The organism is Streptomyces sp. NPDC001732, from assembly GCF_053596315.1.
In genome coordinates, this window is record NZ_JBSFFY010000004.1 from 112296 (window position 1) to 168015 (window position 55720).

Sequence of the window (55720 nt, forward strand, 5' to 3'; positions counted from 1 at the left end):
CGCGCGCGCAGCCGCAGCTCGCTCTGCTCGTCCTCCGCCGCCGCGATGATCATCGAGCGCACGGACGACCAGGCCGAGGCGATGACCTCCTGGACCTCGCCGCGCCCCAGGATCTCCGACTTCAGCCGCTCCACCCGGGCCCGGGTGTCCGAGTCCGTCTGGAGGTCGGACGCGAAGTCCGTCAGGAAGGTGTCGATCGCGGCGCGCGCCGGGTGCCCCGGCATGTCCCGCATCTCCGTGACGAACCGCAGCAGCTCCTTGTAGACCCGCTCGCCGATCCGCTTGTCCACGAACCGCGGCGTCCAGCCGGGCGCCCCGCCCTGCACCGCGTCCATCACCGAATCGCCGTGCAGCACCAGCCAGTCGTGGGCGCGCGTGCAGATCAGGTCCACCATCTTGCGGTGGCCGCCGTCGGCGACGACCTTCTCCAGCATCTTCCCGAGGCCGGGGCCGATCTCCGCCGCGTTCGCCCGCCGGGTGATCGCCTCGCCCACCACGGCCTGCACATCGGCGTCGCGCAGCACGGTCAGCGCGCCGCGCAGCGCGGTCGACAGCTCGGCGGTGACCCGGTCCGCGTGCTCCGGCTCGGCCAGCCAGACACCGAGCCGCTTCCCGACACCCAGGGCGTGGATACGGCCCCGCACGACGTCTCCGGAGAGAAAATTCTCGCCGACGAAGGAACCCAGGGAGGCTCCCAGCTGGTCCTTCTTGGTGGGGATGATGGCGGTGTGCGGGATCGGCAGGCCGAGCGGACGCTTGAAGAGCGCCGTGACGGCGAACCAGTCGGCCAGCGCGCCCACCATGCCCGCCTCGGCGGCCGCGGCGACGAAGCCCGGCCAGCCGCCCACACCGGCGTTCTTCGCCCAGGTGGCGAGTACGTACACGAGCGCGACCAGCAGAAGGAGGCCCGTGGCCGTGGTCTTCATCCGGCGCACGCCGCGCCGCTTCTCCTCGTCGGCCGCCGTGTACGCGAACGAGGCGAGGGGGGCCGGGCGGTCACCGGGCACGGGACGGGCCGCGCCCGCCACCAGCTCCGGCCGCCGCGCGCCCCGCGCTTCCTCCGGACCGGTCCGCCCTGCCCTCGCCCCGGTCCGCTCTTCCTCCGGACCGGTCCGCTCTTCTTCCGGCCCGGTCCGTTCCATCCGCTCCATCCGCTCCACCCGTCCGCGTACGCCCCGCTCCCGGTGCCCCGTACGCATTGTGCCTACCTGACCTACTCCCGGGCCGCACGCCGAGTTCCCGACGGCCTGGCCCATCATGGGACCAGCGCAATCGATCATGAGGAGATCCACCGACCATGCCCAGGCGCCAGGGGTACGCCCTGCTCATCGCCCTCCTGGCGGGCACCGCCGTGCTCGCCGCAGCCGTGGCGTTCACGGGCACCCTGCTGTTCTCCGGCTCCGACGGCCGGCCGGCGCCGATCGCCGTCCCCGGCCCCCGGACCGTGGCCCGGACCCCCGCCGCGCCCGCGCACTCCGCCGGCCTCTGGGCCGCGACCTGGGCGGCGGCCCCCATCGCCGGGGTCTCCGACACCGCCCACGGCAGCGCCCTGAACCGGCGCACCATCCGTAACGTCGTGCACACCAGCATCCGTGGTGACGCGGCCCGCGTCACCCTCTCCAACGTCTTCGGCACCCGCCCGCTGTACCTGGACCGCGTCACCGTGAACGCCCGCCCCGTGACCTTCGGCGGCTCCGCCCGTGCGACCGTCGCGGCGGGCGGGCAGCTCGTCAGCGACCCCGTCGCCGTCCCGGTCGCCGCCGACGCCGATCTCGTGGTCGCGCTGCGCACCTCCGCAGCCGAGGGGCCCGTCACCATGCACCCGGGCAGCCACCAGACCTCGTACGTGGACACCGCGTGGGGCACCTGGCGCACCGATGCCTGGCGCTACCTCACCGCCGTCGACGTGCGCGCCGGGACCGCCGCCGGAGCGGTCGTGGTGATCGGCGACTCGCTCACCGCGGGCACCGGCTCCACCCCCGACACGAACAGCCGCTGGCCCGACGTGCTCGCCGACCGGCTGGGCGGCCGGTACGGGGTGGCCAACGCCGGTATCGCGGGCAACCGCATCCTGCGCGACGGCCGCGGCGTACGGGCGAGCGCCCGCTTCGACCGCGACGCGCTGGACGTCACCGGAGCACGGACCGTCGTCGTCGCACTCGGCATCAACGACGTGCAGAAGTCCCCGCAGGAGACCGACCCGCAACGCATCGCGGACGCCCTGCGGTCCCTGGCACAACGCGCCCACGCACGCGGCCTCCAGGTCGTCGGGGCGACGCTGATGCCGTACGAGGGGTTCCGCACCTGGACCCCCGCGCGCGAGGGCGTACGGCAGCGGGTCAACGAACTGATCCGGGCGGGCGGGGTCTTCGACTCCGTCGTCGACTTCGACGCGGCGGCCCGCGACCCGCACCGCCCGACGCGGCTCCTGCCTGGCTACGACAGCGGCGACCATCTCCATCTGAACGACGCGGGCTACCGGCTGCTGGGCTCGACGGTGGACCTGACGGCCCTGACCCACGAGCGCCCCGTGTCCGACGAGTTCTGAGGGACCGGGGCGGGGAGCAGTGGGGCTACGGGGGTTACAGGGGCTCGGGGAACCAGGGGGCTGTGGGGAGCCGCGGGAAGCTGGGGGCCGTGGGGAGCCGCGGGAGGCGGGCCCCGCAGCCCCGCCCCCGGCCCCCGTCAGTCGTCAGCCATCAGCCGTCAGTCGTCGGACCGGTCCGACGAGCCGGGGCCCTTCTCCAGGCGGCCTCGTCCGCGGTCGCGCTCGCGGTCCGGTTCCCGCAGCCGCTCCAGCTCCGCGTCCCTCAGCCGCTGCTTCTCCGCTCTGCTCCGCTTGCGCTCCACACCGACTCCGCCCATCAGCGCGAAGCCGGTGATCCGCACCCGCGGGGAGTCCGGCGACGGGATTCCCTCGTCCTTCGAGCTCTCCCCGAAACCACCCATGATGCCGATGCCCCGGACCTCGACATTCAGCTCCGGCGGAACCGTCACATGCATCCCGCCCATGATCGTGAAGCAGCGGATGACCACCTCGCGGTCCTCGAAGTTCGCATCGCGCAGGTCGATCTCGCCACCGCCCCACATCGTGAACGCGGTGAACTTGCGGGCCACCGTCCAGTTCCCCCGGCGGCCGAACCCGCCCCACATCGCGAACGCACCACCCGACGTGGCGGGCCTGCCGACCCGGTCCGCCCAGCGCACCGCCGAACCCGTCCGCGCCGGACCCCGGGCACCCACCGGGGCCACCGCGGTGCCCGCCGCCGGAAGGTCCCGGACCAGCGGCTCCAACTCCCCGTGCGTGCGCGCCTTGTAGGCCGCTTCGAGCCTCTGCTCGAACTCCTCCATCTCCAGCCGGCCCTCGGCCACCGCCTCGCGCAGGGTCTCGGCGACACGCTCGCGCTCGGCGTCGGAGGCGCGCATTTCCGGAAGGTCACTTGTCATACCGCGCAGCCTATTGAACGTGCGCGCTCCCGTCACAGCCCCGGCGCTGCGTGCCGGTGGCCGAGCCCGGCAACCCGGCAGTCGGCAGCCGGGCGGCCGACTGCCGGCCCTACATGCCGGGGGCCGACTCGTACATCTTCGCGATCACGGCCTCGATGTCCGGCTCCCGGACCGACAGGTCGACCAACGGGTAGTCCGCCGCGATCCTGGCGACCAGCGGGGCTGCCGAATCCGAGGCGGGGAAGGCCAGCCACTGCCGCGGCCCCTCCACCTTCACATTGCGGACCGAGGGCGCCGACTCCAGGGTGATCGGCGGGAGTTCACGTTCCAGGTCGACCACCAGCGTCCGCTCGCTCCGCCCCACCTCGTGCAGGCCCGCGAGCGCTCCGTCGTACATCAACCGCCCGTGGTCGATCACCATCACACGCTTGCAGAGCTGCTCGATGTCCGTCAGATCGTGGGTCGTGAGCAGCACCGTCGTACCGCGTTCGGCGTTCAGGTCCCGCAGGAACTGGCGGACCCTGGCCTTGGACACCACGTCCAGGCCGATCGTCGGCTCGTCCAGGTACAACACCTCGGGGTCGTGCAGCAGCGCCGCGGCGATGTCGCCGCGCATCCGCTGTCCCAGCGAGAGCTGCCGCACCGGAACGTCCAACAGCTCGCCCAGATCGAGGAGTTCGACGCAACGCTCCAGGTTCTCCCGGTAGCGGGCGTCGGGAATCCGGTACATCCGGTGCACCAGCCGGTACGAGTCGCGCAGCGGCAGGTCCCACCAGAGCGTGGTGCGCTGGCCGAACACCACCCCGATCCGGTGCGCCAGCCTCGTGCGCTCCCGGGACGGGTCGATGCCCGCCACCCGCAGCCGCCCCGCGCTCGGGGTGAGAATGCCGGTCAGCATCTTGATCGTGGTCGACTTCCCGGCGCCGTTCGGGCCGATGTAACCGACCATCTCGCCGCGCGCGACCCGGAAGCTGATGGAGTCGACCGCCCGCACCTGGCGGCGCTCGCCGCGCATGAAACCGGTCCTGCGACGCACGTCGAAGACCTTCTCCACCCCGTCCAGCTCGATGAAACCGTCCCCGGGGCCGCCCCCGGGACCGCCCTCCTCCTCACCGGTTTCCGTCCCGGTCCTCACCCCGGCCGCTCCCGTACCGGTTTCCGCGTTCATGTCCCTCGCCCCTTCTCGCTCGATGTTCCGGTCGGCTTCCGGCACTCCGGCCGGTCAACTCCCGGTACTGCGGTACGCGCGCAGCCCCGCGCGCCAGGCCGCGGCCGCCGGCAGCAGGCACAGGCCCGCCACCACCGGGGGCAGGAACGCCACCCAGTCCGGCAGGTCCACGGGGTACTCCCGGCCCAGCACGTACAGCGCGGGCAGCCAGTTCACGAAGGCCAGCGGCACCACGAAGGTCACCCCGCGCACCAGGTCCTTCGCGAAGATCGTCGGCGGGTACTGGAGCAGTGTGTTCCCGCCGTACGTGAAGGAGCTCTGCACCTCGGCCGCGTCCTGCGCGAAGAACTGGAACGCCGCCCCGGTCACGAACACCGCGGCGAAGATCGCCGTCCCGCTCAGCAGCATCATCGGGATCATCGCCACCTTCAGCGGCGTCCACTCGACGTCCAGCGCAACCAACGCGTACCCCAGCACCAGCAGCCCCTGGACGATCCGCCCCAGCCTGCGCAGCGCGAACCGGTCCGCCGCCACCTGCGCGAGCACCGGCACCGGCCGCACCAGCAGGGTGTCCAGCGTGCCGTCGCGCACCCGCCGCCCCAGCCGGTCCATCGAACCCAGCAGCAGGTCGGCGAGGCCGAAGGCGGTGCCCGACGCCCCGTACAGCAGGGCGATCTCGGGCAGTGTGTAACCGCCCAACGCGTCCACGTGCGAGAACATCAGCAGGATCGTGACGAAGTCGAAGGCGGTCGCCGCGAAGTTCCCGAACGCCGTCATGGCGAACGAGGCACGGTACGCCATCGTCGAACGCAGCCACATCATCACGATCAGCCCGTACGCGCGCAGCCCCTCGACGAGCCCCGGCCGTTCGGCGAACACCGCCTCGGGCCCGCCCGCCACCCCGCCCCCGCCGGCCGCTCCTGCCGTTTCGACCGCGTCGGCCGTCCGCGTCGCACCGGTCCCGGTCGTGTCAGCCACCCTGGACCACCACCCTCCTCGTCGCCACCGACTGAACCGCCCGGCCCACCAGCAGCAGCGCCACCGCCCAGCCGGCCTGGAATCCGTACGCCTCCACCAGCCCCCACCCGGTGTACTTGCCGAGGAACACATCGACCGGCACCTGGAGCAGCGAGGACCAGGGCAGCGCCCGCGCGATCTCCCCCAGCACCCCGGGGAACAGCGTCAGCGGAAGCAGCAGCCCGGAGAAGAACATCCCGGCCAGCCACGCCATCTGCGCCACTCCCGCCCCGTCCAGCAGCCAGAACGCACAGAGCGCCACCAGGTAGCGGATCGCGAAACTGACCACGACCCCGAGCGTCACCGAGACGAGGAAGGCCATCCAGGACAGCGGCGAGGAGGGCAACGCCAGCTCGAAGGCGAGCGCCCCCACCAGCAGCGGCACGATGCCGCGGCCCAGCAGATGGAACGCCGCCCGCCCCAAGTCGCTTGCAAGCCACCACAGTTGGAGGTCCACCGGCCGGTAGAGGTCCACCGCGACGTCCCCGGTGCGGATGCGCTCGATCAGCTCGTCCTCGAAACCGCCGCCCATCATGGAACAGGTCATCAGCAGCGCCTGCCCCAACCACACGTAGGTGAGCGCCTGGGGCATGTCGTAACCACCGAGGTGCGGACGCTCGTCCCACAACGCCGTGTAGGTGTAGGCCAGGATGAAACCGAAGACGGTGTTGGTGAAGACGCCCGCCGCCGTGGCGGTCCGGTAGGTGGCGTGACGCCGGAACCCTCCCGCCGCCACCACCGCGTAAAGCCGCACCGCATCCACCACCCATCAGCCGGGTGCCCAACGGGTTCGGACACCAAAGCGCAAGACCCTAGTGCAGCCGGGACGGCCGCCGCGACCGCTTTTCGAAGGTCGATCCGGTGGTTATTCCGAAGAAAAGGGCACTATGGGGGAAGTGACCGCGTCCGAGGAGTCTGCACGGAAATGAGCGACGAGCCACAGCAGTCGAACGGGAAACGCGAACCCCGGGGCTGGGCCCCCAGGGACCCGGCTTCCCACCGCGCCGGGAACGACGGGACCGGCGGAAGCGGCCCCGGAAGCGACGGGAACGACCCTGGGACCGCCGGGAACGGCCCCGGAAGCGACGGGAACGGCGAGGCGAAGAAGCCCAAACGCCCCAAGCGCACCGGCTGGCGCCGCGCCGTCCCCACCTGGCGGATGACCCTCGGCGCCGTCCTCCTCCTCGCCCTGCTCCTGATCGGCGGCTTCGTCGCCGGGTACGAACTCGTCGCCATCCCACCCGCCAACGCCAGCGCCACCGCGCAGTCCAACGTCTACCTCTACCGGGACGGCAGCACCCTCGCCCGCTCCGGCGAGGTCAACCGGGAGAACGTCGGGCTCGCCCAGGTCCCGCTCACCGTCCAGCGCGCCGTCCTCGCCGCGGAGGACCGCGACTTCTACTCCGAACGGGCCATCGACCTCAAGGCCATGGCCCGCGCCGCCTGGAACACCCTCACCGGCAAGGGCAGACAAGGCGGCTCCACCATCACCCAGCAGTACGTCAAGAACTACTACCTGGGCCAGGAACAGACCCTCGTCCGCAAGGCCAAGGAGTTCTTCATCGCGGTCAAACTCAACCGCGAGGAGTCCAAGGACCAGATCCTCGAGGGCTACCTCAACACCAGCTACTTCGGCCGCAACGCCTACGGCATCCAGGCCGCCGCCCAGGCCTACTACGGCAAGGACATCGGCGAGATCACCACCGCCGAGGGCGCCTACCTCGCCTCCCTCCTCAACGCCCCCAGCGCGTACGACGTCGTCGTCCACCCCCAGAACAGGGCCGCGGCCCTCGGACGCTGGAACTACGTGCTCAACGGCATGGTCAAGGAGAAATGGCTCGGCGCGGCCGAACGCGCCGCCATGAAATTCCCCGTACCCGGCAAGGTCAAGCCGTCCACCGGGCTCGCCGGACAACGCGGCTACATCGTCCAGGCCGTCGAGGACTACCTCACCAGCAACAAGATCATCGATGAGAACACCCTGGCCACCGGCGGCTACCGGATCACCACCACCCTGGAGCGGAAGAAGCAGGACGCCCTCGTCGCCGCCGTCGACGACAACGTCATCTCCCAGACCAGCCCCGACCGCGAGGCCGACCGCAACGTCCGCGTCGGCGGCGCCTCCATCGACCCCGCCACCGGCCGGGTCGTCGCCATGTACGGCGGCATCGACTACACCAAGCAGTACGTCAACAACGCCACCCGCCGCGACTACCAGGTCGGCTCCACCTTCAAGCCCTTCGTCTTCGCCTCCGCCGTCGCCAACCGCTCCACCACCCAGGACGGCCGCCCCATCACCCCCGACACCGTCTACGACGGCGCCAACAAACGCATGGTCCAGGGCCCCGACGGACCCACCGGCTACGCCCCCGCCAACGAGGACGACATCGACTACGGGCCCATCACCGTCGCCACCGCCACCGACAGGTCCGTCAACGCCGTCTACGCCCAGATGGCCGAGGACGTCGGCCCCGCCGAGGTCAAACAGACCGCCATCGACCTCGGTCTCCCCGAGAACACCCCCGACCTCACCGCGTACCCGTCCAACGCGCTCGGCGTCGCCACCGCCAGCGTCCTCGACATGGCCGAGGCGTACGCCACCCTCGCCAACCACGGACGGCACGGCGCGTACACCCTCGTCGAGAAGATCACCAAGAACGGCGAGGAGATCGAGCTCCCCGACCGCGACCCCACCGAGCAGGCCGTCGGCCGCGACGCCGCCGACACCACGACCGCGATCCTCCAGAGCGTCGTCGAGGGCGGCACCGGCACCGCCGCCCAGGGCGCGGGCCGCCCCGCCGCCGGCAAGACCGGCACCGCCGAGGAGGACAAGGCCGCCTGGTTCGCCGGCTACACCCCCGACCTCACCACCGTCGTCGCCGTCATGGGCCAGGACCCCGAGACAGGGGTGCAGAAGCCGCTGTACGGAGCGCTCGGACTGGCCCGCGTCAGCGGCGGCAGCGCACCCGCCCGGGTCTGGGCCCAGTACACCGAGGCCGCCCTGCGCGGCACCGAGGCCCGGGACTTCGACCTCGACCTGGAGAGCGGCGTCGAGGAACCCTTCCCGCCCACCGACGGGGAAACCGGCCCCTACGACACCGGAACACCCACCGATTCCACCCCCGAGGCCCCGGCCGACACCCCCGGGAACACCCCGCCGAACACCCCCACCACCCCCGGCAACAGCGAACCGGCCACCGGAGGCATCGACACCGGCCCCCCGACCGGCGGCACGACGGACAACGGCGGCGGGCAGAACGGCGGCGGCCGGAACGGCGGCGGGGACAACGGCGGCCCCCGGGGAGGCGACAACACCGGCGGAAACGACAGCGGCGGAGGCAACGGCAACGGCGGGAACACCGCAGGCGACCACGGCTTCGCCCCCGGCCCCCGGGGCACCCCGGCCCCCGCCTCGGTCCCGGGCCCCGCCCCCGCCCCCGCCCCCCGTCAGTGACCCGAGGTCGCCTTCAGCCCCACGACGGCGACCAGCAGCAGACAGACGAAGAAGATCCGGGCGGCGGTCGCCGGCTCGTTCAGCACCACCATGCCGAACACCGCCGCCCCGGCCGCACCGATGCCGACCCACACGCCGTACGCCGTACCGATCGGCAGCGTCCTGGCCGCATGGGACAGCAACACCATGCTCGCCACGATCCCGACCCCCGTGAACACGCTCGGCCACAGCCGGGTGAACCCCTCGGTGTACTTCATCCCTATCGACCAGGCCACTTCCAGCAGACCGGCGACAACGAGCAGGACCCACGCCATGACGGCACCTCCGACGAGACAGAACACGCGAACAACACAGGTGCGTCGTCTTTGCGAAACCCGGTACGGCGCGTCTCGTCGGGATCGCTCCACCGTAGCAAAGAACAAGCAAAGGGCCCGGTGACATCGGTCACCGGGCCACACGGCCAACGATCACACCCCCGGAACCACAGATCCTGGGACCACAGCCCCGAGGCCACACATCCCGGGGCACAGAACCCCGGGACACAGACCTCAAGGCGCAGCCCCCGAGACAACGGCCCCAGGGTCACAGCCACCGGGACCCGCAATCCCGGGACCTACAGATACAGCCCGGTCGAATCCACCGAACCCTCGAACCGGTCCGCCGCCACCGCGTGCAGATCCCGCTCGCGCATCAGCACGTACGCCACACCCCGCACCTCGACCTCCGCACGGTCCTCGGGGTCGTACAGCACCCGGTCGCCCGGCTCCACCGTCCGTACGTTCTGGCCCACCGCGACCACCACGGCCCAGGCCAGCCGACGGCCGACCGCAGCGGTCGCCGGAATCAGAATGCCGCCCCCCGAACGCCGCTCGCCCTCGGGCGTATCGGACCGGACCAGCACACGGTCGTGCAGCATGCGGATGGGCAGCTTGTCGTCGGTGTTCTCGCTCACGTCCCGCAACCTACCTGCCCGCACCGGCTCCGCACGCCTCCGGGGGGCGCAGACCGCCGCGTCAACGCTTCCGGCGCCGCTTCGACACCACGACCAGACCCACGACACCCACGCCGAGCAGCGCCGCCGGGATCACCCGCTCCAGCCGCGGAGCACCGTCCTCCGACACGAACTGCGCCTTCACGTCCGACACCGCCCGGTTCACCGCGACGAACGCCCGCCCGGCCGTCCGGTCCACGGCCTCGGCAGCCCTGGCCTTCGCATCCTCCATGATCGTCTTCGGGTGCACCCGCACCCCGATCTCATCGAGCACCACCGCAAGCTGCTCACGCCTGCTGATGATGTCCGCCTCGATCTGCGCAGGGGTCCTGGCATCCGACACTGCGCCGCCTCCGTGGTCGTCGTCCAATAAACCTTCATCGACAGTCTGTCAGCTCGACCGCCCGCACACCCGGCGGCACCCCTATTACGCTCGGTCCCGTCATCCCACGTGCCATCCGAGGAGAACCATGAGCGAGCGCCTCCAGCCCGGCGACACCGCCCCCGCCTTCACCCTTCCCGACGCCGACGGCAACGAGGTGTCGCTCGCCGACCACAAGGGCCGCAAGGTCATCGTCTACTTCTACCCGGCCGCCCTCACTCCCGGCTGCACCAAGCAGGCATGCGACTTCACCGACAACCTGGAGCTGCTCACCGGCGCCGGGTACGACGTCATCGGCGTCTCCCCCGACAAGCCCGAGAAGCTCGCCAAGTTCCGCGAGAAGGAGAGCCTGAAGATCACGCTGGTCGGCGACCCCTCCAAGGAGACCCTGGAGGCGTACGGCGCCTTCGGCGAGAAGAAGCTCTACGGAAAAACGGTGACCGGCGTCATCCGCTCCACGATCGTCGTCGACGAGGAGGGCAAGGTCGAACGGGCCCTCTACAACGTCAGGGCCACCGGCCACGTCGCCAAGATCATCAAGGATCTCGGCATCTGACCCTGCCCCCGCCCGCCCCGTCGGACCCCGCCCGGACGACCGGAACCACATCCGCCCCCGCGACCGGATCCACGGCCGGGTCCACGAGGGGGTCCAGGGCCGGAACCGTGTGACGGATCTTCCGATCGGCCGCCGCCCCGGTTTGCGACCGCCATGACCGCGCAGAAGCCTGGCCTGGAACAGTCGTCCAGGAAAGGACCGGCCATGGCGGCTACCGACCCCCACCGGGCGGCCGACCCGGAAGCGGTCAAACGCCACCCCACCCTCTTCCGCGCCATCCGGCAACGGAGGAACCCGAGACTGCGCAGGTCGGACATCACCGTCACCGACGACCAGGCGGTCAAGCGGGCGGTGAAGGCGGCATCGCTCGGGAACGCCATGGAGTGGTTCGACTTCGGGATCTACTCCTACCTGGCCGTCACCCTGGGCCACGTCTTCTTCCCGTCCGGGAACGACACCACCCAGCTCCTCTCCTCGTTCGCCACCTTCGCCGTCGCCTTCCTCGTACGCCCCCTCGGCGGAATGGTCTTCGGTCCCATGGGCGACAGGATCGGTCGCAAGAAGGTCCTCGCCCTCACCATGATCCTGATGGCGATCGGCACCTTCGCGATCGGCGTCATCCCCTCCCACGACTCCATCGGCCTCTGGGCCCCCGTACTGCTGATCTTCTTCCGCCTGGTCCAGGGCTTCTCCACCGGCGGCGAGTACGGCGGCGCGTCCACCTTCATCGCCGAGTACGCCCCCGACAAACGCCGCGGCCACTACGGCAGCTTCCTCGAATTCGGCACCCTGGCCGGCTACGTCGGCGCCGCCGGGCTCGTCACCGCCCTGACCGCGGTTCTCGACCCCGTCCGGATGGAGGCCTGGGGCTGGCGCATCCCGTTCCTCGTCGCGGGCCCCCTCGGCCTGGTCGGCCTCTACCTGCGACTGCGCCTGGACGAGACCCCCGCCTTCCAGAAACTGGAGGGCGGCACCGTCCGCGCCTCGGAGGCCGCCGACCGCGTCGAGACCACCACCAAGGGCGACCTCGCCAAGATCTTCCGGCAGTACTGGCCGTCACTGATCCTCTGCATCTGCCTGGTCGGCGCGTACAACATCACCGACTACATGCTGCTGTCGTACATGCCGACCTACCTCTCCGACGAACTCGGCTACAGCGAGACCCACGGACTGCTCGTCCTGCTCGCCGTCATGGTCCTCCTGATGCTGATCATCAACCAGGTCGGCAGGCTCTCCGACCGCTTCGGCCGCAAACCGCTCCTGATGTGCGGCATGCTCGGCTTCTTCTTCCTCTCCCTGCCCGCGTTCCTCCTCATCCGCCGGGGCAGCATCCCCGCCGTCACGATCGGCATGCTGATGCTGGGCCTCTCCCTGGTCTGCATGCTCGGCACGATGTCCGCGGCCCTCCCCGCCCTCTTCCCCACCCCGGTCCGCTACGGCTCCCTCTCCGTGGGCTACAACCTCTCGGCCTCCCTCTTCGGCGGCACGACCCCGCTGGTGATCACGGCGCTGATCAGCTGGAGCGGCACCAACCTGATGCCCGCCTTCTACGCGATGGCGGCGGCCCTGGTCGGCGCCATCGCCGTGGCCCGCATGGAGGAAACCGCCCGACAACCCCTGGCCGGCTCCCCGCCGTCGGTGGGGACACACGAGGAGGCCGCCGAACTGGTCGCCTCCCGGGCCCCCGAACCGAAGTTCTGACCTGGGCCCGGCGTCCACACCTCACCGGAATGGTCCGCGCCGTTTCAGTCCCACTTGAAACGGCGCAGGTCATTCCACATCTTGTCGGATATCGGACGTGACGCCCCGATAAACGGCTCGTTGATCCGTACGAGGCTGCGAACGTGCGGCCGGATGTGGAGGGGAAGCATGGGGGCAAGTCCGTACACACGAGAGCGGCTGGAGTCGGCTGCCTCGTCATCGCGAACGCTGTCCGAAGCGCTGGCGAAGCTCGGGGTCGATCCGAAGAGCCCGACGAGGCGATACGTCGTTGCCCGCATGAGAAAGATGGGCATCGGCACCGGGCACTTCGAGCGCGAGGGCGCGCGCTGGACGAGAGAGGTCCTGGAGCCCGTGATCGCCTCCTCGACAAACATGTGCCAGGTGCTGCGAGCTCTCGGCCTCGATGTGGTGGGCGGCCATCACACGCACATCAGCCGCCGGGTGAAGGCCCTCGGGATTGACACTTCCCATTTCGCACCGACCTCTAGGAAGGGAAAGAAACAGCGCCGCAGCCCCGAGGAACTCCTGGTCGCCCAGCACCCCTCCGACGCCCGCCGGGTACCGGGAGATCGGCTCAAACGAGCCCTGGTCACCATCGGCATCGAGCAACGCTGCGTGATGTGCGGTACCGAGCCCTTCTGGCGCGGCCGACCGCTCCCACTCGAAGTCGATCACATCGACGGCGACTGGCGGAACAACCGCCCCGGGAACCTGCGTTTCCTCTGCCCCAACTGCCACTCGGTGACGGACACTTACCGCGGCCGCGGCAAGGCGCGACGCAACTCGCCCGCAGGAGCGGCGCAGTGAGCACCGGCACCCGATACACACGCGAACGGCTGGCTGAAGCAGCTGAGAAGTGCAACGGCATCGACGAGGTCATCGCATTCCTGGGCACACGTCCTTACGGCCACCTCCGCCGGTATCTCCTCAGGCGTTTCGAGCATTTCGGCATCGACGTCTCGCACTTCCGCAGCCGTGTCCGCCGCAGAACCGGGCCACGCCCTTCCCGGACGGAGCTCGCCGAGGCCGTCGCCGGGGCCGTCTCCGTGGCGGGCGTCCTCCGGCTGCTGGGTCGCATCGACACCACGAGAGAGCGGAACCGCCTGCGGAACTGGGTGGCCGAGGACGGCCTCACCATCACCCACTTCCTGGGCCAGGGCCATCAGCGGGGACGAGCCGGCCCCACCCCGCTGAAGACCGCCGAGCACGTGCTGCTCAAGCACAACGGCGAACGCCGCACGAAGACCGTCCTGCTCCGTCGCGCCTTGCTGGAGATCGGCGTCCCGCAGGAATGCGCCGAATGCGGAACCGGCGCCACGTGGCAGGGCAAACCGATGACACTTGAAGTCGATCACATCAACGGCGACTGGAGCGACGACCGCGCCGAGAACCTGCGGCTTCTGTGTCCGAACTGCCACGCCGTCACGGCCACCTGGTGCCGCGGAGGCCGGGGTGGGCAAATAGCCGTCGCCCGGTAGCATGGCAGCCATGCGGCCGTAGCCAAACTGGTATCGGCGGGTGTTTTAGGGGCATCTGGGAGAAATCCCGTGTGGGTTCGAATCCCACCGGCCGCACATGCTGATGGGCCGCCCTCGACCGGGCGGCCCATCTGCGTGTCTCACCCCACCAACTCCCGCACCACCGGCACCAGCGCCCGGAACGCCTTGCCGCGGTGGCTGATCGCGTTCTTCTCCGCGGGGGTCAGCTCCGCGCAGGTGCGGGTGTCGTCCTCGGGCTGGAGGATCGGGTCGTAGCCGAAGCCGTTCGTGCCGGAGGGGGCGTGGCGCAGGGTGCCGGTGAGGCGGCCCTCGACCACGCGTTCCGTGCCGTCGGGGAGGGCGAGGGCGGCGGCGCAGGCGAAGTGGGCGCCGCGGTGGGCCTCGTCGATGTCGGAGAGCTGGGCCAGGAGCAGGTCCAGGTTGGCCTTGTCGTCGCCGTGGGTACCGGCCCAGCGGGCGGAGAAGATGCCGGGGGCGCCGCCGAGTACGTCCACGCAGAGGCCGGAGTCGTCGGCGATCGCGGGGTGGCCGGTGGCCCTGGCCAGGGCGTGGGCCTTGAGCAGGGCGTTCTCGGCGAAGGTGACGCCGGTCTCCTTGACGTCGGGGATGTCGGGGTACGCGTCCGCGCCGACGAGCTCGTGGGTGAGGCCGGCGTCGGCGAGGATCGCGTGGAGTTCGGTGATCTTCCCGGCGTTGCGGGTGGCGAGGATGAGGCGGGTCATGTCACCCAGTATCGGGGGTGGTCCGAGGGCCACCCCCGGTGGTCAGGGCGGTCAGGGCGTGCAGACCTTGCCGATCTCCTTGGCCGCGTCGGTGACCGGGGTGATGTCGGGGGTGGCGTCGCCCTTTTCGATGGAGTCGCGGACGTTGCCGACGCCTTCCTGGAGGTCGTCGACGGCCTTGCCGAGGTCGGCGTTGTCGGTCTCGTCGCCGAGGTTGCCGAGTTCCTTCTCGATCTCGTCGAGGGCTTCGGCCGCCTGGGTGGGGTCGCTCGTCGCGTTGGAGACGGCCTGCTGGAGGTTGTCGACGCTGGTGGCGATGGCGTCGGCGGTGCGGACGCAGTCGAGTGCCTTGTCGACGGCGCCGCAGCCGGCCGTCGCGGTGAGACCGAGGGCGAGTGCGGTCAGAGTGAGAGCGACGGTGACGCGGCGGTGGCGGGCGGCCTCGGCCATGGTGCGGTTCCTCCCCGGGTGCGGATACGCGGACGGGCGCACGGTTCGGTCCGTGCGCCCGTGTTCGTAACGACGCGCTGTGGTGCGTGCCGGTTGCTTCTTCACCCGTGCCGGGTGGTGGGTGTCATTCGGCCGAGGCGGCCAGGGTGCGGGCGAGGGCCTCGTTCTGGAGGGTGGTGAGCTCCGCGCAGCCGGCGGTGGCGAGGTCGAGGAGGGCGCCCAGTTCCTTGCGGTCGAAGGGGGCGGCCTCGGCGGTGCCCTGGACCTCGACGAAGCGGCCGTCGCCGGTGCAGACGACGTTCATGTCGGTCTCGGCGCGGACGTCCTCCTCGTAGCAGAGGTCGAGGAGGGGGGTGCCGTCGACGATGCCGACGCTGACGGCGGAGACGGTGTCGGTCAGCGGCTTGCGGCCATGCTTGACGATCTTCTTGCGCTGGGCCCAGGCGACGGCGTCGGCGAGGGCGACGTAGGCGCCGGTGATGGCGGCGGTGCGGGTGCCGCCGTCGGCCTGGAGGACGTCGCAGTCGAGGACGACGGTGTTCTCGCCGAGGGCCTTGTAGTCGATGACGGCGCGCAGGGAACGGCCGATGAGGCGGCTGATCTCGTGGGTGCGTCCGCCGATCTTGCCGCGCACGGATTCGCGGTCGCCGCGGGTGTTGGTGGAGCGGGGCAGCATCGAGTATTCGGCGGTGACCCAGCCTTCGCCGCTGCCCTTGCGCCAGCGGGGGACGCCCTCGGTGACGGAGGCGGTGCAGAAGACCTTGGTGTCGCCGAAGGAGATGAGTACGGAACCTTCGGCGTGCTTGCTCCATCCGCGTTCGATGGTGACGGGGCGGAGCTGTTCGGGGGTGCGGCCGTCGATACGAGACATGGCGTCGACCCTATCGGGTGCGGGGGTGGCGGCCGTTCGGGTGCGGGGCGGGGAACAGAGATGCGGGGGCGCGTACCCGAGGCGGGTGGGGCACAGGGCGCGGCCGGGCGGCGCGGGGTGGGTGTGACACGGGCCCCGGACGGCGGGCCGGGCGGCGCGAGGCGGGTGTGGCACAGGCCCCGGCCGGGGGCGGGCGGGGCCTGTGCGGTGCCGGGCGGTCGGGCTCAGCGGGGGGCGGGGCGGCCGGTCACATCATGTCTTCGATGTCGGCGGCGAGGGGGTCGGCGTCGGTGCCGATGACGACCTGGATCGCGGTGCCCATCTTGACGACGCCGTGGGCGCCGGCGGCCTTGAGCGCGGCTTCGTCGACCTTGCTCGCGTCGTGGACCTCGGTGCGGAGGCGGGTGATGCAGCCTTCGATCTCGTCGATGTTGTCGATACCGCCGAGCCCGGCGACGATCTTCTCAGCCTTGCTGGCCATGGCCTTCTCCCTGGTTCTTCACATGCGTGCGACGGCCCACCCTGGGTCCGTTTCGTCACCGTAACGCACGTTTGGCCCAGCTTCGCGAGCGAGTGACTGGACCGTCCTCAATGATGACGATCACTGGCGCCCTGTCTTCCAGGCGGGTTACGCACCGTACCTCAACTGGTCTACACCATTCTGCAACGACTGCCGCACGTGCCTCGCTCCGGGAGGATGCCGATGAGCTCAACCAGCGCCGCAGCACCACGGAAGAACTGGTGGAGCGGCTTCTTCCAGGGGCTCCAGAAGATGGGGCGCAGTCTCCAGCTCCCGATCGCAGTCCTGCCCGCGGCGGGCATTCTCAACCGGTTGGGCCAGCCGGACGTATTCGGTGACGAGGGGCTGGGCTGGAACAACGTCGCCAAGGTGTTCGCGGCGGCGGGCGGCGCGCTGCTCGATTCGGGCTTGGGTCTTCCTCTGCTGTTCTGCGTCGGTGTCGCGATCGGCATGGCGAAGAAGGCGGACGGTTCGACCGCGCTCGCCGCGGTGGCCGGTTTCCTCGTCTACTACGCGGTGCTGCACGCCTTCCCGGTGGACTGTGCGCCGGGCGAGACGTTCACCTCGGGCGGTACCTGGTTCGGCACCTGTGTGTCCAAGGACGCGAAGGTCACGGCGGCGGCGTATCAGAATCCGGGCGTGTTCGGCGGCATCGTGATGGGGTTGCTGTCCGCCTGGTTCTGGCAGCGGTACCACCGGGTGAAGCTGGTGGACTGGCTGGGCTTCTTCAACGGCCGCCGGCTCGTTCCGATCATCATGGCGTTCGTCGGTCTTCTCTTCGCGGCGTTGTGCGCCTGGCTGTGGCAGCCGATCGGCGACGGTCTGACGAGTTTCTCCAAGTGGCTGGTGGACCTGAACTGGGTGGGCTCCGGCATCTTCGGCATCGCCAACCGCGCGTTGCTGGTCATCGGCCTCCACCAGTTCCTGAACACCTTCGTCTGGTTCCAGTTCGGTGATTTCACCAAGCCGGACGGGACGGTCGTGCACGGTGACATCAACCGGTTCCTGGCGGGCGACCCGACGGCCGGGCAGTTCACCTCGGGCTTCTTCCCGATCATGATGTTCGCCCTTCCGGCGGCGGCGCTGGCGATCTACCACTGCGCCAAGCCGCACCGTCGCAAGGCGGTCGGCGGCATGATGCTCTCGGTCGCCCTGACGTCGTTCGTGACGGGCATCACCGAGCCGATCGAGTACTCGTTCCTCTTCGTCGCGCCGCTGCTGTACGGGATCCACGCGGTGCTCACCGGTGTCTCGATGGCGGTGACCTGGGCGCTCGGGGTCAAGGACGGCTTCAGCTTCTCCGCGGGGCTGATCGACTACGTCATCAACTGGAGCCTGGCGACCAAACCCTGGCTGATCGTTCCGATCGGGTTGGTGCTCGCCGCGGTGTACTACGCGATCTTCCGGTTCGCGATCACCAGATTCGACCTCCAGACGCCGGGGCGCGAGCCCGACGAGCTGGAGGAGGAGATCGAGAGGAACCTCACGAAGTAGCACGTCGGCCGGGTGCGCGACCCGGTCGACGGAGACCCCCGGACCGTGCGGTCCGGGGGTCTCCGTCATGGCGCCGAAGGTGTGGTGTTGCTCATGCGAAGCAATCGGGAATTGCAGGTTCCTTATACAACGCTCACCGTGTTACAACTGGTCTACACCACTGAGTGGTCCAGACCACGTGGCGCTCTGCCGCGTTCTTCGAGTCGCCGCCCTCCCCCGTCAACGATCCGGGCGGCGCCTTGTCCAATGGAGGAAGCTGATGTCCACGGCAGACACCGCGCCCGCGGTCACCAAGAAGAAGGGCGCCGGCGTGATGGCGGTCATGCAGCGCATCGGCCGCAGCCTCATGCTGCCGGTCGCGGTGCTGCCCGCCGCCGCGCTCCTGGTGCGTCTCGGCAACGAAGACATGCTCGGCAGGGAGTCGTTCCCGGGCTTCATCACCAAGATGGCGACCTTCATGGCCGCGGGCGGCAACGCGATCCTCGACAACATGGCGCTGCTGTTCGCCGTCGGCATCGCGATCGGCTTCGCCAAGAGGTCCGACGGTTCGACCGCGCTCGCGGCCGTCACCGGTTACCTGGTCTTCCAGAAGGTGCTCGCCACCTTCACGGACAGCAACCTGCCGCAGGTCGCGAAGGTGGTCGACGGCAAGATCGTGATGACGGACGCCCCGGTGGACGCCAAGGTCCTCGGCGGTGTGGTGATGGGCCTCGTCGTCGCGCTGCTCTACCAGCGGTTCTACCGTACGAAGCTGCCGGCCTGGGCGGGCTTCTTCGGCGGGCGCCGCCTGGTCCCGATCCTCTCCGCCTTCGCGGGCCTGGTCATCGGCATCGTCTTCGGTTACATCTGGCCGGTCCTCGGCACCGGGCTGCACAACTTCGGCGAGTGGCTGGTCGGTTCCGGCGCGGTCGGCGCGGGCATCTTCGGTGTCGCCAACCGTGCGCTGATCCCGGTCGGCATGCACCACCTGCTGAACTCGTTCCCGTGGTTCCAGGCCGGTGAGTTCGAGGGCAAGAGCGGTGACATCAACCGCTTCCTGGCCGGTGACCCGACGGCCGGACAGTTCATGACCGGCTTCTTCCCGATCATGATGTTCGCCCTTCCGGCGGCCTGCCTGGCGATCGTGCACTGTGCCCGCCCGGAGCGCCGCAAGGTCGTCGGCGGCATGATGTTCTCCCTCGCGCTCACCTCGTTCGTCACCGGTGTGACCGAGCCGATCGAGTTCACGTTCATGTTCATCGCCCCCGTGCTGTACGCGGTCCACGCGGTGCTCACCGGTGTGTCCATGGCCCTGACCTGGGCGCTCGGGATGAAGGACGGCTTCGGCTTCTCGGCCGGCCTGGTCGACTTCGCACTGAACCTCGGCATCGCGAGCAAGCCGTGGATGCTGGTGCTGGTCGGCCTCTGCTTCGCGGTGGTGTACTACGTGGTCTTCCGGTTCGCGATCACGAAGTTCAACCTGCCCACTCCGGGCCGCGAGTCCGACGAGGAGCTCGCCGAGCTCCTCAAGGCCGAGGCCAAGTAGGCCCCGCGCACCCGCGACCCGCGCGTCGCACGGCGAAGCCCCTCATCTCCCCCGGCGGGAGGTGAGGGGCTTCGTCGTGTCCGGGAACCGCGGGCCGAAAGGGGGGTCAGACCTCGTAGACCGCCCCCGGCACCGCGACGTCCGCCGGTCCGTGGAAGACCGTGCGGGCATCGGCCAGGTTGCGGTCGGCGTCGGTCCACGGCGGGATGTGGGTGAGGACGAGCCGCCCCACCCCGGCGCGGGCGGCGGTCTCGCCCGCCTCGCGGCCGTTGAGGTGGAGGTCCGGGATGTCCTCCTTGCCGTGGATGAACGATGCTTCGCAGAGGAAGAGGTCGACTCCCTCGGCGAGTTCGTCCAGGGCCTCGCAGATGCCCGTGTCCCCGGAGTACGCGAGCGAACGGCCGCCGTGCTCGATGCGGATCGCGAAGGTGTCGACGGGGTGGCAGACCTTCTCCGTGCGGACCGAGAAGGGGCCGATCTCGAACGTTCCCGGCTTCAGCGTGTGGAAGTCGAAGACCTCGCTCATCGCGTGCTCGGACGGGGTGTCGGCGTGGGCGGTGGTCAACCGCTGCTCGGTGCCCTCGGGCCCGTAGACCGGAATGGGGGTGGGACGGCCGCCGTCGTGCCGGTAGTAGCGGACGACGAAGTACGCGCACATGTCGATGCAGTGATCGGCATGGAGGTGACTGAGGAAGACGGCGTCGAGGTCGTAGAGACCGATGTGACGCTGCAGCTCGCCGAGGGCTCCGTTGCCCATGTCGAGGAGCAGCCTGAAGCCGTCGGCCTCTACGAGGTAGCTCGAGCATGCCGATCCCGCGGACGGGAACGAGCCGGAGCAGCCGACGACGGTGAGCTTCATGGAGCGTGAACCTCCGGGACGTGGGAACGGGGAGGGTTCGTACGGTCTGTTGAGCGGTTTGTCGAGAGTAAGGCGCGGAAGTGTCGGCCGCTCCTCCACGGCCGTCCGTTGTGGGGGAACTCACCTGCGCTGTCACCGGTTCGATGGAAGCGGTGGGGACGCCGGTACGGTCGGAGGCATGGACATGTCCTGGTGGTGGCTCGCGCTCGCTCTGGTCGTACTGCTCGCGCTCGTGGTGGCGGTCGCCGACGGCCGGGGGCGGGGTGGCCGGGGGTCTCGTGGGCGTTCCGGCGGGTCGGCGGGGGTGCCGCCCGGTACGCGTCCGGGCGGGCGCACCCGTCCTCCGGCGGCGCCCGGTCGCGGGGCCGGTCCGGAGCGGGGGGTGCGGCCCCTGCCGGGTGAGATCTGGTGGGCGGAGGTGCCCTACGAGGACGGGCCCGGCACGAAGGACCGGCCCTGTCTGGTGCTCTCGGTGCGGGGTGGTTCGGCGCTCGTCGCGAAGATCACCAGCAAGTACCACGAGGGCCGGCCCGGGGTGATCGCGCTGCCCGCGGGGACGGTGGGGGACGCGCGGGGGCGGGCGAGCTATCTGGAGACGGACGAGCTGCGGCAGGTCTCCGTGCGGGGGTTCCGGCGGCGGGTGGGGAACGTGGACCCGGGGGTGTGGGAGCGGGTGCGGGGGCTGGGGTGAGGGGGGCGGGGTCCGGGACGCCGCGCGCCGGGCGGGCCGGGGTGTCCGGTCCGCCCGGCGGGCGGGTGTGCTGCGGATTCTCTCCGACGGGGGCTTCGGCGGCCTGCCGGTGACCCGTCGGCGGTCATGCCCGGAGCCGGCCCTGGAGGTTTTCGGCGGTCACGCCCAGAGCTGACCCTGAAGCGTTTCGATGGCCGCTTCCGTGGTCGGGGCCGTGTAGACGCCCGTCGACAGGTACTTCCAGCCGCCGTCCGCGACGACGAAGACGATGTCGGCCTGCTCCCCCGCCCTGACCGCCTTGTTCCCCACCCCGATCGCGGCGTGGAGCGCGGCGCCCGTGGAGACGCCCGCGAAGATTCCCTCCTGCTGGAGGAGTTCGCGGGTGCGGGTGACGGCGTCCGCCGAGCCGACGGAGAAGCGGGTGGTGAGGACCGAGGCGTCGTACAGCTCGGGCACGAAGCCCTCGTCGAGATTGCGGAGGCCGTAGACGAGGTCGTCGTAGCGCGGCTCGGCGGCGACGATCTTGACGTCCGGCTTGTGTTCGCGCAGGTAGCGGCCGACGCCCATGAGCGTTCCGGTGGTGCCGAGGCCCGCCACGAAGTGGGTGACGGAGGGGAGGTCGGCGAGAATCTCCGGGCCGGTGGTGGCGTAGTGGGCGCCCGCGTTGTCCGGGTTCCCGTACTGGTAGAGCATGACCCAGTCCGGGTGTTCGGCGGCCAGTTCCCTGGCGACGCGTACGGCCGTGTTGGAGCCGCCCGCCGCCGGGGAGGAGATGATCTCGGCGCCCCACATGGCGAGCAGGTCGCGCCGTTCCCGGGAGGTGTTCTCCGGCATGACGCACACGATGCGGTAGCCCTTGAGCCGGGCCGCCATGGCGAGCGAGATGCCGGTGTTGCCGCTGGTGGGTTCCAGGATGGTGCAGCCGGGGGTCAGGCGGCCGTCCTTCTCCGCCTGTTCGATCATGTGGAGCGCGGGGCGGTCCTTGATCGAGCCGGTGGGGTTGCGGTCCTCCAGCTTGGCCCAGATGCGGACGTCGTCGGAGGGTGACAGCCGCGGCAGGCGGACGAGCGGGGTGTTGCCCACCGCGGCGAGCGGGCTGTCGTACCGCATCAGCGCATGCCCACCCGTCGCCCGGCCGCCACCCCGCCCGGACGGGCCTGCGTCCCGGCAGCTCCTCCGGCCACGGCCGGGAGGATCGTGACGTTGTCGCCGTCGCTCAGCTTGGTGGAGATGCCGTCGAGGAAGCGGACGTCCTCGTCGTTGAGGTAGACGTTCACGAAGCGGCGGAGTTCGCCGCCGTCGACGATGCGCTCACGGATGCCGTTGTGGCGGCTGTCCAGGTCCGTGAAGAGGTCGGCGAGGGTCGCTCCGTTGCCCTCGACGGCCTTGGCGCCGTCGGTGTAGGTGCGGAGGATGGTCGGGATGCGGACCTCGATGGCCATGGCGTGGGCTCCTGTCGGAAGCGGAGAAGTGGCGTGGGGCGCGCGGCTCTGCCCCCGCGCGGGGGTTGGTGCGTACGTGCGGTGCTCGGGCCGCGGCCCGGCTCAGACCCTGCGGCCGGCGGCGGGCAGGCGGCTCGTACAGATCGCGCTGGAGAGCCTGCACAGGTCGACGTGCAGCCGCGCGACGAGCAGGGTGCCCGGCGTCTTGTCGCTCACGTCATGGAGAACCATGCGCTCATCGTATCGATTCCCGGTCCGCAATCCCGAGTGTGATCTCACATGACGGATGACTGTCGTTCGACAGGTGGACAGTTGCGTCGCCTCCGGGTCCGCCCGGCCGCCGGGTGGCTTCCGCCCCGGCGGCCGGGCGGGGCGGTCAGGCGGCTTCGTACGCCTCGACGATCTCGACGTCCTCCTCGGTGATCTCGCCGTCGACGATGCGGTACGAGCGGAACTGGAAGGGGCCCGCGCCGTCGGTGTCCGCCGTGGAGACGAGGACGTAGTGGGCGCCGGGCTCGTTGGCGTAGGTGACGTCGGTGCGCGAGGGGTATGCCTCGGTCGCCGTGTGGGAGTGGTAGATGATCACCGGCTCCTCGTCGCGGTCGTCCATCTCGCGGTAGAGCTTGAGGAGGTCGGCCGAGTCGAACTCGTAGAAGGTGGGCGAGCGGGCGGCGTTGAGCATCGGGATGAACCGCTCGGCGCGGCCGGTCCCGGCCGGCCCCGCGACCACGCCGCACGCCTCGTCGGGGTGGTCGGCGCGGGCGTGCGCGACGATCTGGTCGTGGAGCGCCTGGGTGATGGTCAGCATGGCGCCAGGATAGGCCGCGGGCCGTGGCGTACCAGGGTGTGGTACGCCACGGCCCGAATGGTGGACACGACCGTTGGGACGGCCGGGTTCCGCGGGGGTGGAGGGGCTGCTGCGGGGCGGTGGTCCGGACTGCCGGGAACGGCGCCGCGGGCCGTCGGAGAGCGGCGCTGCGGGCCGCCGGGGAACGGCGGACCGGGTCGTCGGGCCGGGTCCGGGGCGGCTCAGTTCTTCGTGAGGGTCTTCCTCCCGGCCTTCGTGGACGCCGCGCCGTCGGCCTTCGCGAGGACCCCGTGCCCGGCCTTCGCGAACGCCCCGTTCCCGGGGTTGCGGGCCTTGAGCACCAGGTACGAGATGCCGAGGAGGGCGGCCCAGAGCGGGGCGCAGTACAGCGAGATCCTGGTGCTCGGGTCGATGCCCATCATGACGACGACCACCGCGATGAAGGCCAGGGCGAAGAAGCTGGTGAACGGGGCGCCGGGGGCCCGGAAGCTCGATCCCGGGAGCAGTCCGCGGTCGGCGAGGCGCCGGTAGCGGATCTGGCAGACGAGGATCATGATCCAGGCCCACATGCCGGAAATGGTGGCGAAGGAGACGACGTAGGTGAAGGCTTCGCCGGGCCACTGGTAGTTGATCCAGACGCCGACGAGCATCAGGGCGGCGGAGAAGGTCGTGCCGACGAGCGGGGTGCCGCTCCGGGTGAGCCGGGTGAAGAACTTCGGGCCCTGTCCGTTGAGCGCGAGGTCGCGGAGCATGCGGCCGGTGGAGTACATGCCGGAGTTGCAGGAGGAGAGGGCCGCGGTGAGCACGACGAAGTTGACGATGCCGGCGCCGATGCCGAGGCCCATCTGTTCGAAGGCGGCGACGAACGGCGAGACCTTGGGCTGGAACACGGACCACGGGACCACGGAGAGGATCATGACGAGGGCGCCGACGTAGAAGACGGCGATGCGCCACGGCACGGTGTTGATGGCCTTGGGCAGCACGGTCTTCGGGTCCTTGGACTCACCCGCGGTGACGCCGACGAGCTCGACGGCGAGGAAGGCGAACATCACGATCTGCAGGGTCATCAGGGTGCCCTTGATGCCGTGCGGGAAGAATCCGCCGTCGGCCCAGAGGTGGGTGACGGAGGCGGTTTCCCCGGCGTCGGAGAAGCCGAGGGTGAGAATGCCGGCACAGATGAGGATCATGCCGACGATGGCGGTCACCTTGACCATGGAGAACCAGAATTCGAGCTCTCCGAAGAGTTTCACGGAGATCAGGTTCACGCCGTACAGAATGATCGTGAAGACCAGCGCCGAAGCCCATTGGGGAATGTCGAACCAGAACGTCATGTACTGGGCTGCCGCGGTGACTTCGGTGATTCCGGTGACGACCCAGAAGAGCCAGTAGGTCCAGCCGGTGACGAACCCGGCGAAGGGGCCGACGAATTCACGGGCGTACTCGGAGAAGGAGCCCGAGACCGGTCGGTACATGAGGAGTTCGCCCAGCGCCCGCATGATGAAGAAGATCACCAGGCCCGCGACGGCGTAGGCCAGGATCAGGCTGGGCCCGGCCTTGGCTATCGCCTTTCCCGCCCCGAGGAAGAGGCCGGTGCCGATGGCTCCGCCGATGGCGATCATCTGGATCTGGCGGGCACCGAGGGCCCGCTGATATCCCTCGCCCGCCGGTCCGGAATCCTCGGTCGGTGCGGCCGATCGGCCGCCTCGCCCCTCGTCGATCTGCGCCGATGTCATGTGCTGCGCCTTTCTCCACACCGCTCCGGGCCGTTGAGGCCGCGGACCGGTTTCCGATCCCCCCGGATATGAATGGAGTGCCACCGGCTGTTGCCGGATTTCGGCGCACTCGGGAACAGAGGTGGCGTCCCGAGTGGTCGTGAAGATTTATCACGGCCTCCCGGTCGGCCCGCCGGGGATTAAGTGGCGTACATCACAGGAAAAAGCGGACAAGGGTCACCAGTCACCTCGAACAGGACCATCCGGGTGACGGGATCGTTATTCGATTTTGGGTGTCCGTTGACCGAACGGCGGGGTCGCGCGCTCCCACCGCGCGCCCCCGCCGTCCACAGGCCGTGCGGCCCCGCCGTCCATGCACCGCGCGGCCCCGCCGCCCATGCACCGTGCGGCCCCGCCGCCCACAGGCCGCGCGGTCCCGCCGTCTACTCCGGCATCAGCGTTTCCACGAGGGTTTCCTGGAGCGCGCCGAGCCAGAGGTAGGCCATGACCATGGGCTTGCGCGGGTCGCTGTCGGGCAGCCGGTAGAGCGAGTCGGCCTCGCCCCCGTCCTCCTCGGAGACCTCCAGGCGGGTGCCGATGGTCAGCCGGAGGTCGTTGAGGGTGCCGAGCCAGTGGCGGCACTCGTCGGCGGCGAGTTCGAGCACGGCGCCGCCGTTGCCGGTGGTCGTGAGCGCGTCCAGGGTGCGCACGACGACGAGGGCGTCGTTGCGCTTGCGGGTGCGCAGGTCGTTCTCGGTGAAGCGGCGGAACTCGGCGGAGGCGGCGCGCAGTTCGTCGTCCTCGTCGCCGTACGCCTCGGGGAAGAGGCGGGCCAGGGCGGGGTCGGCGGGCGGTTCGCTGGGCCCTTCCGCGAAGAGGGCGGCGAGCGGGTCCTCGCCGTCGGCGGGCTCGTCGCCGGGGCCGATCAGTTCCAGCAGCTGTACGGCGAGGGAGCGCAGGATCGCGATCTCCACCTCGTCGAGCGCGACGGCCGCGCCGCCGCCTTGGGTGGCCTCGAAGTGGCCGGCCATGGGTCTTCTCCGATGATGGGTCGGTCTGTCGGGCGGGGCGGATCCGGGCCGTCGGCGCAGGTGCGGGGCGGCGCGACGGGGCGGGGCGGGGCCCGCCGGGAGGGGTACTAGTCGCGGTCCTGGGTGAGGGTGGCCCACAGCCCGTAGCCGTGCATGGCCTGGACGTCGCGCTCCATCTCCTCGCGGCTGCCGCTGGAGACGACGGCGCGCCCCTTGTGGTGGACGTCCAGCATCAGCTTGTGCGCCTTGTCCTTGGAGTAACCGAAGTACGCCTGGAAGACGTAGGTCACATAGCTCATGAGGTTGACCGGGTCGTTGTGGACCAGGGTCACCCAGGGCACATCGGGCTCGGGGACGACGAGACTCTCCTCGGCCGATTCTGGGCGCTCGATCTCTGTAGGGGCGACACTCACCCACCCCATGCTGCCACCCGGGAGGGGTCGCCGCACAAACGACCCGAGATCTCGTCACTTTGACGAAATAGGGGTAGCATCCGGAACATGAACTCTGCGGACCTTGGGCGTCGGGTCGGTGTGCCGTCGACCGCGCTCTTCACCGACCAGTACGAGCTCACGATGGTGCAGGCCGCGCTGAAAGCCGGCACGGCCGATCGGCGCTCGGTCTTCGAGGCGTTCACGCGCCGGCTGCCCGAGGGGCGGCGCTACGGCGTCGTCGCGGGCATCGGGCGGGTGCTGGACGCGGTGGAGAACTTCCACTTCGACGACGAGATGCTCACCTTCCTGCGCGAGCGGGACGTCGTCGACGGGCCCACGCTCGACTGGCTGGCCGACTACCGCTTCGGCGGCGACATCTGGGGCTACCCGGAGGGCGAGGTGTACTTCCCGGGCTCGCCGATCCTGCGGGTGGAGGGCTCCTTCGCCGAGTGCGTGCTGCTGGAGACGGTGATCCTGTCGATCCTCAACCACGACTCGGCGATCGCCGCCGCGGCGTCCCGGATGTCCACGGCGGCGGGCGGGCGCGGCCTGATCGAGATGGGTGCACGCCGCACCCATGAACTGTCGGCGGTCGCCTCGGCGCGGGCCGCGTACATCGGCGGCTTCAGCACCACCTCCGACCTGGCCGCGGGCTTCCGCTACAACATCCCGACCGTCGGGACGAGCGCGCACGCCTTCACGCTGCTGCACGACACCGAGCACGACGCGTTCCGGGCCCAGGTCGACTCGCTGGGCCGGGGCACGACGCTGCTGGTCGACACGTACGACGTCGCCGAGGCGGTCCGGACGGCGGTCGAGATCGCCGGTACCGAGCTGGGCGCGGTGCGGATCGACTCCGGCGACCTGCTGCTGGTCGCGCACCGGGTGCGCCAGCAGCTGGACGAGCTGGGCGCCACCGGGACGAAGATCGTGGTGACGTCGGACCTGGACGAGTACGCCATCGCCTCGCTGGCCGCCGCGCCGGTCGACGCGTACGGGGTGGGCACGCAGCTGGTGACCGGCAGCGGGCAGCCCACCTGCTCGATGGTCTACAAGCTGGTCGCCCGTGCCGGGTCCGCCGATCCGGCGGAGCCGCTGCGCCCGGTGGCCAAGAAGTCGCTCGGCGCGAAGTCGTCGGTGGGCGGTCGCAAGTGGGCCGCGCGCCGTCTCGACGAGCACGGGGTGGCCGAGGCCGAGGTGGTCGGCACCGGCCCCGTACCGGTGGAGCTGGCCGGCCGGCAGCTGCTGGTCGAGCTGGTCAAGGGCGGTGAGGTGGTCGCCCGCGAGCCGCTGGACGCGGCGCGCGACCGGCACATCGCGGCACGGGCGGGGCTGCCGCTGTCGGCGCTGCAGCTGTCCCGCGGGGAGCCGGTCATCCCCACGGAGTACGTCTGAGGGAGCCGCCCGGGGCGGTGGCCGGACCCGTCCGGCCGCCGCCCCGCCCCCGGACACCGTGACGGGCCCGGCGCAGGCCCCTCGCCCAAGCGGGCCCCGAGTCTCTAGGCTCGAAAACCCGGGGGCCGAAAACCCCGGGCCGGAACAGAACCCCACGACCACGACCGCCGACCGTCCCCCACCTAAGGACATCCGCCATGCACCGCGCCTTGATCGTCGTCGACGTTCAGAACGACTTCTGCGAGGGCGGCAGCCTCGCAGTGGCGGGAGGCGCCGATGTCGCCGCCGCCATCACCGACCTGATCGGCGAGTCCCAGGCCGGTTACCGCCATGTGGTGGCCACCCGTGACCACCACATCGACCCGGGCGACCACTTCTCCGCGCAGCCGGACTTCGAGCACTCCTGGCCCGCCCACTGCGTCGCCGGCACGGAAGGGGTCGGCTTCCATCCGAACTTCACTCCCGCGGTCGCCTCGGGGGCGATCGACGCGGTCTTCGACAAGGGCGCCTACGCCGCCGCGTACAGCGGCTTCGAGGGCCTGGACGAGAACGGCGTGGGCCTGGCCGACTGGCTGCGGGAGCACCAGGTCACCGAGGTGGACGTGGTCGGCATCGCGACCGACCACTGCGTACGGGCGACGGCCCTGGACGCGGTCCGGGCGGGCTTCACGACGCATGTGCTGCTCGACCTGACTGCGGGAGTCGCCGAGACGACCACGGAACGGGCCCTGGAGGAGCTCCGCAGGGCGGGCGTGAAGCTGTCGGGCAAGCCGGTGGTGTGACGGGCCCGCCCCGGCCCCTCCAGCGGGACTCCGGCCCCGGGACCCTGTCCCGGGGCCGTTCCCGTTCCGGGCCTCCCGGACTCCCGGGCGCTCCCGGCCCCTCCTCGGCTCAGGCCGAGCGGCGGGCCGGTATCGCCGGGCGCAGCAGGGTGCGGATCGGGTGCCAGAGCTCCTGGTCCCTCTCCGGTCTCGCGCGCCACAGCAGCCCGTCGGGGTGGTGCAGCACGGCGGTGATCTCGTCGGGGGTGGGGGGTTCGGCGTTGCCCCGGAGGTAGACGGCGCGCAGCCCCAGATTGCGCAGCCGGGTCAGCGCGCGGGCCCGGTTGGCCGCGTGCACCAGGACCCGGACCGGGGCCCCCGGTCCCGTCCCGTCCGTCGGGCTGGGCAGTGTGATCGCCACCACGACCCTGCCGTTCGGCAGCTTGCTGAACCCTCCGCCTGCCATGCTCCGCGCTCCCCCGTGAGACGTTGTGTCAATAAGGATCTGAACAAGACGCACCTAAACACGATCGGCCGCCGCCCGCTAGAGGGCGACGGCCGATCGTGCTCTGACCTGCGGTTATTCGGAACTACTTGCCCGAGGGACCGACCTTGAGGGTCATCGTCGAGCCGTTGCGGGGCTCGCTGATGATCGAGATCCGGGTGTTCGTGTCAGGAACCTGAACGCTTCCGGTCGGGTTCTCCTTGTACCAGTAGGTGCCCTTGCGGTCGTCGAAGACCGGGACGCCGCTCTGCGACTTGATCTGGACCGGGACGTCCGCGTTGTGCAGCGTGAAGGCGTCCGTGCGGTACCAGCTGAACGGCGCGTCGAAGGGCTGGATCTTGTTGCGGATGACCGTGCCGTCGGCCCACTTCAGCGGCTTGGCGTGGGAGTCGACCGGCAGGATCAGGCCCTGGCCCGGGTGCTGCGAGACGTTGTTGTCCTTCTGGGACTTGTCCCAGAGCCAGACGAGCAGACCGTTCTGGTACGGGTAGTGCTCGACCCAGTCCGGACGCGTCTTGGAGAAGCCGAAGTTGTACGGGCCGACCTCGAGGGTCTTGTCGTAGCTGACGTACTGACGGTTCTCCGCGATGTAGTACTGCGGGTAGTCCTTGGTGAACGTCTCACCGACGCGGGAGAAGCCCTTGGCGGTCCAGCCGTTGTCGTCGCCCTCGGCGTTGTCCGTGAAGAGCGCGGCGCCGTCGGCGGTGACCGAGATGGTGTCGGCGGCGAAGCCGATGCCGCCCGCGCCGCCGTCGGTGGCGTAGCGGAAGCGGATGTCGATCTTCTTGCCCGCGTAGGCGTCCAGCGAGTACGAGAGCTTCTGGTACGCGCCGGAGACGTCGGTCAGGGCCGGCTTGTCGCTGGCGTCGCGCGGGATCGCCTTGCCGTCGGCCGTGCCGTCGATCGCGGTCCAGCTGGTGCCGCCGTTGTCCGACACCTCGGTGTAGAGGTAGTCGTAGTCCTTCTCGATGTCCCACCAGCCCGAAAGGTCCAGGGAGGCCTTGGACTTGCCGGTGAGGTCGACCGAGCGGCTCAGGGTGTTGTTGAGGTTGTCACCCATGTCGCTCCACCACTGCTTGGAGCCCTCCGCCGGCTTCGTGACGGCGGTGGTGACGGCCTTCTCGGGCAGCGTGACGACGAGCGCCTGCTTGTTCTTGGTGTTGTACTCGGACACACCCAGCTTGTGGACGGACTTCGTCGCGGCCTTGGCCTGGGCGTAGTCGAGCCAGCCCAGCTGGAGCTTGTCCCAGGCGGTCATGTCGCCGGGCAGGTCACCGATGGAGTCCTTGCCCTTGCCGAGCCAGGAGCCGGCCGACATCAGGGACCAGAAACCGACCGAGTTCTCGGCGGTGTTGGTGGTGTCGTACAGGTCCGGCAGGCCCAGGTCGTGGCCGTACTCGTGGGCGAAGACGCCCAGGCCGCCGTTCTCGGGCTGCGCGGTGTAGTCGCCGACCCACATGCCGGTGTCACCGATCTCGGTGCCGCCCGCCTTGTTGTCGGCCGGGCCGGTCGCACCGGCGTTGGTGCCGTAGGCGTACCAACGGTGGGCCCAGATGGCGTTCTTGCCCTCGGCGCCGCCACCCGCGGACTCGTCCTCACCGGCGTGGACGATCTGGAAGTGGTCGATGTAGCCGTCGGGCTCGTTGAAGTTGCCGTCGTTGTCGAAGTCGTAACGGTCCCACTGGTCGTACTGGGCGAGGTCCGACTTGATCTGCTCGGCCGTACGGCCCTTGGCCTTCTGGTCGGCGACCCAGGCGTTCACGCCGTCCCGGATCATGTCCCAGGCGTTGGCGCAGTTGGACGAGCCGCAGTAGTTGGACCCGTAACGGGCCTCGTTGTACGGCACCTTGACCCAGTCGGAGACCTCGCCCTCGACCGAGTAACGCCCGGAGGACGTCTTCTCGTAGTAGGTCTTCAGCGAGTCCTTCCCGTCGCCCTCACCGAAGTAGAGGTCCTGGAAGTGCGCCTGGTTGTAGTCGGCCTGCCAGGCGGTGCTGTTGTCCTTCTTGGGGTCCGGCTTGGCTATCTTGTTGTGCAGCGGGCCGGGCGTGCCGCCGTACTTCACGACGGGCGGCTTCGGGCCCTCGCCGTCCGGGTCGAACATGGTCGTGTCGTCGACCTTGTCGCCGAACTCCACCAGGATCGTGAAGATCTTGTCGGTCTTCTCCCGGCCGAGCTCGACGTACTTCTTGTCGTCGAGCTTGACGACCTTGGAGCCGCCGCGCGTCGAGATCTTCTTGTCGCCCGCGATGACCTGCTCGAGAGCGGCCTGCCGCTGCGCTTCCTGCTGCTCGCTGAACGGGCCCTTCAGGTCGTGCTCGCTGCCCTTGGCCGACCCCGGGTCGCGGCGGTCGACGGTGGTGCTCTTCGCGCCCGACGTCTTGTCGTCCGCCTGCGCGGTGGCGAAGGTCGACGCTGTGGCGGCGGTGGCGGCCATGGCCACGACAACCGCGGCAGCGCGAAGCGCCCTTCTGTTTGTGGTCACTTGATGCAGTCCTCCCCGGCACCCGCTGCTGCGGCCGGGAGTGAAGGTGGGGGCCGCGCGCAGGTACGCGTCACAAGTGACGACATTCGACCGGAGTTAATCGAAAAAAGACAGATCTTGACTTGAACAAGCCAAGTGCACTATGCAGGAGATCGTTTCCGTTATACGGACGTTCACCGGGCGGGCAACCGGCGCGTCACGGGCCGCGGTTGAGGTACGAAATGACTCCGTGCGCCCCCCGTGCACCGGTACCGTGGGTTAGGTCACGCTTACTGCTGGTCCGGCTCGGGCATCCACCGTCGTAGAGTCGCTCGACAGTGCGACCGTGTCGAGAGACCGCCCATCCGATGCCCCGAGGACGGACACCGCCATGCCGCATCCCACTGCCGCACAGCTTTCCTACGGTTCGGTCACCGTCATTTTCTCGACCCTCGCCATGCTGCTGCTCTCGCGCACGGAGTCGGGAATCGGCATCGCCGTCATCGGCACCGCGGCACTCGCGCTGGGTCTGCTGGTGGCCGTGACCGTACCCCACCCGTCACGCGCGAAAACAACGAAGCCGGCCCGGACCGGTGCCGCGACCGGCGCGAACCACGACGCGGTCACCGCGGCCATGGAGGCCGAGGGCCTCACCCGCGAGGGGACCGAGTCCCCGATCCCCCCGGCCCGCGAGACCGGGCAGCGTTCCGGGACCCCCGCCGACGGGCGGACGGTCCGGCACTCGCTGCGGCGCTGAAACCCCGTGCGGGAGCGGGCCCTTCCCCCGCTCCCGCGCCGGAGCAGCGCGACGCGGGCGCACCGGTGTCCGCTCACCGGTCCGCCCCCGGGCCGGGCCCGCCCCTTTCCGGCGCCCGGCCCGGTCGGCCGGCTCCGGCCGACCGGTGGTCAGTCGGTCGGATCAGTCGGTGGGCTGTCAGCCGGTCAGTTGGCCAGTGGTCAGTTGGTCTGGACGACCACCGTCTTCGCCGCCTTGTCCTGGAGGCCCTGCCGGTACGGCTTGTCCGTGAACATGAGCACGATGTTGATCAGCCACCACAGGCACGGGCAGCACAGCAGTGCCGGCAGCCACAGCACCACGGCCCGCAGGAACGACGTGCCGGTGTCCGGCACCCGGCCGTCGTCGAGCATCGCGACCCGCAGTTTCATGAGGCGCTTGCCGAGGGTCCGGCCGTCCTTGTGCGTGAAGTACGTGTCGTACGCGACGTAGGCCACGAGGCCGATCAGCGACCACAGCAGCTGATGCCCGTTGTAGGTCTGGGCGAAGACGTTGCCGACGTCGCCGCTGTTGTCCTTCATCTCGACGACGCCGCCCCACGGCAACGAGATCAGGTACAGCGGGATCGAGATGATCAGGAAGTCGACCAGCCGGGCCAGAATCCGCTTGCCGGGCTCGCCGAGCGGCGGCATGCCCGCCAGCGGGTCCACGCCGCCGTACGGGCCGCCGCCACCGTAGGGGCCGGGATCGTACGGCGGCGGGGGCGGAGCATTGTCGTACGGCGAGCCCGAGGGCGGCGACGGTTCCTGCGGCTTCTTGCGGAACGGGTCGTCCTCGGGCGGCTGACCGGACGTCGGCTGATCGTTGCTCATGGGGGCAGTGCACCCCGGGCCGGGGGCACCCGCAACGGCTCAGGTGCGTTCGGGGGAACGGACTGTCCCGACGGGCCTCACCCGATGGGCCGTCGGCCGTGGGAGTGGGCCGTGGGAGTGGGCCGGGCACGCCCGCGAAGGCCGGACCGGGCCGGGCCCGCGCAGGCAGGTCCGGCCCGGCCCGTCGGGCTCGTGGACCCAGGTGCCTGTGGGCCCGTGGGCTCGCGTACCCGTGGGCCCGTCGACCCGTCAGTCCGTCAACTCCTCAGCCCGCGACGAAGGTGTGTGCCGCCTTGTCGTGCCAGCACTGGCGCCACGGCCGGTCGATCAGGCACCACAGCACCTCGACCACCCCGATCACGAGGAGGCCCAGCACGCCGTAGACCAGCCAGCGGCGCAGCGCGGCGCCGAAGGACGGGGACTCGTGGGACTCGATGTCCCGTACTTCGAGCCCGCAGAGCTTCTTGCCGAGCGTGCGGCCCCACTTCGCCGTGGGCAGCGCCTCCAGCAGGACGCCCAGCACGAGGAACGCGCCCAGCACCCCGCCGAACAGACCGGCCGTGGTGGAGTCCACCAGCCAGACGGTGACCGTCTCGCCGGACAGCTTCGCCGCCTCGATCTTCCCGTCGATGTGGTCCAGGGCCCGCGAGACGAGCGGGAAGCCGACCGCTCCGACGAGCGCCATCAGCACCACGGTGTCGATGAGCCGGGCGGCGAACCGCTTGCCGAGCCCGGCCGGCCTCGCCGCGGCCTGGGCCTGGGCGAGTTGCTGGAACGGGTCGTCGACCGGCGGCTTCCAGGGCACGACGGGCTGATCCGGCAGATCGGGCTGCGCCCCGCCGAACTGCGGCCCCGGCTGCTGCGGTCCCGGCCGGGGGCCCGGCTGCTGGGGCTGCAACCCGTGCTGCTGCCCCGGGAACTGGGGGCCGGCCGCCTGGTCGGGTTGGGCGAGCCGGCCGGCCTGCTGCGCCCACGGGGCCGCACCGCCCTGCGGAACGGGGCCGTGGGGCTCGGCGGGGGCCGGGGCCTGAGCGGGAACCTGAGCCTGAGCAGAAGGCTGGGCAGGGGCCGAGGTCTGGGCGGGGAACGGGGGCTGGGCCTGGGCCTGTGCGGGCGGTTGGGGCTGGTTCTGCACGGCGGCCTGCGCCTGGTTGCGCGCGGCAGGCCGGTCCTGCGTCGGGGCGGGAGGCTGCGTACCGGCGCCGGGCGCGACGGCGCGGATCGCCATCGTCCCTTCCCCGGAGCCCGGTTCCGCCGGCCGCCGGGCGGGGGCGCGGTCGTCCCCGCCGAGGGCACGGATCGTCATCGTCCCGTCGGCGGGCGGGGCCCCGGCATCGCCCGCGCCGGAACTCCCGCCGGTACCGCTGCCCGTACCGCTGTTGCCGGGGCGGCCCTGGCGGCCGACCCGGATCGCGACCGTGTTCTCGGGAGCCCGGTCGCCGCCCGCCGCCCCCGGAGAAGAGGGGGAAGAGGAAGCCGCGGCGGGGCGGCGGGGGTCCGCGGATGCGCCGTCGGCGGGGGTACGGACCTCGGGCACCCGGTCGGCCGTGGCGCGGCCCGCGGGCGTACGCGGATCACGGCCGGGGTCCGAGGCTGCGACGCCCCCGGGCTCCGGCGCCCCTGCCGGCCCCCGGTCGTCCGGTCGGCCCGTGGCGTCCGACCGGCCGGGTCCGCCGTCCTGTTCACCGGGTCGGGCGGTGCCGCCCCAGGAGACCCGTCGGTCGTGTTCCCCGCCGAAGCCCGTCTGCCGGGAGGGGTCGGCCTGCCAGGCGCTCGCCGGTTCGGGGCGGCTGCCCTGGGCGGGCTCCTCGTCCAGGAAGATCGGACCGGTCTCGTCCACCGGCGCCGGATCCGACGACTGCTGTTGCGGCTGCTGCCGGGCCGGCTGTGACCGCGGCGACTGCGACTGCGGCAGGGACTGCGGGCCGGACACCGCTTCGGGGAGCGCCTCGGCCGTCGACTCGCCCTGCTCCGGGGCGGGCCGGCTCGTGCCGGGCACCCACGAGGCGCCGTTCCAGTACCGGACGTAGCCGGGAATGGAGGGGTCGGGGTAGTACCCCTCGCGGGGGCTTGCGTCACCGGGCTCCGGGGTTGGGGCGCTCATCACCGTTCCCGTATCTCTTCGAGGCATGAATGCGACGGGTCCACATCTACCAGAAGCCCGCGCACCCCCGGGCCGCTCCAGGGCTTTGGGCCACTTTCCGGTCCCGCCGAAATTTTTTCCAGAAGTCGCGTAATAGATGGCGGGGAGGGCGCTCTCTCCTTGTGCGGGCCGGTCATGGGACCGGTCCACAGGCACCGGAAGGACGCACTCATGCACACCGTCGTGGAACGCGAGCTGGAACTCAAGCTGGTCCTGTCGCCCGAGCGCAGCATCCCCGTCCCCGCCCGGCTGACGTATCGCGCGGCGGATCCGTACGCCGTGCACGTCGCCTTTCACATCGGCTCGGACTTCCCCGTCCACTGGACGTTCGCCCGCGATCTGCTGGTCGAGGGCGTGTTCCGGCCGTGCGGTCACGGGGACGTGCGGATCTGGCCGACCAAGGTCGACCAGCGCAACGTGATCTTCGTCGCCCTGACCTCGCCGGACGGGAACGCGCTCCTGGAGGTGCCCTCCGCCCAGGTGGCCGCGTGGGTGGAGCGGACGCTGCGGGTGGTCCCGCCCGGCACCGAGGCCGAGCGGCTCGGCATCGACGAGGGCCTCGCCGACCTGCTCGCCCCGCTGCCGGCCGACGACCTGTGGATGCGCGACCCGTGGCCGTCGGACGAGTCCCAGAACGGCGACGCGTGAGGGAGCGGGGACGAAGGCGGGTCAGGAAGCACGGACGGAGGGAGCACGGGCAGCTGGAACGGTTACAGGGACGGGGCGCGGGCGGGGGTGCCGTACCGCCCGCCCCTCAGAACACCTTGCCGGGGTTGAGCAGTCCCAGCGGGTCGAACGCCTGCTTGATGCCCCGGTGCAGTTCGACGCCCACCTCGCCGAGTTCGCGTGCGAGCCACTCCTTCTTCAGGACTCCGACGCCGTGTTCGCCGGTGATCGTGCCGCCGAGTTCCAGGCCGAGCGCCATGATCTCGTCGAACGACTCACGGGCCCGCCGGGACTCGTCGGCGTCGGTGTGGTCGAAGCAGACCACGGGGTGGGTGTTGCCGTCGCCCGCGTGCGCGCAGACACCGATGGTGAGGCCGTGCTTCTCGGCGACGGCCGCGGTGCCCTCCAACATCGCGGCGAGCTTCGAGCGCGGTACGCAGACGTCGTCGATCATCGTGGCCGAGCTGACGGTCTCCAGTGCGGTGAGCGCCGTGCGCCGGGCCTGGAGCAGCATTTCGGACTCGGCGGAGTCCTCCGCCGGGACCACGTCGGTGGCGCCGGCGGCGGTGCACAGTTCGGCGACGGCGGCCAGGTCCGCCGACGGGTCCGGGGTGTCGAAGGCGGCGAGCAGCAACGCCTCGGTGGTGTCGGGAAGACCCATGTTGGTCAGCCGGTTGACGGCCCGGATCGTGGTGCGGTCCATCAGTTCGAGGAGTGACGGAGTGTGACCACGCTCCATGATCCGGCAGACCGCGTCGCAGGCGGTCGCCGCGCTCGGGAACTCGGCGGCCAGCACCAGTTGCCGCGGCGGCCGGGGCTTCAGCGCGAGCACGGCCCGGACGACGATGCCGAGGCTGCCCTCGGAACCGACGAAGAGCCGGGTGAGGTCGTACCCGGCGACACCCTTGGCGGTGCGTCGGCCGGTGGTGAGCAGGCGTCCGTCGGCGAGGACGACGTCGAGGCCGAGTACGTACTCGGCGGTGACCCCGTACTTCACACAGCACAGACCGCCGGACGCGGTACCGATGTTGCCGCCGATGGTGCACATCTCCCAGCTGGAGGGATCCGGCGGGTAGTAGAGGCCGTGCTCGTCGACCGCCCGGGACAGCACCGCGTTGACCACGCCGGGTTCGACGACGGCGATCCGGTCGACGGGGTTGATCTCCAGGATCCGGTCCATCTTCACCAGGGACAGCACGATGCAGCCGTCGGAGGCGTTGGCCGCGCCCGACAGGCCGGTACGGGCTCCCTGCGGAACGACCGGGACGCGCAGGGCCGTCGCGGTGCGCATGACATGCTGGACCTGTTCCGCGGTGCGCGGGAGCACGACGACGGCGGGCGCGCCGGCGTCGCAGAAGCTCGCCATGTCGTGGGCGTACGACGCCATGACGTCCGGGTCGGTGATCAGCGCCTCGGCGGGCAGGCCCGAGCTCAGTCGTTCGAGAAGACCGTTCATGATCCAAGCGTGGCATCCGGGCCCATTGGTGTGAACCCGTCTGCGGTGGCCTCCGCAAGACGCATTGTGATCTTATTACTGACGCAGAGTGATCGGCATGGACGTCACGCCGCAGCAGCCTCCGCAGCCCCCCGATCCGGGCCGCTCGCCCCTTGACCCGTCCGGCTCCCCCGGCGCCTGCGCCTCCTCCGTTCCCTCGGCTCCTTCGGCGACGGTCCTTGCCGCTCCCGTGCCGCCGCCCGATCCCATGCTGTCGGCCGAGCCTCCTCCCGTGTCGCTGCGGACGACGCTGCGCAGGGCCGCCCTGGGCGTGGTGGCGGGTGCGGTGCTGGTGACGGGGGCGGTGGTGGCCGTGCCCGACGACGAGGGGAAGAAGGCTCCGCCCCCGCCCGTGCCCGGTTCCGTCTCGCGGGCGCTGGCGGCGACGGTCGCGGGTTCCCCCGCCGCCCTGTCCGACCTGAGGGCGCTGATCGGGGACCGCCGGCGGTGGGTGGACGCGCACCCGTCCGACGCGCGGTCCTGGGCGGTGCTCGGTGCGGCCTACGTGGAGTGGGGGCGGCGTTCCGCGGACGCGGCGTCCTACGGCCGGGCCGAGCGGGCGCTGAAGCACTCGCTGGGCGCGGAGCCCGGGGAGAAGGGGAACACCGCGGCCTGGGTGGGGCTCGCGGAGCTCGCCAATGCCCGGCACGACTTCGTGACGGCGAAGAAGTGGGGCGAGCGGGTGCGGGCGCGGGAGCCGAAGCAGTGGGCCGTGTATCCGGCGCTGATCGACGCCTACAAGGGCCTGGGCGACAGCGGGTCGGAGAGTGCTGCGGTGGAGAGGTTCACGGCGTTGCGCTCCGGGGTCCCGGCGCTCGTGCGGAGGGCGCGGATGTACGGGGACCGGGGCCGGCCCGAGGACGCGCTGTCGAGCGCGCAGGAGGCGGCGGACCGGGCCACCACACCGGCGCAGAAGGCGCAGTGCCTGCATCTGCTGGGCGAGCTGGCCTGGGAGCGGGGCGAGCCGGAGGAGGCGGTCGCACAGTACGGTGCGGCGCTGCGGACCGACCGCACCCACCATCCGTCGCTCGCGGGCCGGGCCAGGGCGCTGGCGGCGCTCGGCCGCACGGACGAGGCGCGGCGCGACTACCAGGCGGCCCTGGCGGGTCTGCCCCGGCCCGAGTACCTGCTGGAGCTGGGCGAGTTGTACGAGTCGCTGGGGCTGGGCAGAGAGGCCCGCAGCCAGTACGCCCGGCTCGGCGAGGCGCTCGCCCGCGACACCGCCCGGGGCGTGGACGACGCGCTGCTGCGCGGCCGTTTCGAGGCCGATCACGGCGATCCGGCCGAGGCGGTGAAGGTGCTGGAGGCCGAGTGGGCGCGGTCGCACCGCAGCGCGGCGGTGGCGGACGCGCTGGGCTGGGCCCTGCACCGCTCCGGCGACCCGTCCGCCGCCCTGGATTACGCCTCCCACGCGGTCGACACGGGCGGGCGGAACGCCTTGTACGCCTACCACCTGGGCGTGGTCCAGAAGGAGTTGGGGCAGTACGGTTCGGCGCGCCGCAATCTGGAGGAGGCGCTGCGCACCACCCTGCGGTTCTCGCCCCTGGCCGGTCCGGCCGCCCAGGAGGCCCTGGACGACCTGGACACTCCCCCGGCGGACGGCCCGCGGCGGTAGGCCCGCGACCGGCTGCCGACGCCCCCGGAACCGGCCGCCCGCCGGACGGGCCGGCGCACCGGGCCGTCCGGCGGGCCGGCGGCCGCTCGTCCGGCGGGCCGGGCGGTCAGAGGTTGCCGCGCTTCTCCTGCTCGCGCTCGATCGCCTCGAACAGGGCCTTGAAGTTGCCCTTGCCGAAGCCCATCGAGCCGTGGCGCTCGATCATCTCGAAGAAGACGGTCGGGCGGTCCTGTACCGGCTTGGTGAAGATCTGCAGCAGGTAGCCGTCCTCGTCGCGGTCGACGAGGATCTTCAGCTCGCGCAGGATCTCCACGGGCACACGGGTCTCGCCGGCCCACTCGCCGAGGGTGTCGTAGTACGAGTCGGGGGTGTCCAGGAACTGGACGCCCGCCGCGCGCATCGCCCGCACCGAGGCGACGATGTCGTTCGTGGCGAGCGCGATGTGCTGGACGCCGGCGCCGCCGTAGAACTCCAGGTACTCGTCGATCTGGGACTTCTTCTTGGCGATCGCCGGCTCGTTGATCGGGAACTTGACCTTGAGCGTGCCGTCGGCGACGACCTTGGACATGAGGGCGGAGTACTCGGTGGCGATGTCGTCGCCCACGAACTCCTTCATGTTGGTGAAGCCCATGACCTTGTTGTAGAAGCCGACCCACTCGTTCATCCGGCCGAGTTCCACGTTGCCGACGCAGTGGTCGATGGCCTGGAAGGTGCGCTTGGCCGGCGGCTCGACGATCGGGGCGGCGGCGACGTAGCCGGGCAGGTACGGGCCCTCGTAACCGGTGCGTTCCACGAGGGTGTGGCGGGTCCTGCCGTACGTGGCGATCGCGGCGAGCACGACGGTGCCGTGCTCGTCCTTCACCTCGTACGGCTCGTCGAGGCCGCGGGCGCCGTGCTCGACCGCATACGCGTAGGCCGCGCGGGCGTCCGGGACCTCGATGGCCAGGTCGACGACGCCGTCGCCGTGCTCGGCGACGTGGTCGGCGAGGAAGCGGCCGTGGTCGGTGGCCGCCTTGATGACGGAGGTGAAGACGAAACGGGCCGAGCCGTTGGTCAGTACGTAACTCGCCGTTTCCCGGCTGCCGTTCTCCGGTCCGGAGTAGGCGACCAGCTTCATCCCGAAGGCCGTCGAGTAGTAGTGCGCGGCCTGCTTGGCGTTGCCGACGGCGAAGACGACCGCGTCCATTCCCTTGACCGGGAAGGGGTCGGCCTGCCGCTCCGCTCCGCTCCGCCTCGGCTCTTCACTTGTTTCCTGGTTGCCGAGCCCGGTGTCGGGGGTGGTGTGCAGAGTCTCAGTCATGTTCGAAGGCTCTCGCCGCTCCGCAAGGTGCGCAACAGTTCGCGAATCTGCTGGGCAATCTGTACAGCGGTTGGGGATGATGACCGGGCTATCTGTACATGATGACCATCAACGAGAACCTCCGGGGGCGGACCGTGGCGATCGATCGACTGGACGGCAGGCTCATCGTGCTGCTGGCCCGCGAACCCCGCATCGGGGTGCTGGAGGCGTCGCGCAGGCTCGGCGTGGCACGGGGCACGGTGCAGGCCCGGCTCGACCGGCTTCAGTCGAATGGAGTCATCCGCGACTTCGGTCCGACGGTCGATCCGGCGGCGCTCGGCTACCCCGTCACCGCGTTCGCGACGCTGGAGATCAAACAGGGCCAAGGCGCCGACGTACGGGCCCACTTGGCCGGTGTGCCGGAGGTGCTGGAGCTGCACACCACCACCGGGCACGGCGACATGCTGTGCCGTCTCGTGGCGCGTTCCAACGCCGATCTCCAACGGGTGATCGACCTGGTCGTCGGTTTTGATGGCATCGTCCGGGCCTCCACGGCCATCGTCATGGAGAACCCGGTCCCGCTGCGCGTCATCCCGCTCGTCGAGCAGGCCGCGGAGGACGACGACTGAGCCGAGGAGTGGCGCGTGAGCTTCTGGGAGTATCTGGGAAACCGGCACCAACAGCTGCTCACCGACGCGTACCAGCACGTCAGCGCCGTGTTCCAGTGCATGGTCATCGCCACCGTGCTGGGTGTCCTGATCGGGGTCGTCACCTATCGCAGCGGCTGGGCCGGGTCGCTGGCCATCACGTCCACGGCGACGGTCCTCACCATCCCCTCCCTCGCCGCGATCGGTCTGCTGATCCCGCTGGTCGGCCTCGGGGTCGCGCCCACGGTGATCACCCTGACGCTGTACGGGCTGCTGCCCATCGTCCGCAACTCCATCGTGGGGCTGCGCGGGGTCGATCCCGCGCTGGTGGACGCGGCGAAGGGCATCGGGATGTCGCGCCCGGCCCGGCTGTGCCGGGTCGAGCTGCCGCTCGCCTGGCCGCCGATCCTCACCGGCATCCGGGTCTCCACCCAGATGCTGATGGGCATCGCCGCCATCGCCGCGTACGCCTCGGGTCCCGGTCTGGGCAACGAGATCTTCCGCGGCATCGCCTCGCTGGGCAGCGCCAACGCGATGAACCAGGTCCTCGCGGGCACGCTCGGCATCGTCGTCCTCGCCCTGCTCTTCGACGCCGCGTACGTGCTGCTGGGGCGGCTCACCATCCCGAGGGGGATCCGTGTCTGAGGCCCGAGAATCCGTGTCCGGGACCGCCGCAGGGAGCACGGCCGCCGACAGTGCGGCGCCGACGAGGACCACCTCCGGGGCCACCATCCAGCTGGAGGACCTGACCAAGCGGTACCCGGGCAATCCCAGCCCTGCGGTGGACAACGTCTCGATGGACATCAGGGCCGGCGAGACGGTGATCTTCGTGGGGCCGTCCGGCTGCGGGAAGTCCACCACCCTGAAGATGATCAACCGGCTGATCGAGCCGTCGTCGGGGCGGATCAGGATCGGCGACGAGGACGTCACCGACATCGACCCGGTGAGGCTGCGCCGCAAGATCGGTTACGCGATCCAGTCGTCCGGGCTCTTCCCGCACATGACGGTCGCCGAGAACATCGCCCTGGTGCCGAGGATGGTCGGCTGGTCCAAGTCACGGGTGAAGGACCGGGTCGAGGAGATGCTCGACCTGGTCGGGCTCGATCCGCGCGAGTTCCACGGGCGCTATCCGCGCCAGCTCTCCGGCGGGCAGCAGCAGCGGGTGGGGGTGGCGCGGGCGCTGGCCGCCGATCCGCCGGTGCTGCTGATGGACGAGCCGTTCGGCGCGGTCGACCCGATCACCCGCGACCACCTCCAGGACGAGCTGATCCGGCTCCAGCACGAGCTGCACAAGACGATCGTCTTCGTCACCCACGACTTCGACGAGGCGATCAAGCTGGGCGACCGGATCGCGGTGCTGCGGGAGCGTTCGCACATCGCGCAGTTCGACACCCCGGAGGCGATCCTCACCAACCCGACCGACGACTTCGTCTCGGGGTTCGTGGGTGCGGGGGCGGCGTTGAAGCGGCTCAACCTCACCCGCGTACGGGACGTGGAGATGGCCCAGTTCCCGACGGTGACGGTCGACGACCCGCTCCAGTCGATCTTCAACAAGCTGCGCAGCGGCCCGCACAACGAGCTGCTGATGCTGGACCGCAGGAACCGCCCGTACAAGTGGCTGCGGCGCGGCGACCTGATGCGGGCCCGCGGTTCGCTGGCGCGGGCCGGGCAGCTGGTCCACGACACGGTGACCCGGGACGCGACGCTGCACGACGCGCTGGAGGCGGTACTGACCGACAGCGGCGGGCGGGTCGCGGTCACCGGGCGGCGCGGCGAGTTCATCGGGGTCGTGAACATGCACACGCTGATGAACTCCGTCCACGAACTGCTGGAGGCCGACCGGCTCGCCGCGATCGAGCACCAGCACGACCTGGAGGAGATGCGCAGCCACCAGACCGAGGCGGAGCTGGAGGGCGGTGTGAGCGGATGACCCCCCACCCGCCCGCGGACGGGGAGCCCCACCGGGACCGGGAGCCCCGCCCGAACCGGGAATCCCGCCGGGACCGAAGCCCTCATGGGGAGCGGGAATCCGCCCGCCGGGAGCGGGTGCTCTCCCGTCGGGTGCGTGCCGGGACCCGGGTGCCTCCCGAGCCCTCCTCCGACGAGGACCGCCCGCCCGGCGAACACGACGTCAAGGGCCATGCCTTCCGCGACGAGGAGGAGGAGCCCGCCCCGCCGCCGGCCGGGCCGCCGCGCCGGATCACCTGGCGCAAGCTGGTGACGATGCCCCTCGTGCTGGTGGTCGTGCTGGTGGTGACCTATCTGTGGATCACCAACGTCCACCTGGACTCGATCGCACGGAACTCGCTCACCGGCGGCAATGTGCAACTGCGCTGGTGGCAGCATGTGAGGCTGACCGCGATCTCGACGTTCTGGGTGCTGATCATCGCCATTCCGCTGGGGATCGCGCTGACCCGGCGCGGGCTGAGCAGGGGCGCGCCGGTGGTCACGGCGGTCGCGAACATCGGGCAGGCGACCCCGGCGATCGGTCTGCTGGCGCTGCTGGTGATCTGGCTGGGAATCGGTCCTTCGACGGCGATCATCGGCATGGTGATCTACGCGGTGCTGCCGGTGTTCTCCAACACGGTCGCCGGTCTCCGGGCGATCGAACCGAACCTGGTCGAGGCCTCGCGCGGCATCGGCATGTCGGCGACGGGGACGCTCACCAAGGTCGAGCTGCCGCTCGCCGTCCCACTGATCCTGGCCGGTGTGCGGACGGCGCTGGTGCTCAACGTCGGTACGGCGACCCTGGCCACGTTCGTCGGCGGCGGCGGCCTCGGGGACCTGATCACCTCGGGCATCCAGACCCAGCGGATGCCGGTGCTGGTGCTCGGTTCCGTACTGACGGTGGTGCTGGCGCTGCTGGTGGACTGGCTGGCCTCGCTGGCCGAGCTGGCGCTGACACCGCGCGGACTGGAGGTGGGGTGATGGGCACCTGGACCGGAGGCGGGTTGACGGGTGCGCGGAGGGTACGTGCCGGGCTGGCGGGGGCGGTGGTGCTGGTGCTGGTGCTCGCCGGGTGCGGGCTGAAGAGCGGTTCGCCGATGGTGGACGACGTGGCGCCGGGCTCGGTCGGCCGGGGGCGGCCCCTGGACGGCGCCTCGCTGACCGTCACGTCGAAGAACTTCAGCGAGAACATCGTCCTGGGCCAGATGATCGGCCTGGTCTTCAAGGCCGCCGGCGCGGAGGTGCTGGACCGGACGAACCTGCCCGGCTCGATCAGTGCCCGCGAGGCGATCGTCAAGGGCGACGCGGACGCGATGTACGAGTACACGGGCACCGGCTGGATCACGTACCTGGGCCACGCGAAGCCGATCCCCGACCCGCTGAAGCAGTGGGAGGCGGTCCGCGACGAGGACCGGAGGAACGGGGTGACCTGGCTCCCGAAGTCCACCCTCAACAACACCTACGCACTCGCCATCAGCCGGAGGAACAACGCGAAGTACCACCTGCGGACGCTCTCCGACGTGGCCGCCCTGGCGAAGAAGAACCCGGCGGTGGTGACGATCTGCGTGGAGAACGAGTTCGCCTCCCGCGACGACGGGCTGCCCGGGATGGAGAAGGCGTACGGGATGTCGGTCCCGGCCGCCAACATCAAGAAGATGGACGCCGGGATCATCTACACCCAGGTCTCGAAGTCCGACTCCTGCCTGCTGGGCGAGGTGTTCACCACGGACGGCCGGATCAGGGCCATGGACCTCGAAGTCCTCGTGGACGACAGGCACTTCTTCCCCAACTACAACGCGGCACCGGTCGTCCACACCAAGACCTTCGAGAAGTACCCGGAGATCGCGGCGCTGCTCGATCCGGTCAGCCGGAAACTGACGACCGAGGTCGCCCAGGTGCTCAACGCCAAGGTGGACGTGGACGGGCAGGACCCGCACGAGGTGGCGAAGGACTGGCTGATCCAGGAGGGATTCATCAAGAAGGGGTGAGGCCCCTCCCCTGGACGACTCCCGGACAACTCCGGGCAGCTCCGGGCAACTCCCAGGCAACTCCCCGAAGTTGCAAAGGAATCTTGCAAAGAAGCGTTGCAAAATCCTTTTGCAACTCATAGAGTCGGGGCATGGCAACGAGAGAAGCCGACGGCGACACGCCTCCCGGCCCGAACATCCACCATGTCGACGCCCGCACCCTGCGGGTGCTCGCCCATCCCCTCCGCATCCGGCTGCTCACCGCGCTGCGGGAGTTCGGCCCCGCCACCGCCTCGGGGCTCGCCGACCGGCTCGGCGAGTCCAGCGGCGCCACCAGCTACCACCTGCGGCAGCTGGCCGCGCACGACTTCGTCGAGGAGGACCCGGAGCTCGGCAAGGGGCGCGAACGGTGGTGGCGGGCCAGGCACGCGGGCATGGCCTTCGACCGCAGCGGGGACTTTCTCCGCGACCCCGACCCGGAGGTGCGCGGCGCCATCGGAGTCGTGCTGCACGAGATGGCCACCACGCACGCCCAGGAGCTGAACACCTGGCTCGGCACCATGCACGAATGGCCCGAGGAGTGGCTGCGCAGCTGGGACGCCAGCAACTTCAAGATGCGCCTGACGCCGGAGCTCTCGCTGGAGCTGGCCGAGAAGATCCATGAGCTGATCGAGAGCTACCGGGACCGCGTCCCCGAGGGCACCGAGGGTTCGGCCGTCGTCCGCACCCATCTGCACCTCTTCCCGCGCCCCAACGACTGATCCCCGACAACCGGACCCACTGACCGGTCCCCATGCCCGGCCCCGACGAGCGGCCCCGACAGCCGAACCCGACGCCCGAGCCCGACGCCCGAGAGGAATCCGTCATGAACCCGGAAACGCACCTGTCGCTGCACCACCTCCGCTCCACCGAACTGCGGGAACAGGCAGCCGAGTTCCGTACGGCCCGCACGTCCCGGTCCACCCGCGCCCCGCGAACCGCCCGCCCCTCCTCCTGGACCCTTCGTACGCAACTGGGCTGGACGCTCGTCGAGTTGGGCCTGCGCATACTGCCCGGACGGGAATCGTTCGTCTGCCGCTCCCCCCGAGCGGTCTAGGCATGAACGGGGGGAACCGTAAACCGATCGCCGCACTTCTCACCGCCAACTCCATATCCACGGCCGGCACTTCGCTCACTCTGATCGGGGTGCCGTGGTTCGTCCTGGAGACGACGGGCAGCGCGGGGCGGGCCGGTGTCGTCGCCTTCTGCGCGACCCTGCCGATCGTCGTCTCCGCGCTGATCGGTGGCCCCGTCATCGACCGGATCGGGCGCCGCCGGGTCTCCGTGGCCTCCGACCTGGTGTGCGGCGCGTCCGTCGCCGCCGTCCCGCTGCTGCACCAGGCGGGCGTCCTCGCCTTCTGGATGCTGTGCGCGCTGATGGCGGTGGGCGGGCTCCTGCACACCCCGGGCAACACGGCCCGCTACGTCCTCGTCCCCGACCTCGCCGAGCACGCGGGCACCACCCTGGCGCGCGCCGCCTCCCTCTTCGACGCGGTCTCGCGCGGCGCCCGGATGACCGGGGCGGCGCTGGCGGGCGTACTGATCGCCCTGGTCGGCGCGGAGACCGTACTGCTGCTGGACGCGGCGACCTTCCTGGTGTCCGCGCTGCTGGTCGCGGTGGGGGTACGGGGAGTGCGCGCCGCCGAGCCGAGCAGGGCCGCCGAGCCGATCTCGTTCCGGGCGTACCGCGGCGAACTGCGCGAGGGCTACGCCTACTTGCTGGGCAACCGGCTGCTGCTGGCCGTCGTGCTCATGGTGCTCTTCATGAACGGCACCGATCAGGGCTGGGGCGCCGTGCTGCTGCCGGTGCACGCCTCCGAGGAGCTGGGCGGGGCCCGGGACATCGGACTGCTCACCGCCCTGTTCGGCGCGGGCGGACTGACCGGGGCGCTGCTGTACGGGGCGGTGGGGCACCGGTTCTCGCGACGGGCCGTGTTCACGGTGTGCGTGGTGCTGTGCGGCGCGCCCAGGTATGTGGTCGCGGCGCTGACCGGGACGACGACACCGCTCGCCGTGACCATGGTGCTGAGCGGCCTGGCGGGCGGGGTGCTGAACCCGATCCTGACGACGGTGATCTACGGCAGGGTGCCCGAGGAACTGCGCAGCCGGGTCTCCGGAGCCCTCACGGCGGGCTGTGAACTGGCCATGCCGGTGGGCGGCCTCGCGGCCGGGCTGCTGGTGGAGAGCGCGGGCGCGCGCGGGGCGCTGCTGGCGATGGGCGGAACGTACCTGCTGGCGACGCTGAGCCCGCTGGTGTTCCCCGCGTGGCGCACGATGGACGACGCCGACGGCCCCTCCGCCGGGGCCGGCGGTTCCTCCGAGGGGGCGGACGGCCCTTCCGGCGGGGCCGGCGGGGTCGGCAGTGACGGGGTCAGCAGCTCGGGACCTTGCGCCCCTGTTCCAGGGACCGGAGCGAGGACACCGCGTCCTTCAGCGTCGTGACCGGGATCAACTTGATCCCCTCGGGCAGTTCGGCGCCCGCCTCCCGGCACTCGGCCTTCGGGACGAGGAAGACGGTCGCCCCGTCGCGGCGAGCGGCCTGGGTCTTCAGCGAGACCCCGCCGACCGCACCGACCTTGCCGTTCGCGTCGATCGTGCCGGTGCCCGCGATGTTGCGGCCCCCGGTGAGGTCGCCGCCGTGGCCGTCGCCGTCCAGCTTGTCGATGATGCCGAGGGCGAAGAACAGGCCCGCGCTGGGCCCGCCCACATCGGCGAGGTGCAGGGTGACGTCGACCGAACCCCTGGGCTTGCCCAGGTAGTTGAGGGCCGCGTCGACGGCGGTGTCCTGCGACTTCCGCATGTCTTCGAGGTTGTGCTTCTCGATCTCCTTCTCGGAGCCGCCGGTCGGGTAGACGGATTCGCGGGGCAGGACCGCGCGGTCCGTACGGAACCAGCTGTCGACCACATCGCCGATGCCGACATCGGCGGTGGGGCCGGTCGCGACGATGGTCGTCATCCGCAGCTCGCCCCTGGTCGGGCGGGTGGGCGTGCCCTTGATGCTGATCACCGGGGTGCCGTGGTCCTTCCCGAGCACGTTCGCGGTCGTGCCGGGCTGCGCCAGGGTGAACGGCAGCGGCGCGAAGGCGGCCACACCGAACAGGGCGAGGACGGGCAGGGAGCACAGGGCGAGGGTCCGGGAGCGCGAATGACGAGTGAGCACCCGCCCAATTTAACCGCCGGGGCGCGCTCCCGGAGCCAAACGGTGCGCCCACCGGACACGGGGCACCGCCCGCTGCCTGCCGGACCCGGGGCCCGGACTCGGGGCACAGGGGCCGGGACCCGGACTCGGGGCACGGGACCGGTCGGCCCGGGGCCGGTCGGCGCGGGGCCCGGGACCGGTCGGCCCGTGCCCGGCCCCGGCCGCGTATGTCCCGCCCGGCCGTCTACCGCAGCGCGTCCGCCACCTCGCGGGCCGCGTCCACCACCCGGGGGCCGACCCGTTCGGGCACGGAGTCCGCGAGCATCACGACGCCCACGCTGCCCTCGACGCCCGTCACCCCCACCAGTGCCGCCGCCGCACCGCTCGCCCCGGCCTCCAGTTCGCCGTGGGTGAGGGTGAAGGCGGTCTCGCCGACCGGCTTCTGGCGGGCCGCGAGTATCGCCCGGCCCGCGGCACCCCGGTCCAGCGGATGGCGGAAACCGGCCCGGTAGGCCACGTGGTAGTCGGTCCAGGTCGGCTCGACCACCGCGACCGCGAGCGCGTCGCTGCCGTCGACCAGCGTGAGGTGTGCGGTGGCCCCGATGTCCTCCGCGAGGGACCGCAGCGCGGGCAGCGCGGCTTCCCGGACGAGCGGGTGCACCTGACGGCCCAGGCGCAGCACGCCCAGGCCCACTCTGGCCCGGCCGCCGAGATCGCGGCGCACCAGGGCGTGTTGTTCCAGGGTGGCGAGCAGACGGTAGACCACGGTCCGGTTGACCCCGAGTCTGTTGGACAACTCGGTGACGGTCAGGCCGTGATCGGTGTCGGCAAGCAGTTTGAGGACTCTCAGTCCCCGGTCGAGCGTCTGGGAGGTCTCCGCGGTCACGACGCCCTCTCCTCTGTGGTGAGCGGCGGCGGCTGATCCCCACGGAATGTGCGCCGCCGGTCCCAGCGGCGACGCACGGAGAGGCCGCCGGCCTGGCCATGGCACCGGCTGCGCTCCGCGGCTGTGGCGCCACGGGGCGTGCAGTTTTTTGGGACAGTAGCGAGCGAGTCCGCTCAGCGGAAGACCTCGTCCAGAATCCGGGCGTCGCCAGGAGCGGCGTCGGGGCGCCGGAGAATAACCGCCGGTCAGCGCGGCGCCGGCCGATCCGTGGACATCTACGCGCGTCCTGGTCGGCCGACGCCTCCGGCCACCCTCCGTGCACCACAGGTGAACCGTCGTTAACCCACGGTGAACGACTGCTGGATAATTTTTCCGTTCACGAGCACCTCGCAGGCCCTGATCGCCTTCGTCGCCGGGTCCCGGACGGTGAAGTCGAGGGCGAACGTCCCGTCGAGTCCGACGACCCGGGTGACGTACGGGTCCGAGGTCTGTTTCCCGTCCGCGGTGCGGCCGGTCACCGAGACCGTGGCGACGGGGGCGAAGCCCCGGCCGGTCACCTGTACCGCCGTGCCTACGGGCCCCTCGGGCGGCGAGAGCGCGAAGGCCGGTCCGGCGGGCACGGTGCCGTCCTGGACGGTGAACGCCGCCGTCTCGGTGCGCGGGTTGACGAGGACCTCCCGGACGCGGATCGCGACGGTGTCCGCGGCGTCGACCGTGAAGGTCTGCGAGAACGCCCCGTCCAGCCCGACCACCTTCGTCCGCGCCGGGTCCGAGGTCTTCGACCCGTCGGCCCGCAGTCCGACGACGGACACGGTGGCGACCTTCGCGAAGCCCTGCCCGACGACGGTGACGGCGGTGCCCCGGGGACCGGCGGACGGGGTGAGGACGATGAAGGACGGGGCCACGGTCAGCGGGGTGAGGGCCTGTGCTCCCCCGGCGGTGACCCGGAGCGCGTACACGGCGCGCGGGGTGGATCCGGCCACGGTGACGGTGCCTGCGAGCGCCCCGTCGGTACCGATCCGGAGGGTGGAGCCGCTGATCCGCGCACTGTCGCAGGCGCTCCCGTCGGCGGCGCAGAGCTCGGCCGCGGGGGTGGCGCCGGTCGGCCAGTCTCCGCCGGAGAGGGCGATCGTGCCGCCCGGTTTCACCTTCGCGGCGCCCGCGGAGAGGGTCGCGGAGGCGTCGGTCACGGTGAACGGTGTGGTCAGCACGGTGGCCGGATCGTTGCCCTCGTCCACCTGGATCGCGGTGATGGCCGGGTCGGAGACGGTGAAGTCGGCGCTGAACGTTCCGTCGGGAGTGCTCTTCACGTAGACGGCGGTGTCGTCGAGGGTCGCCCCGCTCGCGTCCAGGCCGACGGTGTTGATCCACCGGTCCTGGAAGTAGTTGCTGCCGGTGACCTTCACGACGCTGCCGACCGGCGCACCGGAGCGGGAGAGCGTGATGGCTCGCGGTCCGGTGGGGGCTAACGCCTTCACGGTCAGGGGCGCGGTCGCCTCCTTCGTGCCGTCGCCGACCTTCACCAGGTACGAACCGTCGGGCACGGTGCCCGCGGCGGCGAGCACCGCGCTGCCGGTCAGCTCCCCCGAGCCGCTGATCGCGAGGGTGCCGGAGACGAACTTGCCGGGGTCGCAGCCGCCGCCGTCCGCCGCGCACAGCGAGGGAACGGGGGTGGCTCCGGCGGTCCACAGGCTGCCGGTCAGGGCGACGGCGGTGGACGGCCGGACGGGGGTGGCGGGCGCGGTCAGGGTGGCCGGGTGTCCCGCGGTGCCCTCGGCGGTCACCGTGCCGATGGAGCCGCCGCCGCTCACCACGTCGCACGGGGTCTCGTAGGTGGAGCCGAGCACCTTCGTACGCGTCAGGTTGCGCACCGGGGTGAAGGTGATCGGGCCGCTCGCGTCGGCGGGGATGAGGAAGTCCCCTTCGTACGGCGGGATCTCGATCGGTTTGCCGGCCGGGATGTCGAGGTTGACCTGGGGTCCGGTGACGGTGACCGTGCCGGTGGCGCCGCCGGACATGGCGAGGTCGATGCTGGGGGTGGTGGGCACGTCGTTCAGGCTGAGCCCGCTGGTGGCGGGGGAGGGGCCGAGGACGACCTTGGCGTGGACCTTGCCGCCCGGGTCGACGATCGACGGCGAGAGGTCGACGCTCATCTGCTGCGGCCCGGTCGCCTCGCCCTGTCCGGCGGGCAGGGCGCAGTGGACGGTCGGGGTGACGGTGCCGGCCAGGGCGGCGGGGGCGAGTGCGACGGTTCCGCCGGTCCAGACGAGCACGGCCCCCGCGGTGAGGGCGACGGCCCGGCGCAACGCCGCACCCGTTCTTTCGGTTCTCCTCGATTGCCGGACGGGCATGCTGCTCCTCCATGGGTGTCGTCCGCGGTTGTCATCCGTGGTTCTCGTCCGCGGCTGCGGGAATTTCTCCGGATTCGGAATGGCGACGCCCGCCCGCTCCGATGAGTCGGGGAGCGGGCGGGCGCCTCGGGGATTTCCTTTTCCGTGCTCGGAGAACTCGGAGATCTCAGGAATCTCAGTGAGCTCGGGCCGGAGTTCGGGGACCGGAGATCAGAGAAGTGTGAGGGTCAGGGTGGCGCTGTAATCTCCGGGGCGGGTGAATCCGGGAAGGGTGAGCGTGAGATCGGCGTCGGCGTCGAACCGGCCGCCGGTGAACGGGCGGGAGCCGTCCGGCCCCATCCGGCACAGGCTCGCCGCCTCGCTGCCGAGCACGGTCGGCGACCCGGCCACCGGCACCCCGACGCTTCCGTTCTGCGCCGCGCACCTGGGCTTCCACCGCACGGCCCCGGCCGGGAGGGTGCTCCCGCCGGTGCCGGTGAAGTCGGTGAGGGTGGCGGTGAGGGACCAGCCGCTGTTGACGCCGCGGGCGTCCTCCACCTCGACCCGGTTGAGCCGGGAGCGCTGCACACCGCTGCCGGTGCCCAGGACCGTCGTGCCGAAGTCGACGGTGTCGCCGTCCTGGACCATGGACAGCGTCCCGGCCCTGACCGAGGTGCTCAGCCTCTGCTCGGCGTTCGTTCCGTCACCTCCCCCGCCCGTGGAGACGGTGAACGGGACGGTCCGCACGGTCGCCGGATCGTTGCCCTCGTCGGCCTGGACCGCGACGACGGCGTCGGAGACCACGGTGAACTCGACGTCGAAGGTGCCGTCCGGTCCGCTCTTGACGTAGACCGCGCTGTCGTCGATCCCGGTGCCCGTGGCGTCGAGGCCGATGACGTTGATCCAGCGGTCCGGGTTGTAGTTCCTGCCGCTGACCGTGATCACGCTGCCGACGGGGCCGCTGTCCCGCGAGAGTGAGATCTCGCGGTCGCCGGCCGCCACGGCCTCGACGGTGAGCGGTGCGGTCGCCTCCTTCGTGCCGTCGTTGACCTTCACCACGTACGGGCCGTTCGGCACCGCCCCGGCCTCCGCGAGGGTCGCGGTGCCGTGCAGCGTCCCGTGGCCGTCGATGGTGAGGCCGTTCTCCTTGAACTTCAGCGGGTCGCATCCGCCACCGCCCACCGCGCACAGCGAGGGCACCGGCGTACCGCCCGGAGTCCAGCCCGAACCACCCAGCGTCACCGGGGAGTTGGGGCGTACGGGGTCGGCGGGGGCGGTCAGGGTGGCCGGCTCGGAGCCGGTGCCCTCCACCCTGACGGTGCCGACGGAACCGCCGCCGTCGACGACGTCGCAGGGCGTCTCGAAGACCGATCCGAGCACCTTGGTCTGCGTCAGCGTGCGGACGGGGGCGAACGAGACGTCCCCGGAGGCGTCCGCCGGGACCAGGAAGTCGCCTTCGTAGGGCGGGAGTTCGATGGGTTTCCCGGCCGGGATGTCCATCGTGAACTCGGCGCCCCGCACGGTGACGGTGCCGCTCGCCCCGCCGGACATGGCGAGGTCGAGGCTGGGCACGGTCGGCACGTCCTCCAGGGCGAGGCCGCTGGTGGCGGGGGACGGGCCGAGGGTGACCTTCGCGTGCACCTTGCCGCCCGGGGCGACGACCGCGGGCGACAGCTCGACGGTCATCTCCTGCGGCCCGGTCGCCTCGCCCTGGCCCGCGGGCAGGGTGCAGTGGACGGTCGGGGCGACCGTGCCCGCGGGCCGCTGCCCGTCCGCCGGTCCGGCGGACGGCGCGGCCGTGGCCCCGACGCAGCTCAGTGACAGTACGAAGCAGGCGGCGAGCAGCCCGCCGGTCGTGCCGGGTCTTCGTCGTCGGATCACCAGACACCCCTCCATGGCCCATTGATTGCGCACATTGAGGAGGCCACGTGCGGAGAAGTCAAGAGAGAACCGATTGATCCTTAACCGGTCGATCCTTTTCCGAAATGCCCGGAAGACATTTCCGAAGGCGTTTCGCGTGCACCAGCCGACTTCTCTTGACTTCTCTGAAGATCATGGTTTCACTGCACCCGACATGCCGGGCCCGGCACGCAGTTCCGCGAGAAGATCGCACGACATGATTTCGGCTTCGGCAAATCTTCGGCGGAACCGCGGAATTCAGAAACCGGAAGGAGTTCCCCCCGTCATGTCGATCATTTCAGCACGGCCTCGGGCCGTGCGGTCGGCGGGCCCGCGCCCGTCGTACCGAAGGCACCTCCCCCCGGCGCTGGCGGCGGCCTGCGGCCTGGTCGGTGCGCTCGCCCTGGCGCCGACGGCCCAGGCGGTGACCCCGCTCACCGCGACGGCCACGTACAACTGCGGCGCCTGGGGCAGCGGTCTGGCCACGTTGACCGCCGCCGACTCGGGCACGTCCAAGACGATCAAGATCACGTCGACGGCGATCACCATGCCGCCCGGGACCAGCGCCGACCCGAACAGCATCACGACGACGCTCAAGCTCACCAAGACCTCGGGCGGTGTCACCAGCCAGGTGCAGTTCTCCGGGAAGACCAACCCGGGGATGAGCGGCGGCAATCCGATCACCCTGGGCCCGCTGAAGCTCACCTCCGGCACCCTGGCGGCGGGTGACAGCACGAACTCCGTGGTGCTGCCCGCCCCGCCGAGCGCCACCAACTGGTCCCTGCAGATCGTGGCGTCGTCCCCGACGTCGGCCACGGTCCCGTGCGTGGCCACGTCCAGCCAGTCCGCACCGTTCGTCTGGTAGACGCCCCGCACGGCAGGGCCACCGCCCCGCACCCGGCCGGCACCTGATCCGCACCACCGGCCCGTCCGCACCGTCGAGCGGCTCCGCACCGGCGGCCCGTCCGCACCACCGAGCGACTCCGCACCGGGAACGATCCGAACGATCCGTCCGAGAGCGATCCGCACCGGCGGCCTGTCCGCACCCGGAGAACCGCCGGGCCGCCCCGCCCCGTCCGCACCCCTCGTCCGCCCCGCCCCACCCGCACCGACGACACCGGCCCGGGGCGGGACCGTTGTCCCCGCCCCGGGCCGGTGCCCGCACGCCACTTCCCCGCTACCTCATCCGGGTGGCCCACTCCTGGACCTTCTTGATCCGCTGCTGGATCTGCCCGGCCGTCGCCTCCGCGCTGGGCGGACCGCCGCACACCCGCCGCAGCTCGGTGTGGATCACCCCGTGCGGCTTCCCGCTCTGGTGCGTGTACGCCGACACCATCGTGTTGAGCTGCTTGCGCAGCCCCAGCAGCTGCTTGTGCGTGACCACCGGCCGCGCCTCGGCCGGCTTCTCCAGCAGGTCGGCCTCCCCGGCCGGCTTCTGGCGGCTGTGCGCGATCTGCCGGGTCTGCCGCTTCTGGAGCAGCAGCTGCACCTGGTCGGGTTCGAGCAGCCCGGGAATCCCCAGGTAGTCCTGCTCCTCCTCGCTCCCCGGGTGCGCCTGCATGCCGAATTCGGCACCGTCGTACAGCACCCGGTCGAAGACCGCGTCGGATTCGAGGGCCTCGAAGGGCAGCTGCTCCTCGGTCTCCTCGTCCTCCAGCCTCTCGGCGTCGGCGAGGAGCTGGTCCTCCTCCGCGAACGGGTTCTCCTCGTCGCTGCCCTTCTTGGGCTTGTCGAGGACGTGGTCCCGTTCGACCTCCATCTCGTTGGCGAAGCCGAGCAGCATCGGAATGGTCGGCAGGAAGACCGAGGCCGTCTCGCCGCGCCTGCGCGAACGCACGAAACGTCCGACGGCCTGGGCGAAGAAGAGCGGCGTGGAGATCGTGGTGGCGTACACGCCCACGGCGAGCCGCGGCACGTCGACGCCCTCCGACACCATGCGCACCGCGACCATCCAGCGGGAGCCGTCGCCGCTGAACCGGTCGATCTTCTTCGACGCGGCCTTCTCGTCGGAGAGGACGACGGTGGCCTTCTCGCCGGTGACCCGCTTCAGGATCTTGGCGTACTCGCGCGCCGAATCCTGGTCGGTGGCGATGACGAGACCGCCCGCGTCCGGGATGCCCTTGCGCACCTCGGTCAGCCG

General features: G+C 70.9%; 54 protein-coding genes, 1 tRNA gene and 1 riboswitch (2 of these 56 only partly in view). Of the genes, 24 read left to right on the forward strand and 31 right to left on the reverse strand.

The window, feature by feature from the left end; genetic code table 11:
• A protein-coding gene (locus tag ACWCXX_RS07005; RefSeq protein WP_451125358.1) for a DUF445 domain-containing protein crosses the window boundary here: on the reverse strand, window positions 1–1151 show its 5' portion. 286 nt of this gene lie to the left of the window's left edge; the window shows 1151 of its 1437 coding nt (coding positions 1–1151); its start codon is at window positions 1149–1151; its stop codon lies off the left edge, out of view.
• 146 nt (window positions 1152–1297) lie between these two features.
• On the opposite strand from ACWCXX_RS07005, the gene ACWCXX_RS07010 reads away from it, so the two are divergent.
• The gene (locus ACWCXX_RS07010; protein ID WP_451125125.1) at window positions 1298–2548 is read left to right on the forward strand and encodes an SGNH/GDSL hydrolase family protein; all 1251 of its coding nucleotides are present in this window, start codon (window positions 1298–1300) and stop codon (window positions 2546–2548) included.
• 158 nt (window positions 2549–2706) lie between these two features.
• Here ACWCXX_RS07010 and ACWCXX_RS07015 read toward each other — a convergent pair whose 3' ends face one another.
• The 4 genes from ACWCXX_RS07015 to ACWCXX_RS07030 form a co-directional block, all read right to left on the reverse strand.
• Window positions 2707–3426, reverse strand: a complete 720-nt coding sequence (locus ACWCXX_RS07015; protein WP_451125360.1) for a DUF1707 SHOCT-like domain-containing protein — start codon at window positions 3424–3426, stop codon at window positions 2707–2709.
• A 130-nt stretch (window positions 3427–3556) separates the two neighbouring features.
• Window positions 3557–4615 carry an ABC transporter ATP-binding protein gene (locus ACWCXX_RS07020; RefSeq protein ID WP_451125127.1) on the reverse strand — a complete coding sequence of 353 codons (1059 nt, stop codon included), beginning with the start codon at window positions 4613–4615 and terminating at the stop codon, window positions 3557–3559.
• Window positions 4616–4669: 54 nt separating this feature from the next.
• Window positions 4670–5515, reverse strand: coding sequence for an ABC transporter permease (locus tag ACWCXX_RS07025; RefSeq protein WP_451125362.1), 846 nt, complete (start codon window positions 5513–5515; stop codon window positions 4670–4672).
• Window positions 5516–5585: 70 nt separating this feature from the next.
• Entirely contained in the window at window positions 5586–6386 is an 801-nt protein-coding gene (locus tag ACWCXX_RS07030; RefSeq protein WP_451125129.1) for an ABC transporter permease, read from the reverse strand.
• 171 nt (window positions 6387–6557) lie between these two features.
• On the opposite strand from ACWCXX_RS07030, the gene ACWCXX_RS07035 reads away from it, so the two are divergent.
• Window positions 6558–9086 carry a transglycosylase domain-containing protein gene (locus ACWCXX_RS07035; protein WP_451125131.1) on the forward strand — a complete coding sequence of 843 codons (2529 nt, stop codon included), beginning with the start codon at window positions 6558–6560 and terminating at the stop codon, window positions 9084–9086.
• On the opposite strand, the gene ACWCXX_RS07040 is transcribed toward ACWCXX_RS07035, so the two are convergent.
• From ACWCXX_RS07040 to ACWCXX_RS07050, 3 genes are all read right to left on the reverse strand, one after another.
• Window positions 9080–9400, reverse strand: a complete 321-nt coding sequence (locus ACWCXX_RS07040) for a DMT family transporter (protein WP_451125133.1) — start codon at window positions 9398–9400, stop codon at window positions 9080–9082. The two genes, ACWCXX_RS07035 and ACWCXX_RS07040, sit on opposite strands and share 7 nt — an antisense overlap.
• A 39-nt stretch (window positions 9401–9439) precedes the next feature.
• A riboswitch (guanidine-III (ykkC-III) riboswitch) is annotated at window positions 9440–9504 on the reverse strand.
• A 195-nt stretch (window positions 9505–9699) separates the two neighbouring features.
• Window positions 9700–10038 (reverse strand): GroES family chaperonin, encoded by a 339-nt coding sequence (locus tag ACWCXX_RS07045; RefSeq protein WP_030923137.1) that lies wholly within the window; start codon window positions 10036–10038, stop codon window positions 9700–9702.
• Window positions 10039–10099: 61 nt separating this feature from the next.
• Window positions 10100–10420: a DUF3618 domain-containing protein gene (locus tag ACWCXX_RS07050; protein WP_451125364.1), complete on the reverse strand. Its 321-nt coding sequence runs from the start codon at window positions 10418–10420 to the stop codon at window positions 10100–10102.
• Window positions 10421–10547: 127 nt separating this feature from the next.
• Here ACWCXX_RS07050 and bcp point away from each other — a divergent pair, with 127 nt between their 5' ends.
• The 5 genes from bcp (at window position 10548) to ACWCXX_RS07075 (ending at window position 14311) form a co-directional block, all read left to right on the forward strand.
• On the forward strand, window positions 10548–11015 hold the full coding sequence (gene bcp / locus ACWCXX_RS07055) for a thioredoxin-dependent thiol peroxidase (RefSeq protein ID WP_451125135.1): 468 nt from the start codon (window positions 10548–10550) through the stop codon (window positions 11013–11015).
• A gap of 204 nt (window positions 11016–11219) precedes the next feature.
• A complete protein-coding gene (proP, locus tag ACWCXX_RS07060) occupies window positions 11220–12716 on the forward strand; it encodes a glycine betaine/L-proline transporter ProP (protein ID WP_451125137.1) in 1497 nt (498 codons plus the stop codon).
• A 168-nt stretch (window positions 12717–12884) separates the two neighbouring features.
• A complete protein-coding gene (locus ACWCXX_RS07065; RefSeq protein ID WP_451125139.1) occupies window positions 12885–13544 on the forward strand; it encodes an HNH endonuclease signature motif containing protein in 660 nt (219 codons plus the stop codon).
• A complete protein-coding gene (locus ACWCXX_RS07070; protein WP_451125141.1) occupies window positions 13541–14215 on the forward strand; it encodes an HNH endonuclease signature motif containing protein in 675 nt (224 codons plus the stop codon). The genes ACWCXX_RS07065 and ACWCXX_RS07070 overlap by 4 nt, the downstream gene beginning before the upstream one ends.
• 12 nt (window positions 14216–14227) lie before the next feature.
• Window positions 14228–14311, forward strand: a tRNA-Leu gene (locus tag ACWCXX_RS07075).
• Between the two features lie 44 nt (window positions 14312–14355).
• Here ACWCXX_RS07075 and rdgB read toward each other — a convergent pair.
• From rdgB to ACWCXX_RS07095, 4 genes are all read right to left on the reverse strand, one after another.
• Entirely contained in the window at window positions 14356–14958 is a 603-nt protein-coding gene (gene rdgB, locus ACWCXX_RS07080; protein WP_451125143.1) for an RdgB/HAM1 family non-canonical purine NTP pyrophosphatase, read from the reverse strand.
• A 51-nt stretch (window positions 14959–15009) separates the two neighbouring features.
• A complete protein-coding gene (locus tag ACWCXX_RS07085) occupies window positions 15010–15408 on the reverse strand; it encodes a hypothetical protein (RefSeq protein WP_451125145.1) in 399 nt (132 codons plus the stop codon).
• Between the two features lie 124 nt (window positions 15409–15532).
• The gene (gene rph, locus ACWCXX_RS07090; protein WP_451125147.1) at window positions 15533–16279 is read right to left on the reverse strand and encodes a ribonuclease PH; all 747 of its coding nucleotides are present in this window, start codon (window positions 16277–16279) and stop codon (window positions 15533–15535) included.
• A 247-nt stretch (window positions 16280–16526) separates the two neighbouring features.
• Complete coding sequence (locus tag ACWCXX_RS07095) at window positions 16527–16760, reverse strand: glucose PTS transporter subunit EIIB (RefSeq protein ID WP_451125149.1); 234 nt, start codon at window positions 16758–16760, stop codon at window positions 16527–16529.
• Between the two features lie 222 nt (window positions 16761–16982).
• Here ACWCXX_RS07095 and ACWCXX_RS07100 point away from each other — a divergent pair, with 222 nt between their 5' ends.
• Window positions 16983–18293, forward strand: coding sequence for a PTS transporter subunit EIIC (locus ACWCXX_RS07100; protein ID WP_451125151.1), 1311 nt, complete (start codon window positions 16983–16985; stop codon window positions 18291–18293).
• A 259-nt stretch (window positions 18294–18552) separates the two neighbouring features.
• The gene (locus ACWCXX_RS07105; RefSeq protein WP_451125153.1) at window positions 18553–19818 is read left to right on the forward strand and encodes a PTS transporter subunit EIIC; all 1266 of its coding nucleotides are present in this window, start codon (window positions 18553–18555) and stop codon (window positions 19816–19818) included.
• Window positions 19819–19924: 106 nt separating this feature from the next.
• Here ACWCXX_RS07105 and ACWCXX_RS07110 read toward each other — a convergent pair whose 3' ends face one another.
• Complete coding sequence (locus ACWCXX_RS07110) at window positions 19925–20677, reverse strand: MBL fold metallo-hydrolase (protein ID WP_451125155.1); 753 nt, start codon at window positions 20675–20677, stop codon at window positions 19925–19927.
• A 178-nt stretch (window positions 20678–20855) separates the two neighbouring features.
• Between ACWCXX_RS07110 and ACWCXX_RS07115 the strand changes: the two genes are divergently transcribed.
• Window positions 20856–21368 (forward strand): type II toxin-antitoxin system PemK/MazF family toxin, encoded by a 513-nt coding sequence (locus ACWCXX_RS07115; protein ID WP_451125157.1) that lies wholly within the window; start codon window positions 20856–20858, stop codon window positions 21366–21368.
• A 159-nt stretch (window positions 21369–21527) separates the two neighbouring features.
• Here the strand turns inward: ACWCXX_RS07115 and ACWCXX_RS07120 are convergent, their stop codons facing one another.
• The 7 genes from ACWCXX_RS07120 to clpS all read right to left on the reverse strand — a co-directional run bounded on the left by ACWCXX_RS07120 (window position 21528) and on the right by clpS (window position 26783).
• Window positions 21528–22478, reverse strand: a complete 951-nt coding sequence (locus ACWCXX_RS07120) for a PLP-dependent cysteine synthase family protein (protein WP_451125159.1) — start codon at window positions 22476–22478, stop codon at window positions 21528–21530.
• A complete protein-coding gene (locus ACWCXX_RS07125; protein WP_451125161.1) occupies window positions 22478–22810 on the reverse strand; it encodes a MoaD/ThiS family protein in 333 nt (110 codons plus the stop codon). Before ACWCXX_RS07125 ends, ACWCXX_RS07120 begins: the two co-directional genes overlap by 1 nt.
• A gap of 102 nt (window positions 22811–22912) precedes the next feature.
• Window positions 22913–23041, reverse strand: a complete 129-nt coding sequence (locus ACWCXX_RS07130) for a putative leader peptide (RefSeq protein WP_451125163.1) — start codon at window positions 23039–23041, stop codon at window positions 22913–22915.
• Between the two features lie 145 nt (window positions 23042–23186).
• Entirely contained in the window at window positions 23187–23618 is a 432-nt protein-coding gene (locus ACWCXX_RS07135; protein WP_451125165.1) for a Mov34/MPN/PAD-1 family protein, read from the reverse strand.
• A 221-nt stretch (window positions 23619–23839) separates the two neighbouring features.
• Entirely contained in the window at window positions 23840–25351 is a 1512-nt protein-coding gene (locus ACWCXX_RS07140) for an amino acid permease (protein ID WP_451125167.1), read from the reverse strand.
• Window positions 25352–25773: 422 nt separating this feature from the next.
• Window positions 25774–26361, reverse strand: coding sequence for a DUF2017 domain-containing protein (locus ACWCXX_RS07145; protein ID WP_451125169.1), 588 nt, complete (start codon window positions 26359–26361; stop codon window positions 25774–25776).
• A 107-nt stretch (window positions 26362–26468) separates the two neighbouring features.
• Window positions 26469–26783: an ATP-dependent Clp protease adapter ClpS gene (clpS, locus tag ACWCXX_RS07150; RefSeq protein WP_451125171.1), complete on the reverse strand. Its 315-nt coding sequence runs from the start codon at window positions 26781–26783 to the stop codon at window positions 26469–26471.
• Between the two features lie 78 nt (window positions 26784–26861).
• Between clpS and ACWCXX_RS07155 the strand changes: the two genes are divergently transcribed.
• Window positions 26862–28190 carry a nicotinate phosphoribosyltransferase gene (locus ACWCXX_RS07155; protein ID WP_451125173.1) on the forward strand — a complete coding sequence of 443 codons (1329 nt, stop codon included), beginning with the start codon at window positions 26862–26864 and terminating at the stop codon, window positions 28188–28190.
• 197 nt (window positions 28191–28387) lie between these two features.
• Window positions 28388–28972: an isochorismatase family protein gene (locus ACWCXX_RS07160; protein ID WP_451125175.1), complete on the forward strand. Its 585-nt coding sequence runs from the start codon at window positions 28388–28390 to the stop codon at window positions 28970–28972.
• Between the two features lie 109 nt (window positions 28973–29081).
• Here ACWCXX_RS07160 and ACWCXX_RS07165 read toward each other — a convergent pair whose 3' ends face one another.
• Complete coding sequence (locus ACWCXX_RS07165; protein WP_451125177.1) at window positions 29082–29417, reverse strand: hypothetical protein; 336 nt, start codon at window positions 29415–29417, stop codon at window positions 29082–29084.
• A gap of 124 nt (window positions 29418–29541) precedes the next feature.
• Window positions 29542–31941 carry an immune inhibitor A domain-containing protein gene (locus ACWCXX_RS07170; RefSeq protein WP_451125179.1) on the reverse strand — a complete coding sequence of 800 codons (2400 nt, stop codon included), beginning with the start codon at window positions 31939–31941 and terminating at the stop codon, window positions 29542–29544.
• 370 nt (window positions 31942–32311) lie between these two features.
• Here ACWCXX_RS07170 and ACWCXX_RS07175 point away from each other — a divergent pair, with 370 nt between their 5' ends.
• Window positions 32312–32677 carry a hypothetical protein gene (locus ACWCXX_RS07175; RefSeq protein WP_451125181.1) on the forward strand — a complete coding sequence of 122 codons (366 nt, stop codon included), beginning with the start codon at window positions 32312–32314 and terminating at the stop codon, window positions 32675–32677.
• A gap of 200 nt (window positions 32678–32877) precedes the next feature.
• Here the strand turns inward: ACWCXX_RS07175 and ACWCXX_RS07180 are convergent, their stop codons facing one another.
• Both ACWCXX_RS07180 and ACWCXX_RS07185 read right to left on the reverse strand, forming a co-directional pair.
• The gene (locus ACWCXX_RS07180; RefSeq protein WP_451125183.1) at window positions 32878–33528 is read right to left on the reverse strand and encodes an RDD family protein; all 651 of its coding nucleotides are present in this window, start codon (window positions 33526–33528) and stop codon (window positions 32878–32880) included.
• Window positions 33529–33793: 265 nt separating this feature from the next.
• Entirely contained in the window at window positions 33794–35632 is a 1839-nt protein-coding gene (locus tag ACWCXX_RS07185) for an RDD family protein (RefSeq protein WP_451125185.1), read from the reverse strand.
• Between the two features lie 210 nt (window positions 35633–35842).
• On the opposite strand from ACWCXX_RS07185, the gene ACWCXX_RS07190 reads away from it, so the two are divergent.
• The gene (locus ACWCXX_RS07190; protein ID WP_451125187.1) at window positions 35843–36319 is read left to right on the forward strand and encodes an SsgA family sporulation/cell division regulator; all 477 of its coding nucleotides are present in this window, start codon (window positions 35843–35845) and stop codon (window positions 36317–36319) included.
• Window positions 36320–36425: 106 nt separating this feature from the next.
• Here the strand turns inward: ACWCXX_RS07190 and ACWCXX_RS07195 are convergent, their stop codons facing one another.
• Window positions 36426–37793, reverse strand: coding sequence for an FAD-binding oxidoreductase (locus tag ACWCXX_RS07195; protein WP_451125189.1), 1368 nt, complete (start codon window positions 37791–37793; stop codon window positions 36426–36428).
• Between the two features lie 97 nt (window positions 37794–37890).
• On the opposite strand from ACWCXX_RS07195, the gene ACWCXX_RS07200 reads away from it, so the two are divergent.
• Window positions 37891–39447: a tetratricopeptide repeat protein gene (locus tag ACWCXX_RS07200; protein WP_451125191.1), complete on the forward strand. Its 1557-nt coding sequence runs from the start codon at window positions 37891–37893 to the stop codon at window positions 39445–39447.
• Between the two features lie 106 nt (window positions 39448–39553).
• Here ACWCXX_RS07200 and hppD read toward each other — a convergent pair whose 3' ends face one another.
• Window positions 39554–40747 (reverse strand): 4-hydroxyphenylpyruvate dioxygenase, encoded by a 1194-nt coding sequence (hppD, locus tag ACWCXX_RS07205; protein ID WP_451125193.1) that lies wholly within the window; start codon window positions 40745–40747, stop codon window positions 39554–39556.
• 134 nt (window positions 40748–40881) lie between these two features.
• On the opposite strand from hppD, the gene ACWCXX_RS07210 reads away from it, so the two are divergent.
• The 8 genes from ACWCXX_RS07210 to ACWCXX_RS07245 all read left to right on the forward strand — a co-directional run bounded on the left by ACWCXX_RS07210 (window position 40882) and on the right by ACWCXX_RS07245 (window position 47768).
• Entirely contained in the window at window positions 40882–41355 is a 474-nt protein-coding gene (locus ACWCXX_RS07210) for an Lrp/AsnC family transcriptional regulator (protein WP_451125366.1), read from the forward strand.
• A 15-nt stretch (window positions 41356–41370) separates the two neighbouring features.
• The gene (locus tag ACWCXX_RS07215) at window positions 41371–42018 is read left to right on the forward strand and encodes an ABC transporter permease (protein WP_451125195.1); all 648 of its coding nucleotides are present in this window, start codon (window positions 41371–41373) and stop codon (window positions 42016–42018) included.
• A 13-nt stretch (window positions 42019–42031) separates the two neighbouring features.
• Window positions 42032–43303 carry an ABC transporter ATP-binding protein gene (locus ACWCXX_RS07220; RefSeq protein WP_451125368.1) on the forward strand — a complete coding sequence of 424 codons (1272 nt, stop codon included), beginning with the start codon at window positions 42032–42034 and terminating at the stop codon, window positions 43301–43303.
• A 131-nt stretch (window positions 43304–43434) separates the two neighbouring features.
• Window positions 43435–44301: an ABC transporter permease gene (locus ACWCXX_RS07225; protein WP_451125197.1), complete on the forward strand. Its 867-nt coding sequence runs from the start codon at window positions 43435–43437 to the stop codon at window positions 44299–44301.
• Window positions 44301–45308: a glycine betaine ABC transporter substrate-binding protein gene (locus tag ACWCXX_RS07230; RefSeq protein WP_451125199.1), complete on the forward strand. Its 1008-nt coding sequence runs from the start codon at window positions 44301–44303 to the stop codon at window positions 45306–45308. The genes ACWCXX_RS07225 and ACWCXX_RS07230 overlap by 1 nt, the downstream gene beginning before the upstream one ends.
• A 131-nt stretch (window positions 45309–45439) precedes the next feature.
• Complete coding sequence (locus ACWCXX_RS07235; RefSeq protein WP_451125201.1) at window positions 45440–46048, forward strand: ArsR/SmtB family transcription factor; 609 nt, start codon at window positions 45440–45442, stop codon at window positions 46046–46048.
• Between the two features lie 104 nt (window positions 46049–46152).
• Window positions 46153–46383, forward strand: a complete 231-nt coding sequence (locus ACWCXX_RS07240) for a hypothetical protein (protein WP_451125203.1) — start codon at window positions 46153–46155, stop codon at window positions 46381–46383.
• A 2-nt stretch (window positions 46384–46385) separates the two neighbouring features.
• Window positions 46386–47768: an MFS transporter gene (locus ACWCXX_RS07245; RefSeq protein ID WP_451125205.1), complete on the forward strand. Its 1383-nt coding sequence runs from the start codon at window positions 46386–46388 to the stop codon at window positions 47766–47768.
• On the opposite strand, the gene ACWCXX_RS07250 is transcribed toward ACWCXX_RS07245, so the two are convergent.
• The 4 genes from ACWCXX_RS07250 to ACWCXX_RS07265 form a co-directional block, all read right to left on the reverse strand.
• Window positions 47698–48486 carry a YlbL family protein gene (locus ACWCXX_RS07250; RefSeq protein WP_451125207.1) on the reverse strand — a complete coding sequence of 263 codons (789 nt, stop codon included), beginning with the start codon at window positions 48484–48486 and terminating at the stop codon, window positions 47698–47700. The two genes, ACWCXX_RS07245 and ACWCXX_RS07250, sit on opposite strands and share 71 nt — an antisense overlap.
• A gap of 223 nt (window positions 48487–48709) precedes the next feature.
• Window positions 48710–49351 carry an IclR family transcriptional regulator gene (locus ACWCXX_RS07255; protein WP_148838225.1) on the reverse strand — a complete coding sequence of 214 codons (642 nt, stop codon included), beginning with the start codon at window positions 49349–49351 and terminating at the stop codon, window positions 48710–48712.
• Window positions 49352–49689: 338 nt separating this feature from the next.
• A complete protein-coding gene (locus ACWCXX_RS07260) occupies window positions 49690–51702 on the reverse strand; it encodes a hypothetical protein (RefSeq protein ID WP_451125210.1) in 2013 nt (670 codons plus the stop codon).
• 210 nt (window positions 51703–51912) lie between these two features.
• A complete protein-coding gene (locus ACWCXX_RS07265; protein WP_451125212.1) occupies window positions 51913–53562 on the reverse strand; it encodes a WxL domain-containing protein in 1650 nt (549 codons plus the stop codon).
• Window positions 53563–53866: 304 nt separating this feature from the next.
• On the opposite strand from ACWCXX_RS07265, the gene ACWCXX_RS07270 reads away from it, so the two are divergent.
• Window positions 53867–54445, forward strand: coding sequence for a hypothetical protein (locus ACWCXX_RS07270; RefSeq protein WP_451125214.1), 579 nt, complete (start codon window positions 53867–53869; stop codon window positions 54443–54445).
• Window positions 54446–54757: 312 nt separating this feature from the next.
• Here the strand turns inward: ACWCXX_RS07270 and ACWCXX_RS07275 are convergent, their stop codons facing one another.
• Window positions 54758–55720 carry the 3' portion of a DEAD/DEAH box helicase gene (locus ACWCXX_RS07275; RefSeq protein WP_451125216.1) on the reverse strand. 819 nt of this gene lie beyond the right edge of the window, so only the last 963 of its 1782 coding nucleotides appear in the window; its start codon lies beyond the right edge, outside the window; the stop codon is at window positions 54758–54760.

Coding starts and splice junctions, on each gene's coding strand:
- ACWCXX_RS07010 (WP_451125125.1), top strand. CDS start 1,298: ATGCCCAGGCGCCAGGGGTACGCCCTGCTCATCGCCCTCCTGGCGGGC.
- ACWCXX_RS07015 (WP_451125360.1), bottom strand. CDS start 3,426: ATGCGCGCCTCCGACGCCGAGCGCGAGCGTGTCGCCGAGACCCTGCGC.
- ACWCXX_RS07020 (WP_451125127.1), bottom strand. CDS start 4,615: ATGAACGCGGAAACCGGTACGGGAGCGGCCGGGGTGAGGACCGGGACG.
- ACWCXX_RS07035 (WP_451125131.1), top strand. CDS start 6,558: ATGAGCGACGAGCCACAGCAGTCGAACGGGAAACGCGAACCCCGGGGC.
- ACWCXX_RS07040 (WP_451125133.1), bottom strand. CDS start 9,400: ATGGCGTGGGTCCTGCTCGTTGTCGCCGGTCTGCTGGAAGTGGCCTGG.
- bcp (WP_451125135.1), top strand. CDS start 10,548: ATGAGCGAGCGCCTCCAGCCCGGCGACACCGCCCCCGCCTTCACCCTT.
- proP (WP_451125137.1), top strand. CDS start 11,220: ATGGCGGCTACCGACCCCCACCGGGCGGCCGACCCGGAAGCGGTCAAA.
- ACWCXX_RS07065 (WP_451125139.1), top strand. CDS start 12,885: ATGGGGGCAAGTCCGTACACACGAGAGCGGCTGGAGTCGGCTGCCTCG.
- rdgB (WP_451125143.1), bottom strand. CDS start 14,958: ATGACCCGCCTCATCCTCGCCACCCGCAACGCCGGGAAGATCACCGAA.
- ACWCXX_RS07085 (WP_451125145.1), bottom strand. CDS start 15,408: ATGGCCGAGGCCGCCCGCCACCGCCGCGTCACCGTCGCTCTCACTCTG.
- rph (WP_451125147.1), bottom strand. CDS start 16,279: ATGTCTCGTATCGACGGCCGCACCCCCGAACAGCTCCGCCCCGTCACC.
- ACWCXX_RS07095 (WP_451125149.1), bottom strand. CDS start 16,760: ATGGCCAGCAAGGCTGAGAAGATCGTCGCCGGGCTCGGCGGTATCGAC.
- ACWCXX_RS07100 (WP_451125151.1), top strand. CDS start 16,983: ATGAGCTCAACCAGCGCCGCAGCACCACGGAAGAACTGGTGGAGCGGC.
- ACWCXX_RS07105 (WP_451125153.1), top strand. CDS start 18,553: ATGTCCACGGCAGACACCGCGCCCGCGGTCACCAAGAAGAAGGGCGCC.
- ACWCXX_RS07110 (WP_451125155.1), bottom strand. CDS start 20,677: ATGAAGCTCACCGTCGTCGGCTGCTCCGGCTCGTTCCCGTCCGCGGGA.
- ACWCXX_RS07115 (WP_451125157.1), top strand. CDS start 20,856: ATGGACATGTCCTGGTGGTGGCTCGCGCTCGCTCTGGTCGTACTGCTC.
- ACWCXX_RS07120 (WP_451125159.1), bottom strand. CDS start 22,478: ATGCGGTACGACAGCCCGCTCGCCGCGGTGGGCAACACCCCGCTCGTC.
- ACWCXX_RS07125 (WP_451125161.1), bottom strand. CDS start 22,810: ATGGCCATCGAGGTCCGCATCCCGACCATCCTCCGCACCTACACCGAC.
- ACWCXX_RS07130 (WP_451125163.1), bottom strand. CDS start 23,041: ATGGTTCTCCATGACGTGAGCGACAAGACGCCGGGCACCCTGCTCGTC.
- ACWCXX_RS07135 (WP_451125165.1), bottom strand. CDS start 23,618: ATGCTGACCATCACCCAGGCGCTCCACGACCAGATCGTCGCGCACGCC.
- ACWCXX_RS07140 (WP_451125167.1), bottom strand. CDS start 25,351: ATGACATCGGCGCAGATCGACGAGGGGCGAGGCGGCCGATCGGCCGCA.
- ACWCXX_RS07145 (WP_451125169.1), bottom strand. CDS start 26,361: ATGGCCGGCCACTTCGAGGCCACCCAAGGCGGCGGCGCGGCCGTCGCG.
- clpS (WP_451125171.1), bottom strand. CDS start 26,783: ATGGGGTGGGTGAGTGTCGCCCCTACAGAGATCGAGCGCCCAGAATCG.
- ACWCXX_RS07155 (WP_451125173.1), top strand. CDS start 26,862: ATGAACTCTGCGGACCTTGGGCGTCGGGTCGGTGTGCCGTCGACCGCG.
- ACWCXX_RS07160 (WP_451125175.1), top strand. CDS start 28,388: ATGCACCGCGCCTTGATCGTCGTCGACGTTCAGAACGACTTCTGCGAG.
- ACWCXX_RS07165 (WP_451125177.1), bottom strand. CDS start 29,417: ATGGCAGGCGGAGGGTTCAGCAAGCTGCCGAACGGCAGGGTCGTGGTG.
- ACWCXX_RS07175 (WP_451125181.1), top strand. CDS start 32,312: ATGCCGCATCCCACTGCCGCACAGCTTTCCTACGGTTCGGTCACCGTC.
- ACWCXX_RS07180 (WP_451125183.1), bottom strand. CDS start 33,528: ATGAGCAACGATCAGCCGACGTCCGGTCAGCCGCCCGAGGACGACCCG.
- ACWCXX_RS07185 (WP_451125185.1), bottom strand. CDS start 35,632: ATGAGCGCCCCAACCCCGGAGCCCGGTGACGCAAGCCCCCGCGAGGGG.
- ACWCXX_RS07190 (WP_451125187.1), top strand. CDS start 35,843: ATGCACACCGTCGTGGAACGCGAGCTGGAACTCAAGCTGGTCCTGTCG.
- ACWCXX_RS07195 (WP_451125189.1), bottom strand. CDS start 37,793: ATGAACGGTCTTCTCGAACGACTGAGCTCGGGCCTGCCCGCCGAGGCG.
- ACWCXX_RS07200 (WP_451125191.1), top strand. CDS start 37,891: ATGGACGTCACGCCGCAGCAGCCTCCGCAGCCCCCCGATCCGGGCCGC.
- hppD (WP_451125193.1), bottom strand. CDS start 40,747: ATGACTGAGACTCTGCACACCACCCCCGACACCGGGCTCGGCAACCAG.
- ACWCXX_RS07230 (WP_451125199.1), top strand. CDS start 44,301: ATGGGCACCTGGACCGGAGGCGGGTTGACGGGTGCGCGGAGGGTACGT.
- ACWCXX_RS07235 (WP_451125201.1), top strand. CDS start 45,440: ATGGCAACGAGAGAAGCCGACGGCGACACGCCTCCCGGCCCGAACATC.
- ACWCXX_RS07240 (WP_451125203.1), top strand. CDS start 46,153: ATGAACCCGGAAACGCACCTGTCGCTGCACCACCTCCGCTCCACCGAA.
- ACWCXX_RS07245 (WP_451125205.1), top strand. CDS start 46,386: ATGAACGGGGGGAACCGTAAACCGATCGCCGCACTTCTCACCGCCAAC.
- ACWCXX_RS07260 (WP_451125210.1), bottom strand. CDS start 51,702: ATGCCCGTCCGGCAATCGAGGAGAACCGAAAGAACGGGTGCGGCGTTG.
- ACWCXX_RS07270 (WP_451125214.1), top strand. CDS start 53,867: ATGTCGATCATTTCAGCACGGCCTCGGGCCGTGCGGTCGGCGGGCCCG.